Origin of the sequence: Fulvivirga sp. (genome assembly GCF_040218215.1) — a bacterium.
Lineage (GTDB): Bacteria > Bacteroidota > Bacteroidia > Cytophagales > Cyclobacteriaceae > Fulvivirga.
This window is the reverse complement of the sequence record NZ_JAVJQL010000025.1, coordinates 1-57,671: the sequence shown is the minus strand read 5'-3', so window position 1 is coordinate 57,671 and position 57,671 is coordinate 1. Positions and strand designations below refer to the sequence as shown.

The following is a 57,671-nucleotide window of genomic DNA, read 5'->3' as shown; positions in this document are numbered from 1 at the left end:
GCTTTAATTATGGTACGATAATGATACCTGTATCAAAACAGAAGATCAGCAAAGATTCATTGAATATATTGCTAAAAACTGTTACCGATAAGTACAAGGTTGACATCTATCCTGTCTCTACCGGATATTCTTCCAGTGGTATTGACTTGGGTAGCAGCAATTTTGAGACTGTACAAAAACCTAAAGCAGTGATGTTGGTGGAGGGAAGCGTTTCTTCTTATGAAGCAGGGGAGGTTTGGCATTTGCTGGATACCCGTGTGGATATGCCAATTACAAAAGTGCCGATGAGAAATTTTGGCGGCCTTGATCTTAATGATTACAATACTTTGGTAATGGTGAGTGGTAGGTATAATGACCTGGACTCTGCTGATAAGGCCAAAATAACTTCATGGGTGAGCAGCGGAAATACCTTGATTACCATAAGAACAGCCACATCATGGGCCATTAACAGCAAGCTGGTAAAAGAGAAGTTGGTGGATAAAGAGAAGGATAAGAAGGAAGAAGACAAGGCACCTGTTAAGTCAAAACCGTATGTGGATGCAGGGCCAAATATTGGTAAGCAGGAAGTAGGAGGGGCTATTTTTGAAGTTTCTCTTGATCTCACACATCCATTGGCCTTTGGTTATAGAAATAACAAGATGCCAGTTTATAGAAATAGTGATGTATGGTTAGCCCCAAGTGCCAGTGCCTATGGTACGGTAGCCAGATACACGGCCAACCCACATATTGATGGGTTTATAACCCCGAAAAACCTGAATGAGAACCTGAAAGGATCGGCTTCATTGATAGTAAGTGCAGTAGGCCGTGGGCGTGTGGTCATGTTTGCCGATAACCCGAATTTCCGAGGCTCATGGTATGGCACTAACCGACTGTTTTTGAATGCACTGTTTTTAGGAAATCATATATCGGTGCCTAAGGAGTAAGAAATAACAACCTTCTCAGAGTTACTATTATGAGGCTCTGAGAAGGTTATGCTTTCCTTATTTGACTACCGTAGCTTCAAGCTCTACAGCTAGTGTTTCAAAAAGACCTTTAACTTCAAGTACGGTTGTGGCTTGCTTCATTCCGTGACTATTTGTCCAATTCTGAAATACATCAAAGCAGTATAGAAGCTGCTCAGTAGAGGTAGTGTAAATATTGAGCCTCACAATATTCTCGCATTTATATCCAGCCTCTTTTATTACTGTTTCAAGATTGGTAATTGCCTCAATAAGTTGTGTTCTCATATCTGCAGTACTTGACAGTCCTTCTAGGCTTATCGCAGTTTGGCCTGAAATATATAATGTGCTATTAGCCTGACTTACTTCTACAGCCTGCACATAATTTCGTTCGTCCTGCCATTTCCATGGGTTGATTATTCGCTTTTCCATTTATTCAATGATTTAAATTAATTGATATGACAAAGCTCAATGAAGGATTAAAGAATGTCCTGTGACATTTGTCACGATTTGTAAGATCTAGTCAAATATCCTGCTCAAAGTCTCTCTGGAAACACCGAGGTAGGATGCGAGCTGTGTTTTGGATACACTTTGAAGAAGCTCTGGGTTTTGATTTATTAGTTGCTCATATCGTTCTTTTGCGTTAGTCGTGAGAAGGGATAAAATACGCTGCTGAGCACCTATAAAACCCATGTTGGATTTTTTAAGAAGGAACCGCTCAAGTTTGGGTACGCTATCACACAATTTCCAGTAGTTGTCAAGAGTAATGCAGTAAACTGAAGTGTCTTCAAGACAAGTTAAAGACATGGAAGCTTTAGTTTCCATAAAGAAAGCTTGAAAGTCACTCTCCCACCAGTCTTCCATGGCAAAGGAAACAATATGTTCATTGACATCTTTATCAGTGAATACTAATTTTAGTAGCCCCGAAACAATGTAATAACTATGCTCTACCTTTTGTCCTGCTTCAAAAAGCACTTCCTTCTTTTTGAAATGATTAAGTTCAAAAAGAGATAGTACATGATCAAATTCCTGATCAGTTAGTGAAATTGTTTTTTCTATATGGGCTCTTAATTGACTTTCCACCAAATGAAGTTAGCCAAGAAGATTGTTTTGGATTTAATTATAGACAGAAAACTTTGCAGTCTGATATTACAAGCGGACACTTGTGCTAGTTAAGAAGTGCAATTCATTTATAACCTTCGTTAGAAAACGTTTTAGTTGTCAGTTACTAAAGCAAATTGTTCTATGTTATTTTCGATATAATCAGTTAAAGCTTTGAATAGAGTTCTTTTGAATTCTTTGTCATAATAATATTCTTCGATAGCCTCAGCACTAGGTAGTTCTTTGTATCCCTCGTTAAAAGCTTCCCATCGCTCATTCCAGTCAGAATCTTGTTCATTGAATTTGGTTCGGAACTCAGATATTTTGTCAGTTTTACCAACAAGTTCTTCCAAAGTCGCTTTATAATCTTTTTCCAGTCTATCAATATTAAGTTCATGCCATACTTCCAATACTGAAACAGCATGTTCAGGACGGTTAGAGAAAAACTGATAAACACCTCCATTGTCCGTATCTCCATTAAATGCTAAGAATGACCAAAACAGTTTTTGACCTCTTGTCAGATTTTGCCAAAGTTCGTTACTGTTTTTAGCTCCACTATTTTCAACCATGGGATCAAATAGCGTATACATGTGTTCCCAAAGTCGGTTATCATATTCATCAAAGTCATTCCAAACGTATTTTACTTTAAGGCTATCTAGCCATTCCTGCTTGATTTTAATAGAATATATTAAGGTGCACTGATTACCATCGTCTAAGCTGAAAACTGTCATATTGGATTTAGAATTTGCAGATTCATTTCTGCTATCAACTGGATTGCCGCAGAAAACAAGAATCGTTATTGTAATAATTATTTTGCTATGTTTAATGGTTGCCATATCCGTTTATGAATGCTGGTCAATTATCTAAAATATAAACTTCCCCCCAAAATCTACCTATCATACAACTTCTTTCCAGCCAACAGTTTATCCATCATTGTTACTATTCTTTCGGCTCTTTTGTCTTCTGTTTTGGCGTAATATACCCAGTCAATATAGGCCTTTTGCTCGCTTTCATTCAGCGTTTCAAAGAAGGTTTTTACCTGCTTCGGTTCATTATCAAAACAGGCATAAATTTCCTCAGGTATGGTCAATGGGGTATTGTCGACTTTAGCAATAATATGTACCATATCACCTGCCTGCTTTTTAATTTTTTTTCTAATTTCAGCTTTTACCGGCAGGAACAGTTGACCGTTACCAAAAGGCATCAATTTGTATTTCACTAAAGGATAACCATCAATGCTACCATTAATCGTTACCCATCCAAAAGGAATCTTGCCGCTACTCGGTATTTCAGGAATTAGGGCATAAGTCCAGCCGCCCTTGCCGGGAAATTTTTCGAGTTGGTATTCTTTATCAATGCGGTTCACTTCTTGCTCTTTTGGGCTTTGGGATTAAATGTAAGGGCAAGATCTATCCAGTATTCAAGGTCTTCGTCCATGTCAAAACCTTCCGGTTTCACAAAGACAAAGCCTTTCATTGGCCTGCCGGTGAAATCCATCGGTTTGCATCCGGTTTTGGTAAAAGCCTCTTCCATCGCTTCTTCACCAATACGTGCCATCAGCCAGTCTTCATTGGTTTTCTTATCGATATGAATGCCTATACACATTTTTTCATCTACCATAAACAAATATCCGCCCATCATTTTCTTTCCAAAATAGAGAGCTTTTCTTTCTGAGAGGATACGTTCTATGCGCTCTTTTAAATACTCGTTGTAAGCCATGACCTATTGTTCTATACCTTTTCTCACTGAGTCCAAGATTGTGCGATGTTGTATTACATATTCCTGCAACGAGTCTAGCGCTGCCCTGTCAAGTATTTCCCCATCTTGCACCACAGCATAAATATCTTGAGTAGCTGCTATGTCTTCCAAAGGATTGCTGCTTAAAATGACAAGGTCAGCAACTTTGTTTTCTGAAATTGTCCCCGTTTCTTTTTCCTTTTCCATAAACATTGCTCCGTTAATGGTTGCTGTTTTTAATATTTCAGATGGTGTCATTCCAGCTTTTTGAAATAGGGTAAGTTCTTCATGCAGTGACAGGGCAGGATAAACAAAGGTGTTTAGAGCCGCTGCATCACTACCAGCAAGTAATAATACACCTGCTTTTTGTAAGTGCGGAAGTTGTGCTGCTATCTGTTGGTAACGTTCTTTCCTTTTAAATTTATCTTCTTCTGTATCATTGGCCATTCGGTCGATGCGCCACTGATATTTACTCTTAAATCTTGAAGTGAGGTATTTTAAATAATCATCGTCCTGATGATCATCTTCATCCAGATAAGCAAGTTGCTTTCCTCCAATTAGTGTTGGAGTTACTGCAACACCAGCTTTTTCCAGCTTCTTATAATTCTCTATGGCTTTTTCCTGATCAAAATTCTCTAAATAATAATCATTGGCCTCTGCTTTGGTCAGCTCATCGTTATTTATTTGTTCAACAATAGTACTTTCATCCGAACCCAGTCTCAGCATATAACTAGCATGCTCTATGCTTGAAAATCCCTCATCAACCAACTGTTGAATAGTAGCATCATAAGGCACATGACCGGAGACTTTAAATCCTTTCGCTCCGGCTCTTTTTATACTTTCTATAAATAAATCTGCTTTGAGCGTGTTTTCAGTAATCTTTACAAAATCAACCTGTTTAGATTCCAACCAATTGAGCATTTGGTCAAGCTCTTCCACATTCGCTATCTCCAAATCACCTTTCCAAATCGAATTGATACCTTCTAGTTTGCGTCCTGCAGTAAATATTCTAGGTCCGTTCATTTGACCATTATTGATTTTATCTCTCCAAGCCAAAACAGTATCACCCAAGTCACTGGCAGCATCTCTAACAGTAGTTATGCCATAGGATAAATAGATGTTGAGCAAATCTTTGTTATCAGGCACCAAATCTTCACCTTCTATGTGCACGTGCATGTCCCATAGGCCGGGAATAACATACTTTCCATTAAAATCTTGTTGTTGGTTTTCAGGAATTTGCTGCTTGAGGTTCTCAAGAGTGCCTATTTTTTGAATCAATCCGCTATCTATGAGAATGGCATTGTCCTTCATAAGAGCCCCTTGCTCGACATCTACTATCTGAACATTATAAAGCAGCCTTGCTTCGTTGGAATAAATACTTTTGGGCTGGTTAGTACAGCCAATAGATGCTCCAATGATAAGTATGAGGCAACTATTAAATAGGCTTGTTAGGGTAAATTTCATGGCAGTAATTCTGTTGATGCTCCCATGAAATTAGTTGATTCATAATTCAAAAAATAACCGTTTAGAAGAAAGATAGCTACGATTAGAGAATTCTCTGATTTAATAAAAATGAGGTATCCCTTTAATTTAAAAGGACACCTCATTAAAATCAGCAATTATCAACCTGTTATCTCCGGATAATAACCTTCATTAACGGCTCCTACCGCCAAAGTAACCCAGGTGAGTAGAACGGCCAGAAGAATCTTGAAGATGTAATGGATATTTAATCCTGACCATTTTCTTATCAATGTATCTATTGGAGGAAGGAAAACCATAGCAGCTATGATCAATGCTATTCCGAATTCAAAGTCATTTCCTCTGAACACATTGAGCATTCCGTGGGCAAATATATACATGCCAAATAGGGTGCTAACTACGCTTTCGAATTTTATCGTTGAGCTCATAATATTAATTTTTAAATGGTTATTTATTCAGTTTCGATATTTAATTTATACCAATTAATATTTCTTGTGAAGTACATGGTGGCCGCCAAAATGACTGTCAGGCCGATGCTACCCATTAACAATGCATAATCCGCCAGTTGTAAGGTAACGAACAGGAAGCCATAAATTCCGGATAAGGTAGTGACTAACAGTAGCGTTAGTTTTTTGGCTTTAAATACACTCATTGAGTAAAGTGTAATCATACTCACAATACCAGCGGCTGATAAGCCATAGGCGAAATTGAAGTTGGAGTGCTCTGAGATGGAGACCAATAGTATGTAGAAAAGGCATAATGCTAAACCTACCAATGCATATTGGAAGGGGTGAATCTTTTTGCCATTGAGCACTTCCACCAGAAAGAAGATCAGGAAAGTTAGTGCAATAGTCATGACAGCGTACTTTGCTGATCGCGTGGATTTTTGATAATCGTCCATGGGCATCAAAAAATTGACACCAAACATTGAAGATTCCAAACTCGGTTTTACTTCTCCCTGAGTCCATGATTGAGGGAAATTTCTATTAAGGTTTAGCACTTTCCAGTCAGCCGTAAAACCTGTTTCTGTTACCTCTCTGTTGTCTGGCAAGAAGCTACCATCAAAGCTTGGGGTATCCCAGTTGGATTTAAGCTTTACATTGGTGGTGGTGCCCAATGGAATAAATGACATATTTTGACTGCCCTGAAGTTTTAAGGTGTAATCAAAAGGGATGTCAGTGTTAAGATATTCTTCAATATTCGGTACATTGATGGTCATACCGGCATACACCACATCTGAAATTTTGGAGCCCGGCTTTACGGTCTGAGCTTCCTTATTCCAGTTGAAGTTGATATGGTCTTTAATACCTCTCAAGTCTTTAATACCGATAGTTATAAAAGCCTGATCATATTTTATCTGCTTCAGATTTGTTTGATCAATATTTTTCTCAAAATTGAATTTACCTGATAGGGTGAGGTCGGATTTATAAACGGCAATTTCATAAATCCCTCTTTTGAGCTTTTCAGGGGTTACATCACCTTTGATATTCAGCTCTTCTGGCAGTATATACCAATTGACCTGAGTTTGATAGGTAGCGTTTTTATCTTTATCCAGGTATTCATAAACCAAAGGAATAGTTAAAATAGGCCCGGTGATAATCTGACTGCCGCCCCATTTGCCGCTGACTTCATTCATAGCTTCTACGCTTAGACTTTCCCGTTCGTAAATAACACTTGTTATCATAGAAGTGGGGATCAGTAGTAGCAACATCAGTATAGTGATGGTAGCCAGTTTTAACATAATTGAGTGCTTCACCCAACTGTTAACTTTTTCGAATGTGGTGTTTTGTTCTTCCATTTTATTATCTGTTTAAAAGTACTTTGAAATACAAAGTAATCAGGTAAAAAAATTATTTTAGTAGTTGTTCAATTGCTTTAATGTGTTTGACAAATGCATCTTTTCCTTCATTGGTTGCTGCGTATTTCGTATTCGGTTTTCGGTCTAAAAATTCTTTTTTAAATATGATGTATTTACTATTTTCCAATGATTTTAAGTGACTGGCCAAATTACCATCGGTCACATCCAATAGTTCCTTTAAGGTGTTAAAATCCAGATAGTCATTCACCACCAGGGCAGACATAATACCCAGCCGAACTTTGTTTTCAAACGCTTTATTTAAATCCTTCAGTATCTCCTTCACGACTCATACCTTCTGTGCATCACTAAACCGTAGATGATGTGCAATACACCAAATCCAATACCCCAGAATATTAGTCCGTAGCCAATAAAATATGTAGCAAACAGACCCAGTGCTATCTCCAACAGTCCCAGGCTTCTGATTTCATCCAATGTATATTTACTTGCATTAACCAGTGCCAATCCATAAAAAATGAGGGTTAGTGGCGCAACAATGCCAATGTAGCCTTTAGATAGAAGTATCAGGCACAAAATGCCTCCAGTGGCCAAGGGTATAAAAAGGTTGATTAACAGTCTTTTAGTCTGATGATCCCAAAGTTTTTCGTTTGTTTTCTTAGCCCTTCGCGAGGTAAAAAAGACTCCCGCACTTATGGATAATATTAATGTAGCAATGGCTATTGTTAACAGGCTTGTGATCGTTTCGTTAGTTAAAACAGCCACTCTGTAGCCCAAATAATTTTGATCAGCGTAGACAGTGTCATAGGCCAGATAGGCCCCTGCCAGTGCAAACACACCTGCAAATACTCCCGCGAGGCCACTTAGCGATATGAGCCTTGATGATCGGCTCATGATTGACTTGATTTCCTTTAAGTCATCAATATATTTTTGTTGGTCCATAGAAAGTACTTTGAATTACAAAGTAAATATAAAGAAATGAATTTAACTTCATAATACTTCTAATAAATTTTATTTGATATCTATCTGAATAATTTCTGTTAGCCCGTAAGAACTAATAGTGATTTCTGATTCATGTGGTTCTCTTATCACCATTAATTCACTTTGGTTAAGTTGATGTTTGTTATCATCAATCTTGATTGTAGCCATTCCTTTATTTAAATAAAAGAATGTAAACTGTTTACTAGCGCTAAGCTTTAAGCCTTTTGATCCTTCAAAAGTAATGGGAGTAAGAGTACCTGAAGTTTCGCCTTTTGTCATCAGATTGAAATCAGTGCAGGTTCCTAGACATTTTGTAGTCCAGTCACCCAAAAACTGATCACTTTCAAATTTCTTCAAATTCTTTTCGTGATGGCTTTCATGTGTTAGTGTTATTTCTCCATCCAGTACCATGAGCGTGCGATTGACACTTGGCAATTTTGTGAATATCGATTCTTCAATTTCAACAGACGCAATGCTTAATCGGAAGTCGTAATTATTGGCTTTGAATTCCTTCTGCGTTGGGTAGATATATAATTGGGTGGTTGTTCCGCCAGACCACACTGTCTTTTTATAGTCTGATGGAGTAATAGTTTTAATATCCATGAAGATTGATTGAGTCGCTTTCCAACAATTCTATGGATATTTTCATCTTCTTCATAATAACCTGAAAATGATCCTCTTCATCTTCTGTTATCAGAGAAATAGCCTCCCCAGGGTTTTCTGCCCGGCCTGTTCTTCCTATTCTATGGATAAAGTCCTTTGGTGATCTTGGCAATTCATAATTGATCACATAGGGCAAAAATTCAATATCAATTCCTCTTGAAAGCAAGTCTGTTGTAACAAGCACAGGCAGTTTACCACTCTTAAAATTTTTAAGGCCCTCTATTCTGGCAAACTGACTTTTCTTACCGTGGATGGCCTTGGCGTAAATCCCATTCTTATTAAGCTTTTCGGCTACACTATCAGCTTTATGAATGGAGGAGGTAAACACCATAACTTGCTTAAGCTCCAGATGCTTAATTAAGTATCTCAACAACGGCCCCTTTCTTTCTTCGGTTACTTTGTAAGCTGATTGCTTGATAAGATCAACAGTGGCTTCCTTTTCTTCAATCTTGATAGTGATTGGATTGTTAAGTATCAGCCGATCCATCGACTTTATGTCATTACTTAGGGTAGCAGAGAAAAGTAGGTTTTGCCTTCTCTTTGGCAGAAGAGCAAGTATTTCATCCAACTCCTTTTTGAAACCCATGTTGAGCATTTTATCGGCTTCATCCAACACAAGAGTTTTAACATCATCAAGATGTACTGCATTTTTTTCTGCCAGCTCAATTAACCTTCCTGGTGTTGCTATCAGAATTTGGGTTCCCATCATTTTCTTCATCTGAGGGTTAATAGAAGCACCTCCAAAAACAGCCATCACTTTTGGTGGATGATTTAGATAAGGACTGAATTGTAAGAAAACCTCTAGCACCTGATTGGCCAACTCTCTGGTTGGCACTAATACAAGACTTGCAACAAATCTATTTCTTGTGGTTTTTCTATCGGCTTCTTTAGCTAATATTGGAAGAACATAACTGGCGGTCTTTCCAGAACCTGTCTTTGCAATTACCAGTACATCATTACCTTCAATTATGGCTGGAATTGCTTTTTCCTGAATAGGATATGGCTTTTTATAATGATCTTTTTCAACGCCTGTAGAAAGAGAGGTTGGCAGCTTAAGAGAGGTAAAAGACATGTGGATTTAATTTATTGTGCGAAATTAACCTTTAAATCAGGACAATGGGCGAATCTGTAAAAGATATATGTTTCAAATTAACATTTGCCTAACTACTTTTAGCAAATGGACAGAAAATTTAAGTTCAAGGCCTGGAATAAAGAAACCCAACTCATGATGCGCCTCAATCAGATTGACTGCGAAAAGGGAGTGCTTTTCAAGAAGGACCATATCCTCTTGCAGTTTACAGGGCATTATGATAAAAATAAAACAGAAGTTTATGAGGCTGACATTCTCCTTTTTGGTACTGAGAAGAGAATGATTGTTTGGGACGAATTGCGTTACGGCTGGGCGATGATTGGGGAGGAAGGTAAAAAATCTTCAGTTTTTAGTAAATATGAATTGGAAAAAGGCGTTAAACTTTGCAGTTATTATGAGTCACCAACTACTTTTAAAAAGTAGGAGGTGACCTTTGGCTTAATTTTTGGATATAGTATTAACTTTTACAAAGTTCTAAAAAAGAAAAGGTTATGAAAGTATCAGTTAGCATAGAAAGCAGCATGATTACGACAGGAGAAGCGAGTATTGTTGGCCACCTTTGTGAGGGTATTTTACAAGACATAGAGCCTCTAAAGTGTAGTAGTTGTACCGCAGAAAGTGAAGTTATACTTCATGTAAATACTTCTAAATTTTCTGCTTTGAGAACTGAAATTAAGGCGTGCTGCCCTGAATTTCATACTGCGATTGAAAGGGCTATGCTAGTAGAAGCTTAGCCCATTTTTTCGCTGATATATGCAACAGCCTGAGTCATGGTCTGTAGCTTTTCAGCATCTTCATCAGGGATACGAATATTGAAAGTTTGTTCGAACTCCATCACCAATTCAGCATAATCCAAAGAATCTATTCCCAGATCTTTGACAAAATTGGCATCAGGAGTAACTTCTGTTTCAGCAATGCCTAATTTATCAACTAATATTTTGGTGATTTTTTCGTTTATGTCCATTGGAGTCCTTTTTGGCTTTAGCAATCCGTAAATCTATGAAATAAATTAAAATCGCAAAAAGAACTCTGTTCCTTCATCTACTTTAGATTTTACCCCGAGCATTCCCTGGTGCTGCCTCATAATTTGACGCGATAAACTCAACCCAATACCCGAACCACTCTTTTTAGTTGTGAAAAACGGAATAAAAATCTTCTGAAGTGCTTCATCATCAATGCCATTGCCATTATCTTTTACCGATATAATAGGCCTGCTTTTTTCATCAAAATAGGCCTTGACTTCTACCAGCTTGTTAGTTTGCTCATCAAATGCCTGTGTGGCATTTTTTATTAAATTAATCAACACTTGCTCTATAAGTTCTTTATCGGCATTTATGGTCATTGAAGGAGGATCTACATTTATCGATGCCTTCACACCATTAGATTCAATTTCTTTCTTCAACAACATGAGCATTTCAACCAACAACGGTTTTACACCAATCTCGGCAATTTTTGGTTTTGGTATATGTGTCAGATTTCTGAAGTCCTGAACAAACCTGATCAAGCCTTGGCTACGTTTTTTGATGGTTTGCACTGCCAGGTGCAAGTCTTCAATGTCTTCATTGCTTATAGCATTTATTTCCTGATCGTTACTCAGCTGATGTTTCAATTCATCTTCTACGGTATTTGCCAATGAGCTGATTGGGGTTACAGAGTTCATAATCTCATGCGTCAAAACCCGCACAAGGTTTTGCCATGCTTCCATCTCTTTTTCTTCAAGCTCATTCTGAATATTTTGAACAGAGATAAGCTTATACATCTTGCCTCGCAAAGTAAGCTCAATCGCATAAATGGCCAGTTGAACAATGTCACCTCCAATTTCCATCCTAATAAGGTCACGCCCACCTGTTCTCAATCTAATAATGATGTCAACCAGGTTTTCATTCAGTGTTTTAAGGTCACTGATGTTTTCAAGTTGACTTACCTTGAGCAGCTTTTTAGCCGCAGTATTAATAATTTGAATCTTGCCCTTCTTATCAAAGGTGATAAGGCCAATACCTATATGTTGAACGATATTTTTAAGGTATTGATAATCGGCCTCTTTCTCCTTTCTGGCTTCATGAAGGTTATTAAGCACATTATTCAATGCTGCATTTAGCCTATTTAGTTCGGGGTTGTCAAAATCGGTTTTGTATCTGTGAGTAATGTCATCATTTTCGATAGACTCCAGAAATTCCAGAATATCTTCATTGCCACGCTGGACATACTTGATCAATGAAATTACCTGTAGGCCCAGCAAGATGATAAGTATAAGCTCAGTAACAATATACCCATTTGAGGCTATCAGAAAAGCCAGGGAAAAGATAGTTACCAATAAAGCACCTACCCTAAAAAGTACTGCTGTTTTTACATTACTAAAGTCCATGCTTTTCTAGCCTGCGGTATAGGGAAGCACGTGTAAGGCCTAACTCCTTAGCTGCTTTAGATATATTGCCATCATGAATATTAATAGCTCTTTTGATCACATTTCTTTCTACATCATCCAGATTTAGGTTGTCAGTAATTACGTCATCACTTGAGTTTTGACCTCCTTTGAGAAAGAAAAAGTCATTGACTTCAAGCGTCTGGTTGTCACTCATAATCACGGCTCTTTCTATGGCATGCTGCAGCTCACGAATATTGCCTGGCCAATGGTATTTTTGAAGGCTGGTAATGGCCTCTGGCGAAATTCTCATGATTTCCTTCCTGTATTTTTTGGTATAACTAGTCAGAAAATGGTTCGCCAGCAAGGGAATGTCTTCAATGCGGTCTCGTAAAGCAGGGATTTTTATCTCTACTGTATTAATTCTGTATAGTAAATCTTGCCTGAAGGTACTTTCATTGACCATATCATGCACGTTCATATTAGTAGCACATATAAGGCGAATGTCAATGGGTATTGAAGTATTAGAGCCAATTCTTGTTACCTCCCTGTTTTGAAGCACTGTTAATAATTTCGACTGCAATGGCATGCTTAGGTTCCCAATCTCATCTAGAAATAGGGTTCCACCATTGGCGAGCTCAAACCTACCTGCCCGATCGTCTTTGGCATCTGTGAAAGATCCTTTTTTGTGACCGAATAGTTCGCTTTCAAACAATGTCTGGGTGATAGCACCCATATCCACACCTATAAAGCTTTGGTCTTTACGCAAAGATCTTTGATGGATGGCTCGTGCCACTAACTCTTTACCGGTTCCATTCTCTCCTAATATGAGCACGTTGGCATCTGTTTTTGCTACTTTTTCTATTAAGCTAAATACTTCTTTGATAGAAGAACTGGAGCCAATTATATCCTTGAAAGGCTGGTTAAGGTCCGCTTCTAATTGTTCCTTGGCCTTCTTAAGCTTGTCAACTTCTTTATAAGAGTGTTTTAGTTTTATGGCAGTTGATACGGTAGCCAGCAGCTTTTCATTCTGCCAAGGCTTAAGTACAAAATCGGTAGCGCCTTCCTTAAGCGCCTTTACCGCCATTTCAACATCTCCGAAAGCCGTTATTAATATCACAACTGCATCTGGGTCATGCTCTAGTATTTGGCTTAGCCAATAATAACCTTCTTTACCACTGGTGATATCTTTACTGAAATTCATGTCCAGTAAAATCACATCATAAGTGTCATTATTAAGAAGAAAAGGGATTTTCTTCGGGTTCTTTTCAATAATTACCTGATGGGCATGCTTTTTTAAAAGCAGCTTGGCTGCCAATAGCACATCCTCATCATCATCGATCATTAGGATCTTGCCGATTTCTTTCTCCACAAGTTATTTGTTTAGGTTACTCATCTTATGCTAAAAATAATGCCAAATCGCTCAGGTTATGGAAACACTGTTTTTGACATAAGACATGTACTAAAATGCACAATATTGTTCGTAATCGAACACTATTTATGGATTTAGTTAAACATTATTGCAAGTTCTGCTATCAGTATATTAACTTTAGCAAAAAACCACCAAATTATATGAAAAACATACTATTAAGCATCGCTTTGTTAGGTTGCACCACTGGCCTTTATGCCCAATGTAATCCTTATTACAATTTTAAGGAAGGAGCCAGTTGGGAGATTACCAATTACTCCGCAAAAGATAAGGTCACTGGAAGGCAGGTGAATATGATTAAATCAATGGATGACCTGGGCAATGGATGGAAGGCAGAAATGAATATGAAAAGCTATGATAAGAAAGATGAGTTAATCTTAGATAAAGATATAGAGGCAAGCTGCGAAGATGGAGTAATTAAGCTTGATATGGACAGGTTCTTCCCTGAGGAAACTATGCAGGCTTTTAAAGATATGGATATGACTATTGAAACTGAGAATTTGGAAATACCCTCAGACCTTAGTGTAGGAATGTCTTTAAATGATGCCTCTCTAAAAATGAGTGGTAGCATACCTTTTAAAATGGAAGTTAATATTGTGAACAGGAAAGTTGAGGGTAAAGAATCCATTACAACTCCTGCCGGAACGTTTGAGTGCTATAAGATTACTTATACCATCAACACCAAATCAATTATGTCTATGGAAACTAGCGGTGCCGACTGGATTGCAAAAGAAATAGGAATGGTAAAATCTGAGAATTATAATAAAAATGGTAAGCTACAAGGCTATAGTCTTTTAACCAAAAAGGACTAACAATGCCTGATGCTGATATGATTCATGCCAAACATTACATACCGAGAAGGGGTTAATTAATGTTTTAACAATGAATAATTTAAGCATTTGAAGAAATGTGCACTTTTTATGATAAAAGCTTACATCTGAAAAACCTTTTTTAGAAAATTGTGTTATATTAGCAGTGTTGTTATTGGGATAACTTGAGAACTTATCCTATTTATTTTGAGTTTTTGACCTTGGAAGTGCTCTTGACCGGAGCACTTCTTTTTTTGTCCACATCTTAATTAAACTCAAAAAATTGAACTTCCTGTTTTGGTAGTAAATAATTCCAAAGCCTTCATTCCCACCAGCGAATTACCCTTTTCATTTAATCCCGGGCTCCAAACTACAATGCTGTAATCTCCAGGCATTATAGCGGCTATGCCACCACCAACACCACTTTTGCCGGGAAGGCCTACCTGAAATGCAAATTCACCCGCTTCATCATAAAAACCACAGGTAAGCATGATTGCAGCTATTCTTTTAAATTGGCTTTTGGAGATATATTGATGTGTATCTACCACACCTTTTCCATGATTGGCAAAAACCCTGAAAGCTTTGGCTAGCTGGCAACAGGACATTTCAATACTGCAGCAGTAGCAGTACAGTTCTAAAACATCGTCAATGTCGTTTTCAATATTGCCGAAGGACTTCATAAGGTTGACCATGGCTGCATTTTTAAAGCCGGTACGCATTTCTGAGATAGCCACACTCTCATTATAAAAAATATTATCGTCCCCAGCCAGAGACCTTATAAAACTGATCATTTCTTCTTTGGGGTTATCAAAATGACTTAGCATCATATCGGTTATAACCAAAGCGCCAGAGTTGATAAAGGGATTTCTTGGAATGCCGTTTTCATGTTCTAGTTGAACCAATGAATTGAAGGGATCGCCTGACGGCTCAACATCTACTCGTTTATACACGCGCTTACCAATTTTTGAAATCATCAAAGCCAGCATAAACACCTTGGAAATACTTTGAATGGAAAAGGCTTCCTGGGCATCCCCAATTTCATAAGAATCCCCATCAAGGGTAAGTAAGTAAATGGCAAACTTTTCTTTATTTACTTTGGCAAGTTCGGGAATATAATCAGCAACTTTTCCCTTACCTATAAGGTGTGATACCTCTTCATTTATTTCTGCTAAAATTTTGTGATAATCCATTGTGCCAAGTTACAAAAAAGCCCTCACCGAGATCGGCAAGGGCTTAGATTCATTTTGACACTGACTGTTTAATTATCCAGGGGCTCATATTCCTTGAAAGGAGAGAGGTCGGCTTTTTCCAATTCTTCCCTCAGGGGCTTCCATTGTGTTTCAAAGAAAGCATCTACTTTTTTGATGGCCTCATCTAGCTTTAAGTTAGCCTGTTGCAACAATCTATTTTCAGTATCACCTGGCTCATAAAGGGCACTTCCTGCATAGTATGAAGCAGCTCTAATCCTATCTTGAATTGAAGGTTGTTTCTCGCCAATAATGCCCTGCTTTCCAGAATTATCTTTGCCAACGAAAGGTTCAAACAAAGAGTTAATCGAATCAATGGCAGCTTTACTCTTATCTATTAGCTCTTTGAATCCTTCTTCATCTTTTTCTTTCATTCGCTTAGTAAAATCTTCTAGTATTTCTTTTGATTCGGCAAGTCTGGCCGTTGCTTTTCCTGCTTTTTCAGAACTGGCTTCAATTTTCTTATCAAAATCATATTGAGCTTTAAGAACGGCCATTGTCATGTTAACCCTTGGATCATACTTTACAGTAATCATAGTGGAATCAACTTTGTCACCAAAAGCCATTTTAAGCTTATACTGACCTGGAAGCACCGTTGACCCAGACCGTTCAGGAGCATTTTTTTCAGGCACCCGTCTTGATGGGCCGTTAACTCCTTTTTCATCCAATCTCCAATACATTCTATGCACACCACTTTCCTTTGGAACTTCAGATTTTAAAGTCCTGATGAGTTCATTTTTAGAATTATAAATGGTCAGGATTACAGAATCATATTTTACCTCATCTTTTTTCACATCCTCAGTCTTAACCTCTACAGATGTATTTTTCTTACCCTTTTTGCCTTTACCTTCTTCTGGTTTGGCATCTTCTTTCTTCTTTTCGGGCTTATTAACCAAATAGGTAATCATCGCCCCACGGTTTCTATTCTCACCATTAAATATGGCGTCTGCACCAAACCTTGTTCCTGAAGGCTGCTGATTCAAAGTGATATAAGCATCCGGAGTATCATAAAGGTCTAAGGTATTTTTTACTGAATTAGTACCTTGTTTGGCTATAGCTCTTAATGGCCTTATGTCATCCAAAACATAGGCAGCTCTTCCATAAGTACCAATTACAAGGTCATGCTCCCTTGGATGAATGGCCATATCCATAGTTGGTACACTGGAGTAGCCTTCTTCCCACTTGTTCCAATTAGCACCTCCATCGAAGCTTACATACAAACCTCCTTCAGACCCCAAAAACATTAATTTGGGCTCTAATGGATCCTGAATAAATGATAAGGTATAATTCCATACCTGACTTTCTGAAACCATATTTGTCCAGGTATTTCCAAAGTCTGTAGTGTGGAATAAGTAAGGCTGATAATCAAAGTTTCTGTAATTATTTACAATCACGAAAGCTTCACCGGCATTGTAGGTAGAGGCTGTAATTTGAGCTACCCAACCTGCTTTAGGCATTCCTGGTATTTTAGAAGTAACATTAGTCCAAGACTTACCTCCGTCTCTTGTTATTTGTACATAACCATCATCTGTTCCTACCCAGATAATATCTTTTTGGACAGGGCTAGGGGCAATGGCCAAAATGGTGGTGTTGTTCTCGGCACCTGTAGCATCCATAGTCAAACCACCACTTTCATATTGCTTTTGTTTTTCAGGGTCATTGGTTGTCAAATCTGGCGAAATAACTTCCCATGTTTTTCCTTTGTTGGTACTCTTATGCACAAACTGGCTTCCATAATAAACTGTTGAGTTATTAAACGGATCCTGCGCTATGGCAGCATTCCAGTTAAATCTCAATCTCATGTCAGGATCAGGATGTGTTGGTTGTGCAAAACGGTTGTGACCAGTTTCCTTATCGTATACTGAGAGCGAGCCTTCTTGAGACATGGTATAGCCATATCTCGAATTGTCAGGATCAGGAACAACATCAAAACCATCTCCAAAAGAGATCTCTTGCCAGTACGAATTTCTTATTCCCTGAGACTTCCAGACATAGGCAGGACCAGCCCATGAGCCATTATCCTGCATACCACCATAAACATTATATGGATAGTCCATATCTACATTGATGTGGTAGAATTGAGCTAAAGGAAGGTTCTCAACAAAACGCCATGAAACACCTCTGTCTCTCGATATGTTAAGACCACCGTCATTACCTTCAATAATGAAATTAGGGTCTTTCGGATTTATATAAAATGAGTGATGATCAGGATGAATGCCCTTGTTCGTGCCATAGGCATCCATTAATTGTGAGAAATTCTTGCCGCCATCATTACTTACATTCACATAGGTAAAAATGGTATACAGCCTATTGTCATTTACAGGGTCAACATATATTTCAGAGTAGTAAAATGGACGGTTACCAATTTCATTGCCCTTGTTTGACATAAGAGACCAGGTGTACCCGCCATCATCAGAACGGTACAAGCCATTTTTGTTTGATTCTACAAGAGCATATACTCTATTTGGATTACTTGGCGCAACTGCTACACCTATTCTTCCTAAGTCACCTTTAGGAAAGCCATCGTCTTCAGTAAGCTTTTTCCAATTCTCGCCACCATCAACAGTAACGTACAATCCTGATCCAGGTCCGCCAGAAGTGAAAGTCCATGGTTTTCTGCGGTGCTCCCACATGGCAGCAAAAAGCTTGTTTGGGTTTGTTGGATCCATTACCAGATCTGCAGCACCTGTTTTATTGTCAACAAAAAGCACTTTTGTCCAGGTCTCACCACCATCAGTAGTCTTAAAAACACCTCTTTCTGGATGCTCACCCCAAGGAGAACCGATAGCCCCGACATAAACCGTATTTGGATTCAATGGATCGATTACAATTCTATGAATATGACGGGTCTTTTCAAGCCCCATAAGCTTCCATGACTTTCCGCCATCATAGCTTTTATAAATACCAAATCCACCATTTAGGCTATTTCTTGGGTTTCCTTCTCCAGTACCTGCCCAAACTACATCAGGGTTATTTTGCTGAATAGCCACCGCGCCAATTGACATTACCTTTTCCTTATCAAATACAGGGTTAAAACTGATGCCGCCATTAATTGATTTCCATAATCCACCTGAGGCTGTTCCAACATAAATGATGTCTTTATTATCGTCTACTGCATCAATGGCAGTAACGCGGCCACTCATTCCTGCAGGGCCAATGCTTCGTGGTGTCATGCCCTTGAAAACAGACATATCAACCTTCTGGGCTTTTAGTGTGAAGCAAAAAAACATTAACATGCCTAGTAGCATGCCAGACTTGGTATAATTATTCATAATGATGTTTAGGTTTAATAGTTGAATAAAGATGGCATCAAATATTTAGTGAAGCAACCAATGTTACTGGCGATTATTGTATTTTTCCACTAGCGGTAGAAATTATAGAAAAGCAACTTCTTTAAAGGCAAAATACCTAAGTCCGGATGAGGTTTCAATTTCTAAACGACCGTCTTTGTCTATCCCTGTAATCTTGCCGTTAAAGATTTCATCTGCCTTAAAAAGTCGGTCTTCACAGAAACCAAGCATTTGATTTAAATATTCAATTTTAAGTGCGGCAGCATCACCTTTTTTAAGTTGTATATACCTTGATTCTAAGCAACTCCCTAGTTGGTCAAGTGAATCTTGTAGTGTCAGTTCTTTTGAGGTAGCAAGTTTTAATGAAGTGGCTCTAGGGTGCGAAAAATCCTCTTGATTAATATTAAGGCCAATACCTACTACACTCGTTTCTATATTGCTGGCTTTCAGGTTATTTTGTATTAGAATTCCTGCTATTTTCTGTTCATGATAGTAGATATCATTAGGCCATTTCACTAGGAAGCCGTTTTTATATTGGTTTAAGAAATCCAGAATACCCAATGATATGGACATATTAAGCTGAAACTGCTCATTAGCTGCTAGAAATTGAGGTCTCAGAATCATTGAAAAAGTCAGGTTTTTCTCCGGCTGCGCTTCCCATGAATTACCACGCTGACCTTTTCCGGCAGTTTGGTTGTTAGTAATGATAATAGTGCCTTCTGGCAGTTTTTCATCTTTTAGCATCTGGCTCGCTACTTCATTTGTTGAATGACAAGATGGCAGGAAAACGAGCTTTTTGCCTACAAATAATGTTTTGGCAAGAATTTTATACAAGTATTTTCGTAATTTTGATAAGTCTAACCAAAGATAGTGAATGGATGTAAATAAGGATTTCACTCCTTCCGAAAAGTTAAGTGAAGCGGTGGTAAAGGGGATGCAGGAAAAAAAAGCTTCTGATATTGTTGTTATGGATTTGAGGAAAGTGAAAAATGCTGTGGCAGACTATTTTGTCATATGCTCAGGATCTTCAGATACTCAAATTGATGCCATAGCAGAATCAATCGATGAAGTTGTATTTAAATCGCTCAAACAAAATCCTTGGCATCAAGAAGGTAAGACTAACAAAGAATGGCTGCTTATCGATTATGTTGATGTAGTGGCGCATGTCTTCAAGAAGGACAAAAGAGAATTTTATTCATTAGAAAATTTATGGGGTGATGCTACCATTGTGTCAGTTGAAGCCTAAACTAAATGTTATTAGAAACGTTGTACGTTGAATTGAGAAACAAATAAGAGATGCCGGATAAGAAAAAAATATTACCGAATAAACCTCAAAGACCAAACTATCAGGTTTGGATAATTGCCGCTTTAATAGCTTTAATTTTTGGGATTACTTACTTCAATGGAGCCAATAATCTGGTGATCATTACTATGACCAAGTTTGAAAACATGGTGATGAGTAATGATGTGAGCAGGGTTGTGCTGGTGCCAAATCAAAAATATGTTGAGATCACATTGAAAGGTGAGGCTTTGAACAATGCCAAGTATAAGTCAGAGTTGGAAAGCCAAAACTCTTTTGGTGTAACGGAAGGCCCGCACTACAAATTGAAAATTGCTTCTGTAGACAGTTTTGTTGAAAACTATAAAGAGCTTCAGAAAAAACTGCCTAAAGACCAGCAAATGGACTATGAGGTAGAGGACAAGTCAGACTTTACCAGTATGTTGTGGAACTGGGGATTCTTAGTTCTACTGTTATTTGGATTCTGGTTCTTAATGAGAAGAATGACTGGTGGTGGAGGCCCCGGAGGTCAGATATTTAATATTGGTAAATCCAAGGCTGCATTGTTTGATGCTGAGAATAAAGTAAAAATCACTTTTGGAAATGTAGCTGGACTAGATGAAGCCAAAGAAGAGGTAAAGGAGATTGTTGACTTCCTGAAGACACCAAGTAAGTTTACTAAGCTTGGTGGTAAAATACCTAAAGGTGCATTACTGGTAGGCCCTCCCGGAACAGGTAAAACATTATTGGCAAAAGCCGTAGCGGGTGAAGCTGGTGTTCCATTCTTTACACTCTCAGGATCTGATTTTGTGGAGATGTTTGTGGGCGTTGGCGCTGCAAGAGTTAGAGACCTATTTAAGCAGGCAAAAGAGAAGGCGCCTTGTATAGTGTTTATTGATGAGATTGATGCTATTGGCCGATCTAGGGGAAGGGGGCAGATGCCAGGCTCTAATGATGAGCGTGAGAATACATTGAACTCATTATTAGTTGAAATGGATGGATTCTCTACTGACTCTGGAGTAATCATTCTGGCAGCAACTAACCGTCCAGACGTGCTGGATTCAGCTTTAATGAGACCAGGACGATTTGACAGACAAATAAGCATTGATAAACCAGATATTGTTGGTAGAGAAGCAATATTTAAGGTGCATTTGAAGCCTTTGAAAATGGCCAAAGATGTTGATCCTAAGAAATTGGCTGCTCAGACACCTGGTTTTGCAGGTGCTGAAATCGCCAATGTCTGTAATGAGGCAGCCCTTATTGCTGCTCGTAGAGATAAAGAAGCTGTTGATCTTCAGGATTTCCAGGATGCTATTGATAGGGTTATAGGAGGATTGGAGAAAAAGAGCAAGATCATCTCTCCAGAAGAGAAAAAGATTGTTGCCTATCATGAGGCCGGTCATGCAGTAGCGGGCTGGTTCCTTGAGCATGCTGATCCCTTGGTGAAAGTAAGTATTGTTCCTAGGGGAGTTGCTGCATTAGGGTATGCACAATACTTGCCTAAAGAGCAGTTCCTGTACCAAACGGAGCAGTTACTAGATGAAATGTGTATGGCACTTGGTGGTAGAGCTGCTGAAGAAATTATCTTTAATAAGATATCTACAGGTGCATTGAGTGACCTTGAAAGAGTTACTAAAATGGCATATAGCATTGTTAGTGTTTATGGTATGAATGAGAAAATTGGAAACGTTTCGTTCTACGACTCAAAGCAGAGTGATTACAATTTCACTAAACCATATTCTGACAGTACAGCTCAGACAATTGATGCTGAGGTGAGAAAGCTAATTGATGGTGAATACATTAGAACCAAGGATTTACTGAGTAAGCATAAAGCAGAGCTGGAAGTGATTGCTAAGGAGCTTCTTGAAAAGGAAATTATATTCCAAAATGATTTGGAGAGATTAATTGGTAAGAGACCATTTGAACACCAAACTTCATATCAGGCATTCACCAATACCAATGGTAAAGCAAAAGAAGCTGAACAAGCCAAAGAGGTAGATGCTGAAGTAAAAGCTGAGCCTGAAGCAACTTATAGTTCTTCAATTGGCAGCAGTGATTCTTCTGATAAAGAAGAAACTAAATAAGCTTAATAAAATAAATTGATAAGAATCAGGCGTGTGAGCGTCTGATTTTTTTATTTTTAGTGGTTATGAAATTCGACAACCTTGGTAGCGTAGATAAACTTGATGGCAAGAAGATTTATTTTGCTTCGGACTTTCATCTGGGAGCGCCCAATAAGGAAGAAAGCCTGAAGCGTGAAAGAAGGATAGTGAGATGGTTAGACTCTATTAGGGAAGATGCCCATTCTATTTATTTGGTGGGTGACATTTTTGATTTCTGGTTTGAGTATAAACATGCTATTCCAAAAGGATTTATTCGTTTGCAGGGTAAATTGGCCGAATTAAAAGATGCTGGCATACCGGTAATATTTTTTACTGGTAATCATGACATGTGGATGTTCGATTACTTTCCAAAAGAGCTTGATATACCAGTGTATCGTGAGCCAAGACAACTCATTGTAGGTGATAAGAAACTGCTTATCGGTCATGGTGATGGTCTTGGCCCTGGTGACCATACCTATAAATTTCTCAAACTTATTTTCGAAGGGAAGTTTTGGCACTGGTTATTTGCCAGGTTCCATCCAAATTTAGGTATTGGTTTTGCCACACGTTGGTCGAGAAGCAGCCGGGTGAGTAATGAGAAAAAAGAGGAGGATAAATTTCTTGGAGACCGCGAGTTTCTATGGCAGTACAGTAAAGATGTTGAGAAAAATGAACATCACGATTACTATATCTTTGGGCATAGACATTTACCCCTTAACCTTGAAGTGGGCGAGGCCAATGCCCGATATTTCAATTTAGGAGAGTGGGTTAATTTTAATACTTATGGCGTGTTTGATGGTGACAAATTTGATTTACTCACCTTTGAAGGCTAGCTCTCTATTCATATTACTTTTTATTATTCATTTTAATGTCTCCGGGCAGTTTGTTGTTACTGATAGTATTAAGGTAAGCAATATCGATAAAGTGTCTGTTGATAGGCAAGGCGCCATTTATCTTGGTGATGACAGCGGAAATGTTGATAAATATAATACTCAGCTGGAACTAACAGATCGCTTTTCACCGGTACAAAAGGGCAAGATTGGAATTTTGGAGGCTTGGAACCCACTTAGGGTTTTTGTTTTCTATCAACAACTTCAGCAGTATGCTTTTCTCGACAGGTTTCTGGTTACAGCCAACAGGTATGATATTAAGGAAATTTCGTCCTATGTGGGATTGGCAACGGTAAGTTTAGACAATAACCTCTGGCTTATTGACTTAGCAAAATTTGGTTTGATAAAATACAATATCAACTATGCGCAAATAGAAATAGAACGACCATTTGATTTGATATTGAACCCTAACAACTATGAAATAACCCATATCCGTGAATATCAAAACCTGTTATTTATAAGTGATAAAAAATCAGGGATTTTAATATTTGATAATTTGGGCAATTACCTTCGAACTATAAAAACTGTAGGCATTTCTTATTTTAACTTTCTGGGAGATAAAATCTACTTCAAAATTGACAATCGGTTGATAATAAAAGGGTTGTATGATGATTCTCAATCAGAATTAAAACTTGAACCAGAAGTGGATCAAGTAGTTATTTTTAAGAATTCAGCTTTTTTTTTAACAAAAAAATGGCTTAAAAAGGCCAATTTAAGTGATTATTAAAAAATCACGCCATTTGGGGGATTGAACCTTTCATCAATTCTGCGACCTTAGATATCAAGTTCTGATTGATTCGAAAAAACTTCCCTTAAGGCGCTCTCGCAGGTTAATTACAGGGAAGTTTTTTTATTGCCATTACCTACCCGAAACTCTGGATACTTATATCATTCCCCTCGACTTCAATTCCAAGTATTTGTTTATACTATTTATAGATAGTTCGCTTGGTGCCGATATCACACTATGAATGCCGTGTTTGGATAGTTCCTGGGCTATAAGTTTTTTCTCAAAGTGCAGATTTTCTGCAATTGCTTTATAATAAATGCCTTTAGTATTACTTGCAGGTTCATGAATCAAGGATCTCATTTCGGTATTTTCAAAGAATATAACAACCAATAAATGAGCTCTGGCAAGTTTTTGTAGATAAGGCAATTGCCTTTTCATCGCACTTCGTGTTTCGAAGTTTGTAAATAGTAAGAGCAGACTTCTTTGATTAATGTTTTGTTTTATGTCAATATAAAGGCGTGAATAATCAGCCTCCTTATAAGCTGTTTTTTCATTATATAATGTCTCTAAAATTTTAAGCATTTGCTTATTAGAGCCGCTGGCCTTTAAGTGAGCTCCAACCTTGTGTTGAAATGTAAGCAGACCGGCTTTGTCATCTTTTTTGATAATAATGTTTGCCAAGGCCAGGCTAGTATTAATGGCATAATCCAAAAGGGACATTCCATCAAATGGCATTTGCATCACTCTACTTTTGTCAATGATACAATATACCTGCTGAGACTTTTCATCCTGATACGTATTGACCATTAGTTCGCCATGCCTGGCGGTAGCCTTCCAGTTAATTGATCTGAAATCATCGCCCTCAGTATATTCTTTGATTTGTTCAAACTCCATGTTATGGCCAATCCTTCTTATTTTCTTTATCCCAATGGCTGTTAATTGGTTGGAAATAGCCAATAATTCAAATTTCCGCATTTGGATATATGAAGGGTAAACAGGAACTGTGACTTTTTTATCAAGTTGATAGCGTCTGGATATTAAGCCAATAGGACTGCATACATATATATTTATTAGACCAAATTCATATTCACCTCTTTTAACGGGTCTTAAGTTGTACTTTATAATTTCATTCCCTTTGGGTGATAGCTTAATATTAAATTTGAGATCCCTATACTGAAACTGGAAGGGCACCTCATCTATAATTGTCAATGAAGTATTAAAATTATAGCGATTATCAATAATCAGTTTGATAAGATTTTCATCACCATTTGAAAGTCTATCTGCTAATAATCTATGAGCCAATATTCCTTTAGCCACATTAAAAAGTAGAATGATATCGGTGATTACAACTACTATTAAAGCCATAAGAAGCAGTTTCCCTATAGGCAAAAGGAAAGTGAAAAAATAACTCAATAGAAGGACTAATGAGACGAATCCTATCGCATAAAACAACCTTGTGTTTAAAAAAATGTCCTTTATGGCCCGAAACATTAACGCGGAATTTCGATATTGTTAATTAAGCTTTCAATTATCTGATCTGGGTGCACCCCTTCCATTTCTTTTTCCGGAGTTAAGATTACCCGATGCCTCATTACCGGAGTAGCCATTTGTTTTATATCCTCAGGGGTAACAAAATCCCTTCCATTGATAGCAGCAAAGGCCTTGGATGTCTTTAAAATTGCCACAGATGCCCTTGGTGATGCACCAAGATATAATGAATGATCAGACCTACTATTGTTGACGATTTTAGCAATATATTCTAAGAGGTTTTTCTCTACATGCACTTGTGAGACTTTTTGACGGTATGCAATAATCTGCTCCTTAGAAAGAACTTTGTCAATAGCGGCCAGTTCACTTTTATTTTCACGTGTATTATGACCAACTAATATTTCAACTTCTTGCTCATATGTTGGATAATCTACCGATATCTTGAAAATAAACCTGTCTAGCTGGGCTTCAGGTAGTCTATATGTGCCCTCTTGCTCAATGGGGTTTTGAGTTGCAATAACGAGGTAGGGTTCCTCCATTTTGTTTGTTTCTCCACCAATTGTCACCTGTCTTTCTTCCATTACCTCAAAGAGGGCAGCCTGAGTCTTGGCCGGGGATCGGTTGATTTCATCAATTAAAACTATATTGGAGAAAATAGGGCCTTTTTTTAACTCGAAGTCCGTGGATTTCATATTAAAAACAGAGGTACCGAGGATGTCAGAAGGCATCAAATCAGGTGTGAATTGAATCCTTGAAAAATCTGAATCAATCACTCCAGATAATAGCTTTGCTGTCAGTGTTTTGGCAACACCAGGCACACCTTCAATTAATACATGGCCGTCTGCTAATATGGCTGTAATAAGTAGTTCAATCATTCTTTCCTGACCTATAATTACCTTACCAATTTCAGCCTTGATGGCACTTACACTATTATGTAATTCGGTTAAATCAATTCTACTTTCGAATTCGTTTTCCATGTTCAATTAAATTTGAAATTATCCAGATTTTTACTGAGTTCATTAAGATCCCTTTCATCTACAGAACTGCTGTTTCTTATTTTACTTATTTGAGCAAATAGCGCTTTGGTTAATCCTATATCATTACCGGTTTTTTGAGCTACTTCATTCATGAACTCTTCAGACCAGTCCTTATTTTTCATATAGTAGTTGGACCTTACTTTTTCAGTAAAGAAGGCTATTCGCTTTTCAGCTATGTTTTTATGATTAGAGTTTTGATAATATAAATTACCCAATGTGCCTACAAACTCTAGTGTTGTATTCTTTGGAGGTTCTATTATTGGGATAATACGTTGCCTTCGTTTTACCTCAAAAACTATGAAGAGCAACAAGGAAATGATCACTAGATAATAGGTTATACTTAGTGAATCATTAGAAAGTATATATCTCAATGGGGTCTGGGATTCAAGCCTTCCAGTTTGGTAATATGCTGTCCAATGGAGCTTTTCGTTAGGCAAGTAAGACATTGCTTTGCTTACAAATTCATTATTGTCTTCAATCAACAGGTAATTGTTTGTAAAAGCTAGTGGTGTAGTGGATAAATACAAATGGCCTTCACCTATTTTTAATTTTATAAGAACAGGCTCGTCAGTAGTTAATTGGCCAACAACAACGCTGCTGCCTAACTCTTCAAAATAATTGGAAATGGTGCTTTTTTCATAAGGATAACCGGCATTGTGCCTCAACTGGCTATTTGTAAAATTGACAAGGAGGGTGTCCGCCATGGTTAATCCATTGATTATATTTTGATCGAATATTAAGTTTTTAACTGTTAAATCCAATGTGTCCAAAAGTTTGGATTTGCCAAAATATTCAGATGAAACAAAAGCATTGTTGCCTTTTGAAATAAACTTTAATAGTGATTTGGTATCCTCATCGCTGGGACTAAAACTTTCTGAAAGAATAAACAAATTGCCTGCTAAAGAGTCGGCTAACTCATAAATAGTAAGATAAGAATGCTCTACATTATCAAACAGGTCTGGCAGCCTCTCCATTATTAAATAACTGCCAAACGGATTTTTGTCATTCTCATTTAACGTTACCGTCCAATTTATTTTTTTAGGACTTGCTATTTCTGCAATAAGGTAAAGTAAGGCTATGCCTACCAATATGAATATGTATTTGCGCTCGCCTTTCATTTATTCACATTAGAATTCCAATCATCAAAAATTGATTTTACTTTGAAATAATGACTTTCGTTAACCTTGAAATTCCCATACCACGTATAGGTAAAATAGTAGCCAAGATCTTTAAATCCTGATTTTATTTCTGAGGACTTTATTTCATACAGATAATCATTATTTGTTTTCCCAGGTATCCACCTGACAAGGTCTTTGTCGGAGAGCGCTTTAAGTGCTGCCAGATATGTAAGGCGAATGGCATTTCTGTAATTTTCTTCCTTCAAAGCTTGCGCTATAAGTGCTGCCAAATCCAGTTCATGAATATTTTCATCATGAATATTTTCCTGGGCTTTGTAAATGGTCTTGTTACTATGGAATATGTTGGTTTTAACTTTGAGAATTTTTAGTAGTGCATAAATAGAGATGGCAACGGCAAGTGCTATTAAAGTATATTTACCAATAGGTGTTTCGGTCCCAAAATAAAAAAGGCCACTTAATAGGCGACCAAGCCATTGCACAAAGCTGTCCCAGAGTGAAAGCCCTTCAACAGGCTTATAGCCATAATTGAAGGCCTCATCTGCCTTATAATCTGAAATAGCACCCTGATCAAATTTTCTGATACTAATATTTGTGTTGTCCTGAAGGGTACTGTCAGGCAACCCAAGACAAATAGTTGCCTGAGAAAGAATAAATAGTAGAAATATGATTCTAATAATGATCCTCATCTTTACTGTCATTCGATAAATCTTCGAAAGCATCTATTTTATCAATCAGCCCTGCAGCTTCCTTCATTTCCCGTAGGTTAAAATATTGAAATGCAATGCCCAACAACGGTAAAGCATACATGAGATAACTTAATAGGAAGTATAATAATAGAAGTACTTGATTGATAACAATGGAAGTTTGTGAAGGCTCTTGAAAAACACCAGTTTCAACAGTGTGCATGGTAGATATTATTGTGTTGACATAGTAGGGGATCATAAAAATTGATGACACAACTCCTTGTATCAGACCAATAACGAATAATAAACCAAAAGTGCTCCACCATTTCCCCTTAATAAGTTTCAAACTTCTGGTTAGAGCAGTTATAAAACCTACATTTTCATAGGCACGGATAATGAAAATCAGAGACGATGCAATAAAGAAATAAACAAGGCCAACCATTACAACTATAACAATCATGAATGCAAAGGCACCTCCTAAGGCTCCAAATGCAAATGCAGGGATCAATAGAGCAATGTAAATGGCTATTATCAGCAATGCATACAAAAACACTGTTCCTAATACATTCCAAAAGGAGGATTTTACTTTTGCGTATACTTCTTCCACTTCTATAGCACCACTTCCTTTTTTCTCATAGAGTTTCAAAAACTCATATACCACAGATATCAACGCTACAGATGCAAGAAGAAGAAATACAAAAGAGCCAATACCTTTAATACCTAAACTTAAAAACAAATCGGCATCAGGTGGTTTGCCCGTAGGATTGCCCATTGATTGGAATGAGTAATTAAAAACTGAAGTCATGAGAAGACTTCCTAACAGAAGAAATGGTCCGGCAATGTAAATGATACTTTTATAAAGCGGCTTAAAATTCCTTTTAACAAATTCTATCGTAACATTCAGTTTACTCCCAAAGTCACGCTGTTTATGAAGTTCAATTTGTTTTAGTTGCATTACGATTCAGTTGAATAGGGTAAATAATGAAGTAATAAATAATAAAAGAGGCTGACAGACCGATCAATATCAATTGAATGGACCAGTGCATTTTAGTATATCTGGTCAGGAAGGATTCAATAAACCCTGCCATAATAAAAACGGGAATTAGGCCAACTATAATTTTAAGTCCATTCTTAGCCCCTTTTTTAAATGATTCAATTCTGCTATAGGTTTTAGGAAAGAGTATGCTATTGCCCATTAAAAATCCTGCTGACCCGGCAATGACTATAGCCGATAGCTCCAGGGTGCCGTGCAACATAACTACCAGCAGGCTGTGGGCGAGAAACCCTTCTTTGGCAAGAAATGTAAGAAATGCACCCACCATAAGACCGTTTGAAAAAAGTAGGTAGCCGGTGCCAACTGACAGTAATATACCAGCTGCAAATGCCATAAACGAAACCCTGATGTTATTAAATGTGATCATGAAAAACATATCTGCTTCACCACTTTTGCCATAAACAGCCAATGGATTATTATCCTTGATGTTTTCCAGTGTCATATTTACATAGCTATCTCCAAGTATAAGCCTTACAAAAGTTTCATCATTTAGCACTGATACACAACCAATTAATGCTGCAACAATGAAGATTAAAAAAGAATATAAAAGCTGCTTGTGTGCCGAATAATAGAGTTGAGGTAGCTCATATTTCCAAAAGGTGATAAATCTTTTTTTGTCTTCTTTCTTGTTTTTATAGATCTGACCGTGCGCCTTTGAGGCTATTTGATTTAGGTATACAGTTGTTTCTGATTTTGGGTATTGTGTTCTGGAGAATGATAAATCGTCCGTAATCTGAATAAATAAGTCAGCAAGTCTGTCAGGTTCAATCTTTGTGTTTGATGATAAGCTTTCTTCAAACTCTTTCCACTTGTCGATATTTTGCTTTACGAATATAGCTTCCTTCATAGATCAATAGTCCCAATTACAGTTGATCAAACTGAATAGTCAAATAAGGTCTGAGAAAAAGTTCTCAGTATTTTACATGAATTTGTGAATCTATAACTATTTGATTATTAAATTTGAATTTTGCTTATAAAATAATCATGTCAACTGTCAATATTAGAACTACTCAAAATGTAGACATAAATTATCAACCAGCAAGTTTGTCTGACAGGATATTTGCATTTTTGTTAGACGGGTTGATTATGGCAGCCTATGTCATTATTTGCATCTATATTTTAGCCACCTTTTTTAATGACCCGGGTTGGATTGCAATAGTCTTTTTCTTGCCGATTTTCTTCTATCATTTAACTTCTGAAGTGTTTTTTAATGGCCAGTCAATTGGAAAGCGGCAGATGAAAATAAGGGTGCTTAAACTGGATGGAACACCACCAGAATTAGGAGCCTATCTATTGCGGTGGATGTTAAGAATAATCGATATTAGTTTTATTAACGGAGGGGTGGCAGTAACTTCAATATTGCTAACTCAAAATAACCAAAGGTTGGGAGATCTGGCTGCAGGAACTACCGTTGTAAAATTGCAAAGTGTAAAAAAGGTCAGCTCTCATGAATTAATTAAAAGCCTGGAGGCTGATGAGCACTATGTAGTAACTTTTCCTCAGGTAACTCAGTTGTCTCCTGAACAAATTAGATTGATCAATCAGGCATTAGAGGCAAATAGGGAAAACGCCATACGCGAACCGGCTATTAGATTATCAGAAAAGGTACAAGGCCTTTTGAATATTCAGACAGATATGCCACCTATTAAATTTCTTTACATGGTAGTAAAGGACTATCAATATCTAACTTCCAGATAAACCAAAATACTTTAAGTTGTAAGAGAGGAATTTCAACATTGTGTTTATTCTGTTGTTAGGCTATCATGCAGTATTCAGATATAGAAATTGACAGAATAATAGAAATGGCTTGGGAAGACAGAACACCCTTTGATGCCATAGAAAGTCAATTCGGGATTCCTGAAAAAGAGGTTATAAAAATCATGAGGACAAACATGAAGCCATCAAGCTTTAAGATGTGGCGGAAAAGAGTTCAGGGCAGGTCTACCAAACATACTCAACTACATCAAGCGCAAGGTTCAAGATTTAAATGTAGCAGACAAAAGAGCATTTCGTTAAATAATATTAGCAAGCGGTAGGTCGCTCGGGAAAGCTCTAATTCATTTTACCCATACTTTTTACAAATTATTAAGGCGCTATGTAACCTTTGATTTGTTGTCTCGTTATACTTTGTTATTCTATGTATATAGAATTAAAAGTAATATAATATGATTTCAAAAAATTTGACCGCGGCATCAACCAAGCCCATTATTCTTGGAATTTTAAAACAAGGAAATAGCTATGGCTATTTAATTATTAAAAAGATAAAAGAGCTTTCTGGGGGTAAGATGAAATATTCAGATGGAATGTTATATCCGGTTCTTCATCGACTGGAAAAAGATGGGTTAATAGTTTCTAAATGGGTAATGGAAGATGACTCGGTCAGGCCAAGGAAATATTATGAAATAACTGAGGCCGGTAAACAAGAATTAGCACAGGAACAAGCCCAATGGTCCCAAGTGAATTCTGTCCTTGATGCTATCTGGAATGTTAAACCATCTAAAAATTAAGCCATGTTTGATTTAGATATAGCAATAGAAATGTGGCTGAAGCAATTAAGAAAGCACCGTGCTTTTGATGATGGTGAAATCAGGGAGATGGAGCTTCATTTAAGAGATCATATTGACGACCTTATGTCTGACGGTATTGTTGCTCAGGAAGCGTTTGAACAAGCTGTGAGTGAGTTTGGGGAGATTCCCGTTATGGCTCAGGAAGAGTTTAGAACTCAAAAAAGAAGATTTTCAATTAAATCATTACTATTCTCCACCATGCTAAATAATTATACTAAAACCTCTTTAAGAAGGCTTTTAAAGCATCCTGTCAGTTCGGTTATCAATATATTGGGAATAGCCATTGCCATCGGTATCTGTGTATTAGTGTACTCTTTTGGTTACTGGATTGAAAAGACTGATCAGCATCATGAAAACAAGGACAACGTTTATCTTACCACAGCATTCATAAACAGAAATGGTAAGATGCAGCAATGGGGAATTTCACCCAGACCTTTGGGAGAAATGATGAAGGATGATTTTCATCAAATAGATAACATCTGCAGAGTAAAGGAGCAGAATGTTGTGATAAAACTAGAAGATAAGGTATTCAATGAAAAAACAACCTTGGTGGACCCATCTTACTTGGAAATGTTCACATTCCCTCTGGAGAAAGGGTATCCGTCATCGCTAACCGATAATTCGAGTATTATACTTAGTGCTGAAATGGCCAAAAAGTATTTTGGGGAGAATGATCCTATTGGAGAGGATTTGTTACTAATAGTAAGTGGTGAAGAGACAAAATTATTTAAGGTAACTGGAGTAGCTGAAGAGTTTCCAAGTACACATGCCATTGATTTTGATTTTCTAGTTAATTACCAAAATTCATCATGGGCAATACCGAATTATGATCAGGACGATTGGACTCAAACTATAGGTGCCACCCTAGTTCAGGTGAAAGACCCTGAAGATTTAGAGGTTGTAAAAGCAGGAATGGAGAAGTACAAAGTGCTGCAAAATGAGGCCATGGAAGACTGGAAAGTGGCTGATTTTAAGTTTGAGCCGCTGGCAACACTTTATCAGAATTCACCAGATATCAATAAGACCATCTCTTCTCGCCACTATAAAACAAATAAAATGGCGCATAGTATTCTGACAATACTAGCGATTTTTATGCTTGCTCTGGCGTCAGTCAATTACATTAACATTTCAATAGCCACTTCTGCGAAAAGGTTGAAGGAGATTGCATTGAGAAAGACCATTGGCGCCAATAGGATGATGCTGATTTTTCAACACTTGGTGGAGAACATCTTAACTACGGTTTTGGCTTTAGTATTAGGAATGGCATTCGGTAAATTTATTTTGGTGCCATGGTTTGAATATCAAAATGGCTATAGTTCAGGCTTTCATTTTTTAGATGTAAACCTTTGGCTTTACTTAGGTGCTGTAATGTTAGTTACAGCATTAATCTCTGGACTTTATCCTTCACTATATATATCTAGCTTTCAGGCGGTTAATATTTTTAGAGGGAAAATTAAGTTTGGTAAAGGCAACTTGGTTACCAGAGGCTTGCTCGGATTTCAACTTATCTTATCAGGTATATTAATAGTTTGTGCCATAATGTTTACACAGAACAGCGTCTATTTACAAGAGCGCAGTTGGGGTTACCAACCAAATAGTGTTCTGCACGCTGAAGTAGATGACTTTACTATGTATGATAAGCTCAGAAATAAAATACAACAATACCCTAATGTGGAGCTTGTAAGTGGTGGATCAGATCATATTGGTGTTCATAAAAGTCTGAAGGTGCTTAAAAAGCAGGATAAACAATACGAAATTTCATCCATTGCTGTAGATGCCAATTATTTAGAGTTAATGGGGGTGGAAGTTTTAGCAGGACGTGATTTCATGAAGAGCCCTACAGCTGATAAATTTTCCATTATTGTCAATGAAACATTTATGAATCAATTGTCCTTAGCAAATCCTATCGATGAAGAGTTTGAAATAGATACTGCAAAGTATACAATTGTAGGCGTAGCTAAAGACTTTCATTTTAATAGTTTTTCTAGTGAGATTGAACCTATTATTTTCATGCTTGTAGCGGAAGATAAATACAATAGTCTTGCTTTTAAGGTGGCTAAGGGAACAGAGATGGAATCATTGCAAAATTTAAAAAATGAGTGGGCAAGTTTATTTCCTGAAACTCCGTTTAGAGGAGGTCTTCAGGGAGATGTTTGGGGGGAATATTTTTCTTCCTTAGAATGGCACGGAGAGTTTTGGCGAATGATTGCTTATGTAACAGTTTTTATGGCGGCTTTGGGATTATTCGGTCTTATTTCACTAAATGTTTCTGGCAGAGTTAAAGAGTTTAGCATCAAAAAAGTGCTAGGCGCCAGAGTAAGTCACCTAGGTAAAAACATTATGAAAGACTACATGTGGCTTTTCACCATTTCGATCATTTTGGGTGCTCCAATTAGCTACTATTTAGTGGAATTCTTTTTTGATACTGTTTACACCTATCATGTTCCATCAAATTTTGGTAGCGTTTTAATGTCGGGTATAATCTTAATAGTTGTGCTATGGACTGTAGTAAGTATACTCTTAGTGAATGTGGCAAAATCAAATCCAGTTAATGGATTGAAAGAAGAATAAAAAAAAGAGGCTGATCATTCGATCAGCCTCTTTTTATCTCAGATAGAAAGAGTAATAGCCCTGTCTACCTTTACTGTTTACCCCTTCAATAATTACGCGGCCTCTAATTTTTTCTAGAATTTCAACCAGTCTTTCAGGGTCTTTAATAGCATTTCTGTTGATATCAGTAATAATGAAATCTTCACTAATCCCTATTCTTTTAATAAGGCCGTTGTCGATGTTAAATACTCTAACACCATAATCGATATTTAAAAGATCACGCTCGACTTTAGGCACAGTTTCAAATTTGGCACCTAAAGACTCTGATGTGTAAATCTCTCTTTTAAGAATGCTTGTTGTCCCTTCTCTGTTGGTTAAAACAAGGTTAGCATTTCCCGTTTGCCCTTTTCTTTCATAGGTGATCATCACTTCATCTCCTGGCGAATGGTAGCTCAATTCTTCTTCAAACTGACTGCGGCTGTCCACAACCTGGTTATTAAATTTGACAATAATGTCACCTTCTTTCAGGCCTGCTTTCTCTGCAGTACCATCCTTTTGAACATAAGATAACAAAACACCATTGATATTGTCCTGGTCAACATTAATATCCAGCCTTTCTGCTATAGTAGCATCAAAGTCAGCAACTTCACCACCGAAGAATGCCTTTTGCACCTCTCCATATTCTATAATGTCAGTGACTATCTTTTTAACAATATCTACAGGCACAGCAAAGCCATACCCAGCATAAGAGCCAGTCTTTGATAGAATAGCGGTATTGATACCTACCAGTTCGCCATTTTTATTGACCAATGCACCACCACTATTTCCTGGGTTAATAGCGGCATCAGTTTGTATAAACGATTCGATTGGAAACTTACCCTGCAAAATATTGATCTCTCTACCCTTGGCAGAAACGATACCTGCAGTTACAGTAGAGGTTAAGTTAAAAGGGTTGCCCACTGCTATTACCCATTCACCAACGTTCAGAGTCTTGGAACTTCCAATTGTTATAGCAGGCAAATTATTATCCTCAATCTTTAATACCGATAAGTCAGTTGAAGGGTCAGTTCCTATCAACTTGGCATCGTAGACTTTTTTATTATAAACCACTTGTAGTTTATCAGCATCTTGCACCACATGATTGTTTGAGACTATATACCCGTCTTTTGAGAAAATAACACCAGAGCCACTGCTTATTTGTGTTTGACTTCCAGGATCTCTGTCAAAAATGTAGTCTAAATAACTGCGGCCGTATGAGCGCTCCGAAATGTTTTTAATATAAACTACGCTTTTTGTACTGGCCTGACTTGCACCAACAAAATCTTCGCTTAAGCTAGAGGAGATATCTCTGGAGGGAAGTGGTGTGCTAGTAGAATTGTTGGAAGCAAAGTTGACAACAGGTGTAGATTGGAATTCACTTTGAGTATTCTGATCAATTTTAATCTGATCATAAGTAAAAGCGCCACCAAGTCCGGCAAAAAATGAAACTAAAATATACAAGACTGTTTTACGCATAGTATTTTAATTTTTCTTTGATGTAAACAAAAATTGTGCTGATTTCTACAACGTGACAAAATGTAAGGTGTTGCTAAAATTATATAAAAGATTCATTCTGAATTAAAGACTCAAATTAGCCGTCAAGATATAAATTTCACATCTTTGAATATTCAGAAATAGTCATCTATGGGAATACGTTCGTTTTTCGGAAAGCCATTTGCCAGATACATTGCTAACCAAACTAAAAAGTGGTCTTCAGATCCAGCTGGATCACAGCAAAAAGTTCTTGATAATCTTATTAAAAAGGCTGCTTCAACCAAATTTGGCAAGGATCACAACTTTGGCCAGATTAAGAGTTATGATGATTTTAAGGCCAATGTCCCCATACGCGATTATGAGCAACTGAAACCATATATTGAGGAAATGGTAGCGGGAAAACCTGATGTTTTATGGCCAGGTAAACCCATCTATTTGTCGAAGACATCAGGCACCACTTCTGGTGTAAAATACATTCCTATTACTAAAGACTCCATTCCTAATCATTTTGTAAGTGCTAGGAATGCCGTATTAGCTTATGTGGCAGAAACTGGGAATGCCGATTTTTTAGATGGAAAGCTTATCTTTCTATCGGGCAGTCCAGAGCTTTCAAAGAAGAATGGTATTCACGTAGGCAGGTTGTCGGGCATTGTGAATCATCATGTGCCTGGTTACTTACGAACTAACCAGATGCCTAGTTATGAGACCAATTGTATTGACGATTGGGAAACTAAGCTAGAGAAAATTATTGATGAGACACTCGATAAGGACATGACCTTAATCTCTGGAATACCACCTTGGGTGCAAATGTATTTTGATCGAATTCAAGACAGAGTAGGGGATAAGAAGATCAAAGAGGTGTTTGAGAATTTCTCCATGTTCGTCTATGGAGGGGTTAATTTTGAGCCTTATCGTGCCAAGCTATTCGATACCATTGGAAAGAAGATTGATTCAGTGGAAACATATCCTGCATCTGAAGGTTTTATTGCTTATCAGGACTCTCAGATAGAACCAGGGTTATTGATATTATTAAACAGCGGAATCTTTTTTGAGTTTATACCAGCAGATGAATATTTCAATGAGAACCCTACAAGACTTAAAATAGATCAGGTGGAGCTAGGCCTCAACTATGCCTTGATTATTAATAGCAATGCAGGGCTTTGGGGATATTCTATAGGAGATACTGTAAAATTTATTTCTAAGACACCTTATAGGTTATTAGTTACAGGAAGAATCAAGCACTTCATTTCTGCTTTTGGGGAGCATGTGATAGGAGAGGAGGTAGAGAAAGCAATGAAAAACACTTGCGGGAAGTTTCCTGAAACGGAATTAATAGAATATACCGTTGCTCCAAATGTAACCCCTAAAGAAGGCTTGCCCTTGCATGAATGGTATGTTGAATTTGCTACTGAGCCTAAAGATTTGGTGGCCTTTGAAAAAGAGCTAAATTTGCAACTTCAAAAATTGAATACCTATTATGATGACCTCATAAAAGGCAACATTTTAAGAGGGTTGGAAATCATCGTGCTCAGAAAAAATTCATTTATAGACTATATGAAATCAGAAGGAAAGCTAGGTGGACAGAATAAGGTGCCTAGACTTTCTAATGATAGGAAAATTGCTGAAGCCTTAATCTATTACAATAAAGAATATTGAATACAGAATTTAGAATTACGTTTACCTTCATCCTAGTTTTTAACTTGCTATCAATTTTACCAGTCATTGGTCAAGTCAATTCATTATATTTTCCTCAGAACAATTCAAGAAGTAAACCAATTAATCTTGATAAAAAGATAAGAAAAAAGAGATTGAAGACGGGGTTTATAAGATTTACAGACAATCGTGAAATAAAATGTGATTTGTTTTATGATGAAGAAACCGGTATAGTCTATGAGAGTGCACCAAAATTTGATAAACCGCACACTGCTTTAAATATTTCTTATTTTGAATATGCCAAAGACGAAGCTGTTCATAAATACTATTCTATTCCAGTAGAAGGTAATGGGGTTGTTTTTTTTGAGGTTATGAATGAAAATGAAGGAATAGTAATTTTAAGAAGTCTACATAAACCATCGGATATTCATATAAAGACAGGAGGTGCTTTAGGTGGTGTCCTTGAGTATTTTTATCTCGCAAGAGAGGGGATTGTTCCACAGCTGATTTTATATCGGACAATGAATGGATTTAGGCTGTTTGATACCCAAAGCCTAAAAATAGCGTTTGGTGAATATTTCAATGAAGTCAATGAATATATAGAATCAAAAGATCGCGAGATTAGGAGTATGGATGAATTAAAAGAGTTAGTTGATTTTTATGTGTCATTAAGCTCTGATGTTTGATTTGGAAAGACGTATGAAAAACATAGCAATACTCGGTTCTACAGGTTCCATAGGAACTCAAGCACTTGATGTTATCAAATCACATCAAGATAAATTTGAGGTAGAAGTACTGACTGCACAGAATAATGCTGATCTACTGATTCAGCAGGCCGTTGAGTTTAAACCTAATACTGTTGTCATAGGCAATGAAGACCTTTATGATAAAGTGTTTTCTGAGTTAGATGGGCATGACATAAAGGTATATTGTGGAGAAAAGGCACTGGCCTCTGTTGTTGAAATGGATACCATTGATCTGGTACTTACTGCACTTGTAGGTTATGCGGGTGTGAGACCAACAATAAAAGCGATTGAATCTGGAAAGAGCATTGCCCTCGCCAACAAGGAGACTTTGGTAGTTGCCGGTGAGTTGATCACCAAATTGGCAGAGGAAAAAGGGGTTAATATTTACCCTGTAGATTCCGAGCATTCAGCTATTTTTCAGTGTCTTGTTGGGGAATTTCATAACCCAATTGAAAAAATAATATTAACTGCTTCTGGTGGCCCATTTCGCGGAAAAACGAGAGAAGAGTTATTGACCGTTACTAAAGCCCAGGCGCTAAAACACCCTAATTGGGATATGGGCGCTAAGGTTACCATAGATTCAGCCTCATTGATGAATAAAGGGTTAGAGGTGATAGAAGCAAAGTGGCTTTTTGGACTTAATACTGATCAGATAGAGGTTATTGTTCATCCTCAGTCAATTATACACTCTATGGTACAGTTTGAGGACGGCTCAATAAAGGCACAAATGGGACTTCCTGATATGAAATTACCGATTCAATTTGCCATGGGTTTTCCAGATAGACTTAAATCTGATTTTCCGAGGTTTGATTTCACCAAATACCCTGCCTTAACATTTGAACAACCTGACCTTAAAACATTTCGTAATCTAGGTTTGGCTTATGATGCACTGGACAAAGGAGGTAATATGCCTTGCATTTTGAATGCAGCAAATGAAATTGCTGTTGAGGAATTTTTAAAAGATAATATAGGTTTTCTTGAAATGTCTGATGTTGTGGAACAATGTATGGGTAATATTGCTTTTATTAAAGCACCTTCTTACGAAGATTACGTACAGACAGATAAAGAAGTAAGAATTAAAGCATTAGAAATAGTAAATAAATAGATGGACGGATTAGTAATGGCGGCTCAGATAATACTGAGCTTATCAATTTTAGTAGGGGTACATGAGATGGGTCACCTATTAGCTGCCAAGTTTTTTGGCATGCGTGTGGAACAGTTTTCAATTGGTTTTCCACCAAAATTATTCAGTTTCAAATATGGCGAAACGGAATATGCACTTAGTGCCATTCCATTAGGAGGATTTGTAAAAATCTCTGGGATGATAGACGAATCAATGGACAAAGAGCAAATGAAACAGCCACCACAACCTTGGGAATTTCGCTCTAAGCCGGCATGGCAACGATTAATCGTTATGCTAGGCGGAATCTTCGTCAATGTGGTTGTTGGGATCTTGATTTTCATTTCATTGACCTATATTTTCGGAGATCAGATTATCTCTAAAGATCAGGTAAATGCCAATGGCGGGATTATAGTAAGAGACCTTGGTAAAGAGCTCGGACTTCAGGATGGTGATAAAATTGTTAAAATCAACGGTAAAGACTTTGTTGATTTCAGTGATGTGATGGATACAAAAGTTTTCCTTGGTGATGCTGCATATTATACAGTACAAAGAGGAAGCGAGCAGGTAAACATTCAAATACCCAATGATTTTATTGAGAAATTTAGCGATGAAGACGCATTTGGAAACTTCATCGTTCCTAAAATCCCCATCTCAATTGTTGAAATGAATGATAATACCCTGGCGCAGCGCATGGGTTTAAAGGAGGGTGATATTTTTGTCAGCCTGGCAGGACAGGATATTGTTGAGTTGGGTGATGTTAAGAGTATTATTTCTGGTTATAAAGAAGACTCAATAACTGCTACTGTAAGACGAGGCAATGAGTTGATGACCTATGCTGGTGCAGTTAAAGGTGATAGTGTTTTAGGTGTAATGGTTGGCTTACCAGAAGGTTTCTTTACAACTAAAGAATATGGATTGGCAGAATCTGTACCAATGGGAGCCGAAAGGGCATTTGGTGTGATCTTTACCCAAATACAGGCCTTTGGTAAAATGTTTAGGGGCGAGCTTAATGTGAGAAAGTCACTTTCAGGCCCGATAGGGATAGCTAAAGCTTATGGTGGCACTTGGGACTGGCAAAGGTTCTGGAGGCTGACAGGTTTACTTTCTATGGTGCTGGCATTTATGAACTTACTGCCAATACCAGCTTTGGATGGTGGTCATGTAATGTTCTTATCTTACGAGATGATCTCAGGGCGTAAGCCGTCAGACAAATTCTTGGAGAATGCCCAAAAAATAGGAATGGCCTTTTTACTATTATTGATGGTGTTTATAATAGGAAACGATATATTCAAGGTGTTCTTCAATTTCTAATTGAACAACAACTAAAAAAGCCAGATCTGAATCTCAGGTCTGGCTTTTTGTTTTCTATTTATTTTGACTGTTTGATGCTGCAATTTGTAGCTCCAGTCTTTTCATTTCCCTTAAAATCACATTGTTGTTCATTTGCATCCAATGCCACATTTTTATTCCCATTACACCCGTCATGCAAAAAAAGCCAATACCGATGTACACCAACATTTCCTTAACGGTTTCTGCCTGGTAGAATTGAACGCCACAATAGACCACTGCAATAAAAAGCACAAAGGCCATAATGAATGTTAGAATGTATAGGTTCTTGTTTTTGCCCTGAAATACACCTAATGTCATATCAATAATATTCTGCTCCCCAAGTTGATCATAAAATTCAGCTTCTTCTTTGCTCAAAGCTTCATAAATGATTTTGTCGATTTGTTCATTAGTTTTTTTCATGATTCACCTCCTTATATTTTCTTTTTAATAATTCTCTTGCGTAAAAAATTCTTGATTTAACAGTGCCTTCTGGCAGTTTTAATACCGATGCTATCTGCTTTACGGATTGCTGTTCCAGATAAAATAGCGTCAATATTAACTTATGCTGTTCTGGCAATTTCTTTAATAGGTCACTAATGGTATTCCACGAATCGTCCTCTTCTATTGAATCCTCAACATCCATCTTTTCATTTAGCGTCACCTCACTTTTGTTTTTAGCACTTCTAATTGCGTCCATTGATTTGTTGTAGGTGATGCGGAATGCCCAGGTGCTAAACTTTGAAGGATCCTGAAGTTTGTATAGCCCTTTATGGATGGCAATCCACGCATTCTGGACTACATCCTGAGCGGTTTCAATATCATGTGTAAACTTGCAGGCAAAGTAGATCAGCTTCTTGTTCCATCTTTTGATCAGCAATGCAAAGGCTCTGTAATCACCTTCATGACATTTCAAAATCAGCAGCTCATCAAAGATTTTATCTTTATTCATCGAAAGTACTTAATGACATATGTTAGTCGGAAGTTGATGAAAATGGTTCAATTATTTGTGAAAAAAGAATTGACCTTCCTGCAACTACTCCTGGCTAAGCCTCCAATATCAACACATCCTGAAAGTAAAGGCCGGGTACTTCTTTCCAGTTGCCATGATGAAGCTCCTTAAGCTTTAAACCTGATTCGTTTAAAAGCAGATTCAGCCCATTTTCAGTTACACCAATAGCATCTTCTGGATATTTGACCCATTTAGGAGCAAACCAATCTTTAGACTCGTATGCTGGTTCATCAAAAATCCATTTATTGGATGGGGTGTTATGGTACTTGCCTTTTTTGCCTGATTTTTCTTTTACAGAGAATTCATAAGTTCTGTCTAGAATAAAAAAGGTAATTACAGCTTTGCCTCCTGGCTTAAGCACTCTTTTTATTTCTTTGAAATAGTAGATGGCATCATCTTCTTTCAAATGTGTCCAGACGGATAGGGCCGTTACCAAATCGTAAGTTTCTGAAGGCACCGGCCATGGTTTTTTCTCCTCTGATTGATTCTTGACATAGGTTGGGTTGGCAAGGTCAAAGTGTATGAACTCGTAGTATTTTGGGTCGTAATGACTTGCATCAAAATCAACATCCTTTTTGAGGACATCTAACCCAGTGTATTTACCATTATCCTTTATAAAATTTTGAGCGGCAATGGCCAGCAAACCCGTGCCACAACCAACATCAAGAATCTTATTGCCACTTTTCTTGTCCAAAATGTTATAAAAAGTAGTTTGGAAGATGCCAATAACATGCGCCCATTCAGCATAGGACACCTTTCCACCCCGTCTGTACCTTAGGCCTGGTATATTTTGAATGTTGTTAGTTCGGGCAATGAATTTTCTATCTCCCTTTCTGAAAAACAAATCCACAATGGCAAACAACTTTCTGCTAATTCTCTTTATCATGATTTAATTCCGGGATCCTATTTTTCGTACTGCGGCTTTTCCTGGCCTTTGTAGATTTCAAATTCAACACGCCTGTTCAGGCTTTTCTTTTCTGAGCCTGTTGCTATAGGTTTTGAACTACCATAGCCTTTAGCACTTATTTTAGACTCATTGACATTGCCAAAATAGACAAGGTATTCTTTAATGATGTCAGCCCTTTCTTGAGATAATTTAAGGTTAAAATCTTCTCTGCCATCAGAATCTGTATGTCCGGATATATGCAGCTTAAATTCTGGGTTGTCTAGCAGGAAGTCTGCTAGCTTGTCAAGGTCACTGTACATTGGTGTTGACATTTCGGCCTTACCTTCCTCAAATTCTATTGATTCAAATTTCAATTTGCTGGAAATGGGCTCAGTGGTCTTATTTAGCTGCATTTCACCATCCAGATAGAACAGTTCTTCTATTCTAAAGAATTCTTCACCTTGTATAACGAGTAGGTAGTTATTGTTGTTGATAAGATCAAACTGAAAGGAACCATCAGGCCTTAAAAACTTTGGAGCGACTTCTATTCCATTGTCTAAGTCAATTATTGATACTATTCCTTTAAAAGGCTTTCCAGTTTCTTCATTCATCAAAGAGCCAGTCACGGTTGTATTAGCTCCTGGCTGAGCTTCCATAGGCAGTGGAAATGAGTACAGATCAAGGTTGGCCATATTATTGCCCACAGACCGGGCATAGTATAAATCTTCAGATTTGGCATCAATGGTAAAGTAAAACTCACTTCCTGGCCCATTAACCAGAGGGCCTATGTTTTTAGGCTCGCCCCAGTTCTTACCATCATGGTATGATTTGTAAATATCAAACTCTCCGAAATTCAGATTTTGGCCGTTAGAACTGAAATACAACACTTCAAAAACATGATGGTAAAAGGGGCTTACTTCTGAATTTCGGGTGTTAATTATAGGGCCTACATTTTTGGCTTTTTGCCAGTTACCATCAGACCCTTTTACAGAGAAATAGATGTCCGAAAGCCCGAATCCTCCTAGCCGGTCAGAGGCGAAATATAAAGTATCTTCTCCATGTGAAAGGCTAGGGTGGCTATCCCAAGAAATGCTATTAACATTGGTTCCTAGTGATTTTACTTCACCCCAATTTTCCTCATCCAATTTTTTGGCGGTATAAATATCACAATCTCCCAGTCCGTCTGGCGCATTACACCTGGCGAAAAACAAAGTATTACCGTCTTTGCTCATGGTTGCGGAGCCTTCGTTGTATTTGGTATTCAGCCCTCTAAACTCTACGGCTTTGCCCCAGCTATCATATTCGTTGGTTGTGTAGAAAAGGTCTTCGTCATGCACTGGATCAAGCCCACGGTTATGAGAGTTCCTTTTGGATGTGAAAATAATAAGATCATCACTGCCACCTAATGCCGGGGCATAATCAGACTGATCAGAATTAACAGTGGCGCCCATATTTAAGAGCACACTCCTTGGTGGCCGTAGCGTGTCAATCTCTTTTCTATAATCTACCAGTTCATAGTAGTAGTCAAGTGGTACGTAGTACTCCTTATCGTTCTCAGCAAGCTTTTCGTAGTAGAGTTCAATAGTCCGGATATCAATATCCTCACGGTGATGTTTTAGTACTAATTTGTACAGCAGTTTGGCTTCAGAAAGATTGCCATATACTTCGGTTAACTTGGCAAGCCTCCAAAGTAAGTAAGTGTCACGGTAAAAGTTGATTACACCAAAGTTTTTTACATACTCTTTTAGTACTGGGTACAGTTTCTCCCAATCGGCATCGGCATCAAGTTTTCTAATAGTTTTTAACTTTGACTGATTGCGGTAATATGGAACTTTGTTGAGGTTGGGGAAATCAAAAAGATGAGATTCACTGAAAGTAGCCAATGTATCGTTCACTGAAAGAACACCAAGGGACTTCTGTTTGTCTTTCGTTTTCTGTGCTTTAGAGGGCTTTACAACTAAAACTAGTATGAGAAGGCAAAAAAACCACGTATAAAAAATCCTGTTCACTACCAACCTGTGTTAATTATGCTGAGAATAAAGATGTTATAAAAATGTATTTTTAACAAGTTGACGCCCATATTCAATTTGGCATAGCTATTGAAACATATATAAGCCAATTAAAAACTACTGAAATATACGCATAAGTGTGTCATTTTGACATTCTATTACCAGAATAAAAGAGAATTAAATGTTTAAAAAAATATTTTTATCTGATTTGACGGAAGGTGATGCTGAAGATTTAATTCAGATAATAAGCCCTGATGAAGACACTAAATTAAAGGATGATGAGGTGCCCGAGGAAGTAGGCTTACTGCCAATAAGAAATACAGTCCTTTTTCCGGGTGTTGTTATTCCCATCACTGTAGGTAGGGAGAAGTCTATCAAGTTGGTGAAGAAGGCGTTTAAAGGTGACAGGATTATTGGGGTTGTAGCTCAGAAAAATGTAGATACTGAAGACCCATCGGTGAAGGATATTTACGAAGTAGGTACTGTGGCAAAGATCATAAAGATGTTGGCTCAGCCTGATGGTAATACAACCATAATCATTCAAGGAAAATCAAGGTTTAAGGTAGATGAAATGCTGACGGAAGATCCTTATTTTAAGGCCAAAATCAGTTCGTTAAAAAGTATATTTCCGTCTAAGAAAACCAAAGAAACCAAAGCTTTAAAACAGAGCTTAAAGGATTCTGCTACCAAAATACTCAGGCTTAATCCTGAGATACCTCAGGAGGCTCAGATGGCGCTGGATAACATTCATGATCTAGGATTCCTTACTCACTTCTTGGCCTCCAATTTAAATGCAGAAGTAAGTGACAAACAGAAACTTCTGGAAATTAATGATGGGATAGAAAGAGCGACCCTGCTCTTGGAATATATGCTTAAAGAAATTCAACTTTTGGAGCTTAAGTATGATATTCAAAAGAAAGTACATACCGATATAGATCAGCAACAACGTGACTACTACCTGCGCCAGCAGATTAAAGTGATGCAGGATGAGTTGGGTTTTGATGGGGCAGACAGGGAAGTGGAAGAGCTTCGTTTGAAAGGTGAGAAAAAGCAATGGTCTAAAGAGGTTAAAAAACATTTTGATAAGGAGCTTGATAAAATACTAAGAATGAATCCACAAGCTGCTGAATATCCAGTGGCAATGAATTACGTTGAGCTTTTACTTGACCTTCCTTGGGATGAATGCACTCAGGATGATTTTGACCTAAAAAGGGCCAGAAAGATTTTGGATAAAGATCATTTCGGCATGGAAAAGGTTAAAGAAAGAATCATCGAATACCTTGCTGTCTTAAAGTTGAAGCAAGATATGAAGGGGCCGATACTTTGTCTTTATGGCCCTCCTGGGGTGGGTAAAACTTCGTTAGGCAGATCCATTGCCAAGGCATTGAAAAGAAAGTATGTCAGAATGTCACTTGGGGGCGTTCATGATGAGGCTGAGATAAGAGGCCATAGAAAAACTTATGTTGGGGCATTGCCAGGAAAAGTTATTCAGAACCTGAAAAAGGCAAAATCCTCTAACCCGGTGTTTATTCTCGATGAGATTGACAAGGTGAATTCAAACTTTAGAGGTGATCCTGCATCTGCTTTGCTTGAGGTACTTGACCCTGAGCAGAACAACTCGTTTATGGATAACTATCTTGAGTTGGAATATGACCTTTCAAAAGTATTGTTCATCGCTACAGCCAACTCTTTGGATACCATTCACCCTGCATTGCGCGATAGAATGGAGATCATTGAATTGACAGGCTATACACTGGAAGAGAAAACTGAGATTGCTAAAAAGCACCTTATTCCTAAACAGAAAAAGGAACATGGCTTGAAATCAGGTGATGTTAATTTTCATAAGAGTGCCATCACAAAATTAATAGAAGGGTATACCCGCGAATCCGGGGTTCGTAATTTAGAGCGTAAAGTAGGCTCTGTTGTTCGTCATGCGGCAAAATCTGTCGCTATGGAACAGGAGTTTGAAAAAACCATCACCGGTGATGAGGTAGTGAAGATTCTGGGTGCAGAGATTTTTGATAAAGAACTTTACCAAGGCAATAATGTGGCTGGAGTAGTTACTGGCCTGGCCTGGACATCAGTAGGAGGTGAGATATTATTTATAGAATCCAGTCTTTCAAGAGGCAAGGGTAAATTAACCTTATCTGGCCAGTTGGGTGATGTAATGAAAGAATCGGCTATGGCGGCCATTTCTTATCTGAAGGCCAATGCTGAGACATATGGAATAGATTACAGGGTTTTTGATAATTATGATTTGCATGTGCACGTTCCGGCAGGTGCTGTACCTAAAGATGGACCTTCAGCTGGTATCACAATGCTTACTTCCCTGGCTTCCATCTATACACAACGGAAGATAAAGTCTAAACTCGCAATGACAGGCGAGATCACCCTTCGAGGTAAAGTGCTGCCTGTTGGTGGGATAAAGGAGAAGATTTTGGCAGCAAGACGGGCGGGCATCAAAGAGCTGATCTTGTCAGAAAGAAATAAACGTGATATTCTGGAAATTGACGAGAAGTACACCAAAAATTTGACTGTGCATTATGTTACTGATGTTGAACAAGTACTTGAACTGGCACTAATGAAAGAAAAAGTAAAGTCGCCAATGCAATTTACTTTTCCTGAAAAGGTTAATATAGCGAACTAAACTGTTTGCATGTCTAGAATCGCTTTAATCTTACTTCTATATGTTAGTCCGTTGCTCGCACTTGGACAGATAGGTGGTAAGCGATCTTTTGAATTTATCAATATACCTTCTAATCCCCGACTGGCAGGGTTGGGAGGTGTAAATGTTTCTTTGGCTAATGAAGATGTGAATTTAGCATTTTCAAACCCAGCCCTAAATGGAGATACGCTCTCGGGTTTGGTTTCATTTTCATACTTGGATTACTTTGCCGATGTAAACATAATATCAACTGTTTATCAACATGATTTCGGTAAATATGGATCATGGTTTATAGGTATCAACCACATTAATTATGGTGATATAGATAGCTATGATGCAACAGGGGCACCATTAGGAAGTTTTAGTAACAATGAAACATTACTTATCATTGGAAGAAGTCATCAGGTTGGTGTATTTACGCTTGGAGGGTCTTTTAAATTTTTGAACTCCAATGTTTCAGGCTTTAGCTCCAATGCAATTGCACTTGATCTGGGAGGTATATTTCAGCATCCTGAAAAACAATTTACCGTTGGTCTTACTTTTAAAAATATGGGATTTGTTTTAAGTGAGTATACAGAAACCAGTGATACCAAGTTACCTTTTGATATTCAGCTAGGTATGACCTTTAAACCAGAGCATATGCCATTCAGGTTTTCACTTACGGGCTATAATTTAAGGCAAGGGGATATTAGTTACTTTGATCCGAACAACACCGAGGGCCTGGAAGACAAAGGCGGTTTGGATAATGCACTAAGACATCTGAATATTGGGGCTGAATTACTTCTTGGCAAGAATGTTAACTTCAGGTTTGGTTACAACCATTTAATCAAACAGGAGTTAAAACTTAATGACACCAATGGTGGAGCCGGATTTTCATTTGGTTTAATGTTTAGAGTGAAAGCATTTGAGTTTGCCTATAGCAGAGGGGGGTATCATGCGGCAGGCGGTTCCAACAGTTTTGGGATTACTGCGAACACAAACTTATTTTTGAAAAGAACAAAATCAATATTATGATTAGCAAGGAACATTATCTAACTCCTCGACAAATTGTTGAAGAACTTGATAAATATATAATTGGACAGAAAGATGCAAAGCGAAATGTGGCCATTGCTCTAAGAAACAGGTGGAGACGAATGAATGTCAAGGGTGACATGAAAGGAGAAATCGTTCCGAACAATATTTTAATGATTGGGGCTACCGGGGTTGGTAAAACTGAAATAGCCAGAAGATTGGCCAAATTGGCCAATGCGCCTTTTACCAAAGTAGAAGCTTCAAAGTTTACCGAAGTTGGCTATGTAGGTCGTGATGTGGAAAGCATGGTGAGAGATCTTGTTGAGCAATCCGTTAATCTGGTTAAGGCAGAGAAGAAAGAAGAGGTGAAGCAACGTGCGGAGCAGATTGTTGAGGATATAATACTTGATGCATTAATTCCGCCACTGAGACAAAATGGTAGTGTAACCACAACTTCTGCTAATCAAACTGAGGAAGAGCCGAAAACCGAACTAGAGCTCAATGAGCGTACTCGCGAGCGCTTTAGGGAAAAGATCAGAAATGGTGAACTGGAAGATCGTAAAATTGACATTAATGTTCAAAAGCCTTCAGGTGGAGGTGTAGGAATGATTGGTGGAGGAATGATGGATGAATCATCTATGATTAACCTTCAGGAAATGATTGGCAATATGATGCCCAAGAAAACCAAGAAGCGTAAGGTTACCATTGAAGAAGCCAGAAAGATTTTGATAGAAGAAGAATCTTCTAAACTTATCGACATGGATGAGGTGAAGGACCTGGCTATTCAAAGAGCGGAAAACACAGGTATCATCTTTATTGATGAGATAGATAAAATAGCCAAAAGTGGAGGAGGTCAAGGTGGAGCAGATGTTAGCCGCGAGGGTGTGCAGCGAGATCTATTACCAATAGTTGAAGGCAGTACCATCAATACTAAGTATGGAGTTATAAAGTCGGATCATATATTATTTATTGCTGCTGGAGCATTTCATGTGGCAAAGCCTTCTGATTTGATTCCCGAACTGCAAGGTAGGTTCCCGATTAGAGTGGAACTGGAAAACCTGACTAAGGATGACTTCTTCCACATTTTAAAAGAGCCAAAAAATGCTTTGACAAAACAGTATACTGCACTGCTTGAGTCAGAAGATGTTGAGCTGTCCTTTCAGGAAGATGCTTTAGAAGAACTGGCAGAAACGGCCTTTAACATTAACACTGAGGTTGAAAATATTGGAGCACGCAGACTTCATACTGTAATGAGCCAGCTACTCAATGAATTTTTATTTGATGTGCCAGATAAAATAGGCCCTAATGCAAAGATTGTTGTGAACAAGGAACTGGTAAGAGAGAAATTACAAGGTTTGGTTAAGAATAAGGACTTAAGCGAGTTCATATTATAAAAGTGAAATTAGCGAGTGTTTGTGCTATAATTATCCTGTTATTGGTCTCTGAAACATCAGATGCACAAACCTCTTATTTTGATTCCTTAAAGCAGGCAAAGAAAGTCAGGTATGACTCTGCCAGGAAGGATTATATTCAAACCTGGTCTGATAAGTTTTACATAAAACCCATCTTGACTGTCAGGTTTCTTAACCTGATAATAGATGATGAGAACAGACGAGCAAATGAAATTGTTTACAGTCCCAGCTCGAACAACTTCTTTGGGTTTGGCCTATATGCTTTTGACCTGGGTGTGGAACTGTCTTTTAAACTTCCTCAAAATGAGGAGGAAACACCAAAGGAAATTTTTGGTGAGACGGAATCTTTTGATTTTCAAACCAATATTTATGCTAAAAAGTGGGGTGCTGACATCTCTTTCCAGAGATATAGCAGCATGTATATGGAAGATCCGGCAAGTCATTATGCCGATTGGATTCCGGGTGACCCGTACCCGATTCGGGAAGACCTCGCATTGAGGTACTTCCAACTCAATGGTTTCTATTTGTTCAACCACGAGAGATTTTCTTTGCGATCTCCCTATGTGCAAGCAGATAGGCAATTGAAAAGGCAAGGGTCGTTTTTGCTTTCCATGTTTGTATCAACGTTTAGTTTTAGTGCAGATTCTACCCTAATTCCAGAAAGCGCCAAGGTACTTTATCCTGAAAACGAGGAGTTCAGAATGATGCGAACTACTACACTGGCCTTATTGCCGGGATATACCTATACACTTACAAAAAACCACTTTTATGTCAATGCTTCATTCTCTTTAGGTCCTGGGCATTTGTGGATAAAGTACAATCGAGGGGATTTCGAGAAGGAAGATATTAAATTCAGGCCGGTACTTGGGCTGCGTGGAGCAATAGGCTACAATGGCGAAAAGTTCTTTGCGGGCATTACCACCAATGCGAAAATTGTTTCTACCAAGATTGACAACCTCAATGTCAACAGCCGATCTGGCAATATCAAAATATTCTTCGGGTTAAGGCTCCAAGAATTTGGGGTGCTGAAGAAGGAGCTTTTTTAGATTTACATACCAAAAAAGAGAACGGATCATCAATTATTTATCGAAAAATTTCACATTATATATTACATCGGTTGGTTTCTTTGATGGAAGTTTAGCAACATTGAGGCAACATTAAAAACCAACAACCAACAATTAATGAAGCTTTTTAAACATGAAAAGCTTGTTATCACTAAAGAAGAGATAAATGGTGTAGAATTTATTAAAGAAGTCTGGTCTGGCGTACTTTCAACTACTATTTTCCATAACCTGGTACTTGAATCCCTGAAGATATACCGGGAGCAGGTACCTTTAATAAAACGTGATAGCAAGAGATTTTTACTTTTCGCAGATGTATCAAAATTAGAAATTATAAGTGCTAAAGACATTCAATGGCTAATTGATGAAGTAAACCTCGAATACGAGAAAATAGGTTTTACAGAACAAGCCGTTGTTGTCCCGAAAGCACAAATAGCACAGACAACTGTTTCGGAATATGAAGGTGTTACTGGAAGCTTTAACACAAAACTATTTTCAGAAGAGTTAAAAGCCATAAGGTGGTTTTTGTCCTTATTATAGCGACTATTTGCCGTTTTTAGGATAATCAAAGAATTCTAACTGGCCTGTGCCGAAGTTAACTTCATACCAATCATTAGTGTCCAATTTTATGGCAACTATACCGCATGTAGGTATATTGTAAATCTCTTCATTGGCAAGGGAGCAAGCAAAGTCTGTAAAACCAGGATTGTGTCCAAACAGCATTAATGAATTTACATGGTCTTCAGTGTTTTTAACCACCTTTAATAAAGTGCCTTCACCAGCATGATAGATGGATTGCTGTGTTTTGATTTTCTTTGGATCATAGCCAATGCTTTTGGCAATGATCTGACAGGTGGTAAGGGCCCTGTTTGCAGGACTACTAATAATTAAATCAGGTAAGACAGACTTATCTGCCAATCGCTGCCCCATTTTTGGAGCATCTCGTTCTCCCCTGGCTGACAATGGCCTGTCAAAATCAGACAGGTTAGGATAATCCCAACTTGATTTGGCATGACGAACAAGGTATAATATTTTCATAACTTATATTCATCTAAAATGGCGCTGTATAGAATTTGAGCAGGATGTAGTGCTTTACGATGCACGCCATCCTTTATTTGATGCCTACAGCTTGTACCTGCGGCAGCAATTATTACTTCACTTGGTTGCTTTCTGATAGTTGGAAATAGTACCAATTCACCAATTTGCATGGAGGTTTCATAATGCTCCTTTTCGTAACCAAAAGAACCTGCCATGCCACAGCATCCAGATGGTATAATCTCTACCCGATAACCGGAAGGAAGGGAAAGAAGTTTCTTGCTTGGTACCAATGATGATAATGACTTCTGGTGGCAATGACCATGCAGCTTTATCAGCCTCTCTTCTGAAGTAAATATGGCTTTATCAATTGTATCAATGTGCCTGGCAAGAAATTCCTCAAAAGTATAAACGTTTTTAGCAAGTTTGACAGCACTTTCTCTATCTGGTCTATCCACTAGGTCTGGATACTCATCTCTAAAAGATAAGATGGCTGATGGCTCGATTCCAACCAAAGGCTGATCATCAGTAACAAGATCTTTGAAAAGAGTTACTTGTCTCTGCGCTAAGGCTTTAGCTTTATCAAGCATTCCTTTTGAGATAAATGATCTTCCACTTTCAGGGTGTTCAATAAATTTCACATCGAATCCCAAAGCATTTAAAAGCTTGATAGCAGTTATGCCAATTTCAGCATCATTGTAGTTGGTAAACTCGTCTATAAAAAGGTAAAGAGAACCTTTAGGATTCTTGTTTTTGGGAAGCTTGTGATATTCCCTCTTGTACCAGCTTGACAGTGTTATTTTGGATAGTTCTGGCATACTTCGCTGAGCATGAAAACCTATCAGAGACTTGCTCAATCCTGATAATGGTGAATTCATTCCTAATTTGTAAAGCCAGGGAACTTTAGAGGCAATTTTGTTAAGTCCGGCAAAATTCCCAATAATTTTTGATCTAAAGGGAATGCCATTGGCTTTTTGATACTGATATTGAAATTCTGCCTTTAATTTTCCAACATCAACATTTGAAGGGCACTCAGACTTGCAGCCTTTGCATGAGAGGCATAAATCCATCACTTCTTTTATTTCAGCACTGTCAAAAGCATTGGCCTTTTCTGAGTTAGTGAGTACTTCTCTGAGTATGTTGGCCCGGGCCCTGGTCGTGTCCTTTTCATTTTTTGTAGCCATGTAAGAAGGGCACATTGTTCCTCCAGACAGTTGTGTCTTGCGGCAGTCTCCCGATCCATTACATTGTTCCGCAGCACGAAGCACTCCGTAGGTGTTGTCAAAGTTTAATATAGAATCAAACTCACGGGTTATCTGCCCTGGCTTAAATCTTAGTGAAGAGTTCATGGAGGGTGTATCAACAATTTTTCCAGGGTTGAAAATATTGTCAGGATCCCACGCATTCTTAACTTCTTTAAGTAGCTGATAATTTTCCTCACCAATCATGAACGGTATGAACTCACCTCGCAATCTGCCATCACCATGTTCACCACTTAAGGAGCCTTTATATTTTTTCACCAGTATGGCAATTTCTTCTAGTATTGTTCTAAAAAGTTTATTTCCTTCTTCTGTTTTTAGATCGATTATGGGTCTTAGGTGCAGTTCTCCAGAACCGGCATGGGCATAATGCACACAGTATAGATCGTATTTTTTTAGTACTGCATTGAACTCCGTTATATACTCTGGCAGGTCATTTACATCAACTGCAGTGTCTTCAATAACTGGTACCGGCTTAGCATCTCCAGGCATATTACTTAGTAGTCCAAGCCCGGCTTTTCTTAGACCCCATACTTTTTTGATATCATCACCTTCCACAAAAGGAAAATGATATCCGAGCTTTTGAGATTTTAAATCAGTAATTAAGGATTCTTTTTTATGATGAAGTTCTTCTTCCGTTTCACCATAGAGCTCGACAACCAATACTGCCTGTGGGTCACCCTGCACAAAAAAGCGATTTTCACGCTGCGCTATATTTCCCTTTGTGCACTCCAAAATGTAGTGATCCATCAGTTCTGAAGCTGAAGGATTATATTTTAAAGCTGCTAAGTTGCCTTTTAGCGAATCGTAAACGCTCTCAAAATGGATGCACAGTAAACCGCTTATTTTTGGAGGTAATGGCTCAACATTTAAAGTGGCTTGAGTAATAAATGCGAGGGTTCCCTCTGAACCAGCTAACAGTTTACAAAAGTTAAAGAGCTCTGCTCCATCTATAAAGGGCTCTGAGCCCATCAATAAATCAATTGCATAGCCGGTATTCCGTCTTGTAACACTAGCTTTTGGATAGTTATCAACAATTCTTTTTCTATTGTCTTTATCAGTAAGGATGGCTTTTATATTTTTATATAACTCACCCTCTAGTGATTCATAACTACATTTTTCATCAAACTCACTTTTTGAAATAGCTTTTAAGACTATTTCAGAGCCATCAGAAAGTAATACTTCTGCTTCAATGAGGTGTTCTCTCGTGCTACCGTATATTATTGAGTTGGATCCACAAGAGTTGTTGCCAATCATACCGCCAATCATGGCACGGTTAGCAGTGGATGTCTCAGGACCAAAATAAAGGCCGTGAGCATTTAAATGCATATTTAGCTCATCGCGAATTACACCGGGTTGCACTTTAACCCACTTTTCATCTTTATTAACCTCCAGTATTTGTGTAAAATGCTTTGAGACATCTACTATGATTCCGTTCCCTACAACCTGGCCGGCCAAAGATGTGCCTGCAGTTCTGGGTATTAAAGAGGTTTTATATTTTTTGGCAAACCCGATCAGTTTTTTCAGGTCGTTTTTAGATTTTGGCAAAGCAACAGCCAGCGGAATTGCCCTATAAGAAGATGCATCAGTTGCATATATACGCTTAATTGCCTCATCTGAAAACAGCTCACCCTCCAATTCCGATTTTAATCTACCCAGTGCATTACCAATGTCTTCCATATGCGATCAATAAGAGTCGAAAATTAGAATGTTTTTACTTCGCTTAAAAAGAATTCGTTAAGTTTAAGTTGATTTTTTAAACTATTATAATAATAACCAATGAAGCTAAAGTTCATTGTTTTTGCTCTCATCACCATCATTTTTTATTCTTGTGGATCCGCCAAAAGGGCGAGAATTAGAGAGCAGAGAATTAACACTGTTATACAAACTGCCAGGGCTTACACGGGAACGCCTTATAAATGGGGCGGAACTTCCAGAACAGGAATTGACTGCTCTGGACTACTTTGTAATTCCTTCAGGTCTGCCAACTATGTATTACCGAGAACATCAGATGCACAAAGTAAAGTAGGCAGCAAGGTTAAAAGAAGATTGCTGGCACCGGGTGACCTGGTTTTCTTTGCAACCGGAAAGAAAAGAAGAAAAATTACCCATGTGGGATTGGTAACAGATACAAGAGGAGGGAGAGTTAAATTTATACACAGCTCCTCATCTCTTGGTGTTGTTGAGAGCTATCTGGATACAGAATATTATGATAAACGATATATCACTGCGAGGAGGCCTTTTTAATAATAGAGAAATATCTATATTTGCGTTCCTATTTTGGGGATGTAGCTCAGTTGGCTAGAGCGCTTGACTGGCAGTCAAGAGGTCGTGGGTTCGAATCCCATCTTCTCCACCAAAAGCACTCTTCGGAGTGCTTTTTTATTACCATACATTTTCCTTCTAACCTATAGCGCTACCCGAGATTGCTATTATGTTGTTGATAACCAAGATTTGGATAACCGATTCTAAGATCACAAAAAATCAAGATCAAAGTATACCAGAGACGCCTCAGATTGGGAATTGAAATGGTTTCAGGAAGCAATTGATCGTTCTGAAATCTGTGTGTAGAAATTATAACTAAGTAATTTGCCAATTTAGAGTCAACTTATTTCAAGATTGTACTGTACCCTTCAGTGTTATTGTTTTAATTTCACAATTAGAGTTAAGAGTTACTTAAGAAAAGGTTTTGCAATATTTTAGTCTTTTTTAACTACTAAAAAATGAAGTTTAATATCTTCAAGTGTTCAAATTATTAAGCAATCTTTAAAATTCTGTGTAAGATATTTACTATCTTTTCAAATTAGTATTTAATTTCATTGATGATTTTAAAATACATTTTTTTAAAACCAACTAATTTTTAACCCTAGCGGGTTCTGTCTTAAATGGCCAAATTAAAAAACATTATAAAGCAGCTTTCTTTAAAAGATTATGAGGCTATATACACCTCATTGATTGAAAGCAATGCAGAAAAATCAGCTTATTTACTTCAGTCAATGCGTGAGCGCAGCCTATCAGATAACAAAGTAATGGCAGAGCTTGATGTTAACACCAACGCCTACTATACCCTAAGATCGAGGCTTAATCAAAAAATAGAGGAGCACTTGCTTCAGCAGATGGAAAGCCCCAGAACTGATATTCTGAAGAAAGTAGCGAACATTAATGAAATAATATTTACTAAAAAGAAGGCGATTGCAGTTGCTACGCTTAAAAAGCTAGAGAAGGAATTGTTGGATTATGACCTCTCTAATGAACTGACAGTAGTCTATAAATCATTAAAAAAGCTGCACTTAAACTCTCCGGATTACTTCAATTATTCACAGTTATATAACCGCCATGTAGCCTATATGCTGGCAGTAGATAAAGCTGAGGATCTGTTGGCCGAGTATTTTAAAAAGTATGGTCAATTTGCTCTTTCTGGAGATGAAATTGATAAAATGGGACTTGGCTTGCTCTTAAAAGAAATGAGTAATGTAGCGGCACTTTATGAGTCACACAGGCTTTATGTATATGAGAGTTGCATGATTATTTTCCATAGACTGTTTGTGGATCAGGAAGAATCAATGGATGACGGTCAGGAGCCAATAGAAGACATACTGGATAATGTAGAAAAGATTTTTGCACAGTACCAGCTTGACTCAATTTACTATCACCTAAATTTGGTTTTTGAGTTTCTCAAATTAGAGTATTACAATCATTATAAAGTATACAGAAAGGCTGAACGTTACTTTGAGGAAGTAAATGATGCCGCTGACAACTTACTGACGAATTATACACTTTATACCTATCCTGCGCAATTCTTAATTACTAAGATGAACAGGCATCTACGGATGGGGACTGAGCAATCTATGTATGAGGAAAATGAAGGAGCATTTCAGGACTTTGAGCTTGATAAGTTGGATGTTCCAACTTACCTTACCTATACCATGTACCGCGCTATATCGGCATATTATGTTGGTAAGTACGATGAGGCCAGCAAATGGATAAATGGTTTGCTTAATGAAGTTAGCATGAAGAAATTCCCTTATATCCAGCTGGAAATAAAGATTGTATTGGCAGTACAATACTGCATGCAAAATGATTTTGAGCTATTCAATCAGTTGATAAATAGTATTCAAAGACAAATTCGATTGCTAGGAAAAGATAGGTGTGAGCATATTATTATCTATACTAAAATTCTGAAGACAGCAATTAGTGATGTTAAGAGAAATAAGGTAGATAAGTTGAATAAGCTTGTTGAAAAACTAGTGGAAGTTAATGTCCCTCATTTTTCACCATCTTCACTTATTAAGTTTAAAGGTGATTTCGTCCAGAGAATAAGTGAAAGGATAGTAGTTTAAACTTCGATATAATGGACAAAAATGGTTGGTAAAATCCTTGTAACTCACAGATAATCAATAGGATATGTATGGTTCATTGAAAATCGTTTCAATGAGCTTTTTTTTGTATATGAAAAGTGCAAAAAAAGATGTTGGGCTTGTGGCC

54 protein-coding genes and 1 tRNA gene (1 of these 55 running past the window's edge) are annotated in these 57,671 nt (G+C 37.7%); 24 read left to right on the top strand and 31 right to left on the bottom strand.

All coding sequences use genetic code 11. From position 1 onward, the window contains the following. Positions 1 to 923, top strand: the final stretch of a protein-coding gene (locus RIB54_RS17440) for a M14 family zinc carboxypeptidase (RefSeq protein WP_350102086.1). Its footprint begins 1,651 nt before the window's first position; the window shows 923 of its 2,574 coding nt (coding positions 1,652–2,574); its start codon lies off the left edge, out of view; the stop codon is at positions 921 to 923. A 57-nt stretch (positions 924 to 980) separates the two neighbouring features. Here the strand turns inward: RIB54_RS17440 and RIB54_RS17435 are convergent, their stop codons facing one another. The 12 genes from RIB54_RS17435 to RIB54_RS17380 form a co-directional block, all read right to left on the bottom strand. Beyond that, complete coding sequence (locus tag RIB54_RS17435) at positions 981 to 1,370, bottom strand: RidA family protein (protein ID WP_350102085.1); 390 nt, start codon at positions 1,368 to 1,370, stop codon at positions 981 to 983. A gap of 87 nt (positions 1,371 to 1,457) precedes the next feature. Next, on the bottom strand, positions 1,458 to 2,021 hold the full coding sequence (locus tag RIB54_RS17430) for a Crp/Fnr family transcriptional regulator (RefSeq protein ID WP_350102084.1): 564 nt from the start codon (positions 2,019 to 2,021) through the stop codon (positions 1,458 to 1,460). Between the two features lie 131 nt (positions 2,022 to 2,152). Further along, positions 2,153 to 2,875, bottom strand: coding sequence for a DMP19 family protein (locus RIB54_RS17425; protein WP_350102083.1), 723 nt, complete (start codon positions 2,873 to 2,875; stop codon positions 2,153 to 2,155). Between the two features lie 53 nt (positions 2,876 to 2,928). Next, entirely contained in the window at positions 2,929 to 3,405 is a 477-nt protein-coding gene (locus RIB54_RS17420; RefSeq protein WP_350102082.1) for a DUF1905 domain-containing protein, read from the bottom strand. Then, complete coding sequence (locus RIB54_RS17415; RefSeq protein ID WP_350064876.1) at positions 3,402 to 3,758, bottom strand: TfoX/Sxy family protein; 357 nt, start codon at positions 3,756 to 3,758, stop codon at positions 3,402 to 3,404. Before RIB54_RS17415 ends, RIB54_RS17420 begins: the two co-directional genes overlap by 4 nt. A 3-nt stretch (positions 3,759 to 3,761) precedes the next feature. Then, positions 3,762 to 5,240 (bottom strand): amidohydrolase family protein, encoded by a 1,479-nt coding sequence (locus tag RIB54_RS17410; RefSeq protein WP_350102081.1) that lies wholly within the window; start codon positions 5,238 to 5,240, stop codon positions 3,762 to 3,764. 158 nt (positions 5,241 to 5,398) lie between these two features. Next, positions 5,399 to 5,683, bottom strand: coding sequence for a hypothetical protein (locus RIB54_RS17405; RefSeq protein WP_350102080.1), 285 nt, complete (start codon positions 5,681 to 5,683; stop codon positions 5,399 to 5,401). 23 nt (positions 5,684 to 5,706) lie between these two features. Continuing rightward, positions 5,707 to 7,053, bottom strand: coding sequence for a cell envelope integrity protein CreD (creD, locus tag RIB54_RS17400; protein WP_350102079.1), 1,347 nt, complete (start codon positions 7,051 to 7,053; stop codon positions 5,707 to 5,709). A 52-nt stretch (positions 7,054 to 7,105) separates the two neighbouring features. Further along, positions 7,106 to 7,396, bottom strand: a complete 291-nt coding sequence (locus RIB54_RS17395; protein WP_350102078.1) for a winged helix-turn-helix domain-containing protein — start codon at positions 7,394 to 7,396, stop codon at positions 7,106 to 7,108. Beyond that, positions 7,393 to 8,010, bottom strand: coding sequence for a hypothetical protein (locus RIB54_RS17390; protein ID WP_350102077.1), 618 nt, complete (start codon positions 8,008 to 8,010; stop codon positions 7,393 to 7,395). The genes RIB54_RS17395 and RIB54_RS17390 overlap by 4 nt, the downstream gene beginning before the upstream one ends. 69 nt (positions 8,011 to 8,079) lie before the next feature. Next, positions 8,080 to 8,652: a HutD/Ves family protein gene (locus tag RIB54_RS17385; RefSeq protein ID WP_350102076.1), complete on the bottom strand. Its 573-nt coding sequence runs from the start codon at positions 8,650 to 8,652 to the stop codon at positions 8,080 to 8,082. Next, complete coding sequence (locus RIB54_RS17380) at positions 8,642 to 9,784, bottom strand: DEAD/DEAH box helicase (protein WP_350102075.1); 1,143 nt, start codon at positions 9,782 to 9,784, stop codon at positions 8,642 to 8,644. The genes RIB54_RS17385 and RIB54_RS17380 overlap by 11 nt, the downstream gene beginning before the upstream one ends. Before the next feature lie 105 nt (positions 9,785 to 9,889). Between RIB54_RS17380 and RIB54_RS17375 the strand changes: the two genes are divergently transcribed. After that, complete coding sequence (locus RIB54_RS17375) at positions 9,890 to 10,225, top strand: YopX family protein (protein ID WP_350102074.1); 336 nt, start codon at positions 9,890 to 9,892, stop codon at positions 10,223 to 10,225. A 68-nt stretch (positions 10,226 to 10,293) separates the two neighbouring features. Further along, a complete protein-coding gene (locus RIB54_RS17370; protein ID WP_350102073.1) occupies positions 10,294 to 10,536 on the top strand; it encodes a hypothetical protein in 243 nt (80 codons plus the stop codon). Here RIB54_RS17370 and RIB54_RS17365 read toward each other — a convergent pair. From RIB54_RS17365 to RIB54_RS17355, 3 genes are read right to left on the bottom strand one after another with little or no spacing between them, the layout of a single operon-like run. Beyond that, complete coding sequence (locus RIB54_RS17365) at positions 10,533 to 10,766, bottom strand: acyl carrier protein (RefSeq protein ID WP_350064896.1); 234 nt, start codon at positions 10,764 to 10,766, stop codon at positions 10,533 to 10,535. The two genes, RIB54_RS17370 and RIB54_RS17365, sit on opposite strands and share 4 nt — an antisense overlap. Positions 10,767 to 10,811: 45 nt before the next feature. Next, entirely contained in the window at positions 10,812 to 12,167 is a 1,356-nt protein-coding gene (locus tag RIB54_RS17360) for a sensor histidine kinase (RefSeq protein WP_350102072.1), read from the bottom strand. Continuing rightward, entirely contained in the window at positions 12,157 to 13,509 is a 1,353-nt protein-coding gene (locus RIB54_RS17355; protein ID WP_350102138.1) for a sigma-54-dependent transcriptional regulator, read from the bottom strand. The genes RIB54_RS17360 and RIB54_RS17355 overlap by 11 nt, the downstream gene beginning before the upstream one ends. Positions 13,510 to 13,736: 227 nt before the next feature. On the opposite strand from RIB54_RS17355, the gene RIB54_RS17350 reads away from it, so the two are divergent. Further along, complete coding sequence (locus tag RIB54_RS17350) at positions 13,737 to 14,405, top strand: TapB family protein (RefSeq protein WP_350102071.1); 669 nt, start codon at positions 13,737 to 13,739, stop codon at positions 14,403 to 14,405. 272 nt (positions 14,406 to 14,677) lie between these two features. On the opposite strand, the gene RIB54_RS17345 is transcribed toward RIB54_RS17350, so the two are convergent. From RIB54_RS17345 to RIB54_RS17335, 3 genes are all read right to left on the bottom strand, one after another. Next, positions 14,678 to 15,592, bottom strand: a complete 915-nt coding sequence (locus tag RIB54_RS17345) for a glutaminase (RefSeq protein WP_350102070.1) — start codon at positions 15,590 to 15,592, stop codon at positions 14,678 to 14,680. A 68-nt stretch (positions 15,593 to 15,660) separates the two neighbouring features. Then, complete coding sequence (locus tag RIB54_RS17340) at positions 15,661 to 18,921, bottom strand: VPS10 domain-containing protein (protein WP_350102069.1); 3,261 nt, start codon at positions 18,919 to 18,921, stop codon at positions 15,661 to 15,663. Positions 18,922 to 19,023: 102 nt separating this feature from the next. Further along, positions 19,024 to 19,773: a biotin--[acetyl-CoA-carboxylase] ligase gene (locus RIB54_RS17335; protein ID WP_350102068.1), complete on the bottom strand. Its 750-nt coding sequence runs from the start codon at positions 19,771 to 19,773 to the stop codon at positions 19,024 to 19,026. A gap of 40 nt (positions 19,774 to 19,813) precedes the next feature. Between RIB54_RS17335 and rsfS the strand changes: the two genes are divergently transcribed. The 4 genes from rsfS to RIB54_RS17315 all read left to right on the top strand — a co-directional run bounded on the left by rsfS (position 19,814) and on the right by RIB54_RS17315 (position 23,937). Continuing rightward, entirely contained in the window at positions 19,814 to 20,185 is a 372-nt protein-coding gene (gene rsfS / locus RIB54_RS17330) for a ribosome silencing factor (protein ID WP_350066396.1), read from the top strand. 50 nt (positions 20,186 to 20,235) lie between these two features. Then, a complete protein-coding gene (gene ftsH / locus RIB54_RS17325; RefSeq protein ID WP_350102067.1) occupies positions 20,236 to 22,302 on the top strand; it encodes an ATP-dependent zinc metalloprotease FtsH in 2,067 nt (688 codons plus the stop codon). A gap of 65 nt (positions 22,303 to 22,367) precedes the next feature. Beyond that, entirely contained in the window at positions 22,368 to 23,153 is a 786-nt protein-coding gene (locus RIB54_RS17320; RefSeq protein ID WP_350102066.1) for a UDP-2,3-diacylglucosamine diphosphatase, read from the top strand. Beyond that, positions 23,143 to 23,937 carry a hypothetical protein gene (locus RIB54_RS17315; protein ID WP_350102065.1) on the top strand — a complete coding sequence of 265 codons (795 nt, stop codon included), beginning with the start codon at positions 23,143 to 23,145 and terminating at the stop codon, positions 23,935 to 23,937. The genes RIB54_RS17320 and RIB54_RS17315 overlap by 11 nt, the downstream gene beginning before the upstream one ends. Before the next feature lie 156 nt (positions 23,938 to 24,093). Here the strand turns inward: RIB54_RS17315 and RIB54_RS17310 are convergent, their stop codons facing one another. From RIB54_RS17310 to RIB54_RS17285, 6 genes are all read right to left on the bottom strand, one after another. Then, entirely contained in the window at positions 24,094 to 25,302 is a 1,209-nt protein-coding gene (locus tag RIB54_RS17310; protein ID WP_350102064.1) for a DUF58 domain-containing protein, read from the bottom strand. A 125-nt stretch (positions 25,303 to 25,427) separates the two neighbouring features. Beyond that, positions 25,428 to 26,402, bottom strand: coding sequence for an AAA family ATPase (locus tag RIB54_RS17305; protein WP_350102063.1), 975 nt, complete (start codon positions 26,400 to 26,402; stop codon positions 25,428 to 25,430). 2 nt (positions 26,403 to 26,404) lie between these two features. After that, complete coding sequence (locus RIB54_RS17300; protein ID WP_350102062.1) at positions 26,405 to 27,580, bottom strand: DUF4350 domain-containing protein; 1,176 nt, start codon at positions 27,578 to 27,580, stop codon at positions 26,405 to 26,407. Beyond that, the gene (locus tag RIB54_RS17295; RefSeq protein WP_350102061.1) at positions 27,577 to 28,287 is read right to left on the bottom strand and encodes a hypothetical protein; all 711 of its coding nucleotides are present in this window, start codon (positions 28,285 to 28,287) and stop codon (positions 27,577 to 27,579) included. The genes RIB54_RS17300 and RIB54_RS17295 overlap by 4 nt, the downstream gene beginning before the upstream one ends. Continuing rightward, positions 28,271 to 29,239, bottom strand: a complete 969-nt coding sequence (locus RIB54_RS17290) for a DUF7847 domain-containing protein (RefSeq protein ID WP_350102060.1) — start codon at positions 29,237 to 29,239, stop codon at positions 28,271 to 28,273. The genes RIB54_RS17295 and RIB54_RS17290 overlap by 17 nt, the downstream gene beginning before the upstream one ends. Continuing rightward, on the bottom strand, positions 29,220 to 30,185 hold the full coding sequence (locus RIB54_RS17285; RefSeq protein ID WP_350068555.1) for a stage II sporulation protein M: 966 nt from the start codon (positions 30,183 to 30,185) through the stop codon (positions 29,220 to 29,222). Before RIB54_RS17285 ends, RIB54_RS17290 begins: the two co-directional genes overlap by 20 nt. A gap of 137 nt (positions 30,186 to 30,322) precedes the next feature. Here RIB54_RS17285 and RIB54_RS17280 point away from each other — a divergent pair, with 137 nt between their 5' ends. From RIB54_RS17280 to RIB54_RS17265, 4 genes are all read left to right on the top strand, one after another. Next, positions 30,323 to 31,036 (top strand): RDD family protein, encoded by a 714-nt coding sequence (locus tag RIB54_RS17280; protein WP_350102059.1) that lies wholly within the window; start codon positions 30,323 to 30,325, stop codon positions 31,034 to 31,036. Positions 31,037 to 31,101: 65 nt separating this feature from the next. Beyond that, entirely contained in the window at positions 31,102 to 31,374 is a 273-nt protein-coding gene (locus tag RIB54_RS17275) for a TIGR03643 family protein (protein ID WP_350102058.1), read from the top strand. A gap of 129 nt (positions 31,375 to 31,503) precedes the next feature. Further along, positions 31,504 to 31,845 carry a PadR family transcriptional regulator gene (locus RIB54_RS17270; RefSeq protein WP_350102057.1) on the top strand — a complete coding sequence of 114 codons (342 nt, stop codon included), beginning with the start codon at positions 31,504 to 31,506 and terminating at the stop codon, positions 31,843 to 31,845. A 3-nt stretch (positions 31,846 to 31,848) separates the two neighbouring features. After that, the gene (locus RIB54_RS17265; protein ID WP_350102056.1) at positions 31,849 to 34,476 is read left to right on the top strand and encodes an ABC transporter permease; all 2,628 of its coding nucleotides are present in this window, start codon (positions 31,849 to 31,851) and stop codon (positions 34,474 to 34,476) included. Positions 34,477 to 34,509: 33 nt separating this feature from the next. Here the strand turns inward: RIB54_RS17265 and RIB54_RS17260 are convergent, their stop codons facing one another. After that, positions 34,510 to 35,970 (bottom strand): S1C family serine protease, encoded by a 1,461-nt coding sequence (locus RIB54_RS17260; protein ID WP_350102055.1) that lies wholly within the window; start codon positions 35,968 to 35,970, stop codon positions 34,510 to 34,512. 168 nt (positions 35,971 to 36,138) lie between these two features. Between RIB54_RS17260 and RIB54_RS17255 the strand changes: the two genes are divergently transcribed. The 4 genes from RIB54_RS17255 to rseP are packed head-to-tail and all read left to right on the top strand — an operon-like array spanning position 36,139 to position 40,821. After that, positions 36,139 to 37,644 carry a GH3 auxin-responsive promoter family protein gene (locus tag RIB54_RS17255; RefSeq protein ID WP_350102054.1) on the top strand — a complete coding sequence of 502 codons (1,506 nt, stop codon included), beginning with the start codon at positions 36,139 to 36,141 and terminating at the stop codon, positions 37,642 to 37,644. Positions 37,645 to 37,688: 44 nt separating this feature from the next. Beyond that, on the top strand, positions 37,689 to 38,327 hold the full coding sequence (locus RIB54_RS17250; RefSeq protein ID WP_350102053.1) for a hypothetical protein: 639 nt from the start codon (positions 37,689 to 37,691) through the stop codon (positions 38,325 to 38,327). A 13-nt stretch (positions 38,328 to 38,340) separates the two neighbouring features. Then, on the top strand, positions 38,341 to 39,492 hold the full coding sequence (locus tag RIB54_RS17245) for a 1-deoxy-D-xylulose-5-phosphate reductoisomerase (RefSeq protein WP_502879617.1): 1,152 nt from the start codon (positions 38,341 to 38,343) through the stop codon (positions 39,490 to 39,492). Continuing rightward, a complete protein-coding gene (rseP, locus tag RIB54_RS17240) occupies positions 39,493 to 40,821 on the top strand; it encodes an RIP metalloprotease RseP (RefSeq protein ID WP_350102051.1) in 1,329 nt (442 codons plus the stop codon). A 54-nt stretch (positions 40,822 to 40,875) separates the two neighbouring features. On the opposite strand, the gene RIB54_RS17235 is transcribed toward rseP, so the two are convergent. The 4 genes from RIB54_RS17235 to RIB54_RS17220 all read right to left on the bottom strand — a co-directional run bounded on the left by RIB54_RS17235 (position 40,876) and on the right by RIB54_RS17220 (position 44,743). Further along, on the bottom strand, positions 40,876 to 41,259 hold the full coding sequence (locus RIB54_RS17235; protein WP_350102050.1) for a DUF6768 family protein: 384 nt from the start codon (positions 41,257 to 41,259) through the stop codon (positions 40,876 to 40,878). After that, positions 41,246 to 41,788 (bottom strand): RNA polymerase sigma factor, encoded by a 543-nt coding sequence (locus tag RIB54_RS17230; protein ID WP_350102048.1) that lies wholly within the window; start codon positions 41,786 to 41,788, stop codon positions 41,246 to 41,248. Before RIB54_RS17230 ends, RIB54_RS17235 begins: the two co-directional genes overlap by 14 nt. Positions 41,789 to 41,882: 94 nt before the next feature. After that, a complete protein-coding gene (locus RIB54_RS17225; RefSeq protein ID WP_350102046.1) occupies positions 41,883 to 42,734 on the bottom strand; it encodes a class I SAM-dependent methyltransferase in 852 nt (283 codons plus the stop codon). Between the two features lie 17 nt (positions 42,735 to 42,751). Beyond that, entirely contained in the window at positions 42,752 to 44,743 is a 1,992-nt protein-coding gene (locus RIB54_RS17220; RefSeq protein ID WP_350102045.1) for an OmpA family protein, read from the bottom strand. A 181-nt stretch (positions 44,744 to 44,924) separates the two neighbouring features. Between RIB54_RS17220 and lon the strand changes: the two genes are divergently transcribed. The 5 genes from lon to RIB54_RS17195 all read left to right on the top strand — a co-directional run bounded on the left by lon (position 44,925) and on the right by RIB54_RS17195 (position 51,432). Then, positions 44,925 to 47,390 carry an endopeptidase La gene (lon, locus tag RIB54_RS17215; RefSeq protein ID WP_350102044.1) on the top strand — a complete coding sequence of 822 codons (2,466 nt, stop codon included), beginning with the start codon at positions 44,925 to 44,927 and terminating at the stop codon, positions 47,388 to 47,390. A 9-nt stretch (positions 47,391 to 47,399) separates the two neighbouring features. Further along, positions 47,400 to 48,422, top strand: a complete 1,023-nt coding sequence (porQ, locus tag RIB54_RS17210; RefSeq protein ID WP_350102042.1) for a type IX secretion system protein PorQ — start codon at positions 47,400 to 47,402, stop codon at positions 48,420 to 48,422. Next, entirely contained in the window at positions 48,419 to 49,813 is a 1,395-nt protein-coding gene (gene hslU / locus RIB54_RS17205; protein WP_350102041.1) for an ATP-dependent protease ATPase subunit HslU, read from the top strand. Before porQ ends, hslU begins: the two co-directional genes overlap by 4 nt. A gap of 2 nt (positions 49,814 to 49,815) precedes the next feature. After that, positions 49,816 to 50,877, top strand: coding sequence for a DUF4421 family protein (locus RIB54_RS17200; RefSeq protein WP_350102040.1), 1,062 nt, complete (start codon positions 49,816 to 49,818; stop codon positions 50,875 to 50,877). A 135-nt stretch (positions 50,878 to 51,012) separates the two neighbouring features. Then, positions 51,013 to 51,432, top strand: a complete 420-nt coding sequence (locus RIB54_RS17195) for a hypothetical protein (RefSeq protein WP_350063359.1) — start codon at positions 51,013 to 51,015, stop codon at positions 51,430 to 51,432. A 3-nt stretch (positions 51,433 to 51,435) separates the two neighbouring features. Here the strand turns inward: RIB54_RS17195 and RIB54_RS17190 are convergent, their stop codons facing one another. Together RIB54_RS17190 and RIB54_RS17185 are read right to left on the bottom strand one after the other, a co-directional pair. Then, a complete protein-coding gene (locus RIB54_RS17190; protein WP_350063358.1) occupies positions 51,436 to 51,930 on the bottom strand; it encodes a SixA phosphatase family protein in 495 nt (164 codons plus the stop codon). After that, positions 51,927 to 54,866, bottom strand: a complete 2,940-nt coding sequence (locus RIB54_RS17185) for an FAD-binding and (Fe-S)-binding domain-containing protein (protein WP_350102039.1) — start codon at positions 54,864 to 54,866, stop codon at positions 51,927 to 51,929. The genes RIB54_RS17190 and RIB54_RS17185 overlap by 4 nt, the downstream gene beginning before the upstream one ends. A gap of 99 nt (positions 54,867 to 54,965) precedes the next feature. Between RIB54_RS17185 and RIB54_RS17180 the strand changes: the two genes are divergently transcribed. From RIB54_RS17180 to RIB54_RS17170, 3 genes are all read left to right on the top strand, one after another. Further along, positions 54,966 to 55,433 carry a C40 family peptidase gene (locus RIB54_RS17180; RefSeq protein ID WP_350102038.1) on the top strand — a complete coding sequence of 156 codons (468 nt, stop codon included), beginning with the start codon at positions 54,966 to 54,968 and terminating at the stop codon, positions 55,431 to 55,433. A 35-nt stretch (positions 55,434 to 55,468) separates the two neighbouring features. Then, a tRNA-Ala gene (locus tag RIB54_RS17175) sits at positions 55,469 to 55,545 on the top strand. 526 nt (positions 55,546 to 56,071) lie between these two features. Next, positions 56,072 to 57,526, top strand: coding sequence for a hypothetical protein (locus RIB54_RS17170; protein ID WP_350068023.1), 1,455 nt, complete (start codon positions 56,072 to 56,074; stop codon positions 57,524 to 57,526). Positions 57,527 to 57,671: the final 145 nt, after the last annotated feature.

Coding starts and splice junctions, on each gene's coding strand:
- RIB54_RS17435 (WP_350102085.1), bottom strand. CDS start 1,370: ATGGAAAAGCGAATAATCAACCCATGGAAATGGCAGGACGAACGAAAT.
- RIB54_RS17425 (WP_350102083.1), bottom strand. CDS start 2,875: ATGGCAACCATTAAACATAGCAAAATAATTATTACAATAACGATTCTT.
- RIB54_RS17415 (WP_350064876.1), bottom strand. CDS start 3,758: ATGGCTTACAACGAGTATTTAAAAGAGCGCATAGAACGTATCCTCTCA.
- RIB54_RS17410 (WP_350102081.1), bottom strand. CDS start 5,240: ATGAAATTTACCCTAACAAGCCTATTTAATAGTTGCCTCATACTTATC.
- RIB54_RS17405 (WP_350102080.1), bottom strand. CDS start 5,683: ATGAGCTCAACGATAAAATTCGAAAGCGTAGTTAGCACCCTATTTGGC.
- creD (WP_350102079.1), bottom strand. CDS start 7,053: ATGGAAGAACAAAACACCACATTCGAAAAAGTTAACAGTTGGGTGAAG.
- RIB54_RS17390 (WP_350102077.1), bottom strand. CDS start 8,010: ATGGACCAACAAAAATATATTGATGACTTAAAGGAAATCAAGTCAATC.
- RIB54_RS17385 (WP_350102076.1), bottom strand. CDS start 8,652: ATGGATATTAAAACTATTACTCCATCAGACTATAAAAAGACAGTGTGG.
- RIB54_RS17380 (WP_350102075.1), bottom strand. CDS start 9,784: ATGTCTTTTACCTCTCTTAAGCTGCCAACCTCTCTTTCTACAGGCGTT.
- RIB54_RS17375 (WP_350102074.1), top strand. CDS start 9,890: ATGGACAGAAAATTTAAGTTCAAGGCCTGGAATAAAGAAACCCAACTC.
- RIB54_RS17370 (WP_350102073.1), top strand. CDS start 10,294: ATGAAAGTATCAGTTAGCATAGAAAGCAGCATGATTACGACAGGAGAA.
- RIB54_RS17365 (WP_350064896.1), bottom strand. CDS start 10,766: ATGGACATAAACGAAAAAATCACCAAAATATTAGTTGATAAATTAGGC.
- RIB54_RS17360 (WP_350102072.1), bottom strand. CDS start 12,167: ATGGACTTTAGTAATGTAAAAACAGCAGTACTTTTTAGGGTAGGTGCT.
- RIB54_RS17355 (WP_350102138.1), bottom strand. CDS start 13,509: ATGATCGATGATGATGAGGATGTGCTATTGGCAGCCAAGCTGCTTTTA.
- RIB54_RS17350 (WP_350102071.1), top strand. CDS start 13,737: ATGAAAAACATACTATTAAGCATCGCTTTGTTAGGTTGCACCACTGGC.
- RIB54_RS17345 (WP_350102070.1), bottom strand. CDS start 15,592: ATGGATTATCACAAAATTTTAGCAGAAATAAATGAAGAGGTATCACAC.
- RIB54_RS17340 (WP_350102069.1), bottom strand. CDS start 18,921: ATGAATAATTATACCAAGTCTGGCATGCTACTAGGCATGTTAATGTTT.
- rsfS (WP_350066396.1), top strand. CDS start 19,814: ATGGATGTAAATAAGGATTTCACTCCTTCCGAAAAGTTAAGTGAAGCG.
- ftsH (WP_350102067.1), top strand. CDS start 20,236: ATGCCGGATAAGAAAAAAATATTACCGAATAAACCTCAAAGACCAAAC.
- RIB54_RS17320 (WP_350102066.1), top strand. CDS start 22,368: ATGAAATTCGACAACCTTGGTAGCGTAGATAAACTTGATGGCAAGAAG.
- RIB54_RS17310 (WP_350102064.1), bottom strand. CDS start 25,302: ATGGCTTTAATAGTAGTTGTAATCACCGATATCATTCTACTTTTTAAT.
- RIB54_RS17305 (WP_350102063.1), bottom strand. CDS start 26,402: ATGGAAAACGAATTCGAAAGTAGAATTGATTTAACCGAATTACATAAT.
- RIB54_RS17300 (WP_350102062.1), bottom strand. CDS start 27,580: ATGAAAGGCGAGCGCAAATACATATTCATATTGGTAGGCATAGCCTTA.
- RIB54_RS17295 (WP_350102061.1), bottom strand. CDS start 28,287: ATGAGGATCATTATTAGAATCATATTTCTACTATTTATTCTTTCTCAG.
- RIB54_RS17290 (WP_350102060.1), bottom strand. CDS start 29,239: ATGCAACTAAAACAAATTGAACTTCATAAACAGCGTGACTTTGGGAGT.
- RIB54_RS17285 (WP_350068555.1), bottom strand. CDS start 30,185: ATGAAGGAAGCTATATTCGTAAAGCAAAATATCGACAAGTGGAAAGAG.
- RIB54_RS17280 (WP_350102059.1), top strand. CDS start 30,323: ATGTCAACTGTCAATATTAGAACTACTCAAAATGTAGACATAAATTAT.
- RIB54_RS17275 (WP_350102058.1), top strand. CDS start 31,102: ATGCAGTATTCAGATATAGAAATTGACAGAATAATAGAAATGGCTTGG.
- RIB54_RS17270 (WP_350102057.1), top strand. CDS start 31,504: ATGATTTCAAAAAATTTGACCGCGGCATCAACCAAGCCCATTATTCTT.
- RIB54_RS17265 (WP_350102056.1), top strand. CDS start 31,849: ATGTTTGATTTAGATATAGCAATAGAAATGTGGCTGAAGCAATTAAGA.
- RIB54_RS17260 (WP_350102055.1), bottom strand. CDS start 35,970: ATGCGTAAAACAGTCTTGTATATTTTAGTTTCATTTTTTGCCGGACTT.
- RIB54_RS17255 (WP_350102054.1), top strand. CDS start 36,139: ATGGGAATACGTTCGTTTTTCGGAAAGCCATTTGCCAGATACATTGCT.
- RIB54_RS17245 (WP_502879617.1), top strand. CDS start 38,341: ATGAAAAACATAGCAATACTCGGTTCTACAGGTTCCATAGGAACTCAA.
- rseP (WP_350102051.1), top strand. CDS start 39,493: ATGGACGGATTAGTAATGGCGGCTCAGATAATACTGAGCTTATCAATT.
- RIB54_RS17235 (WP_350102050.1), bottom strand. CDS start 41,259: ATGAAAAAAACTAATGAACAAATCGACAAAATCATTTATGAAGCTTTG.
- RIB54_RS17230 (WP_350102048.1), bottom strand. CDS start 41,788: ATGAATAAAGATAAAATCTTTGATGAGCTGCTGATTTTGAAATGTCAT.
- RIB54_RS17225 (WP_350102046.1), bottom strand. CDS start 42,734: ATGATAAAGAGAATTAGCAGAAAGTTGTTTGCCATTGTGGATTTGTTT.
- lon (WP_350102044.1), top strand. CDS start 44,925: ATGTTTAAAAAAATATTTTTATCTGATTTGACGGAAGGTGATGCTGAA.
- porQ (WP_350102042.1), top strand. CDS start 47,400: ATGTCTAGAATCGCTTTAATCTTACTTCTATATGTTAGTCCGTTGCTC.
- hslU (WP_350102041.1), top strand. CDS start 48,419: ATGATTAGCAAGGAACATTATCTAACTCCTCGACAAATTGTTGAAGAA.
- RIB54_RS17195 (WP_350063359.1), top strand. CDS start 51,013: ATGAAGCTTTTTAAACATGAAAAGCTTGTTATCACTAAAGAAGAGATA.
- RIB54_RS17190 (WP_350063358.1), bottom strand. CDS start 51,930: ATGAAAATATTATACCTTGTTCGTCATGCCAAATCAAGTTGGGATTAT.
- RIB54_RS17185 (WP_350102039.1), bottom strand. CDS start 54,866: ATGGAAGACATTGGTAATGCACTGGGTAGATTAAAATCGGAATTGGAG.
- RIB54_RS17180 (WP_350102038.1), top strand. CDS start 54,966: ATGAAGCTAAAGTTCATTGTTTTTGCTCTCATCACCATCATTTTTTAT.
- RIB54_RS17170 (WP_350068023.1), top strand. CDS start 56,072: ATGGCCAAATTAAAAAACATTATAAAGCAGCTTTCTTTAAAAGATTAT.